Source organism: Arthrobacter sp. Y3221114 (genome assembly GCF_059092625.1).
Genome location: NZ_JBNHHW010000002.1, coordinates 1 through 55072 on the forward strand (window position 1 = coordinate 1; position 55072 = coordinate 55072).

Below are 55072 nucleotides of genomic sequence, written 5' to 3' on the forward strand. Positions count from 1 at the left end.
AATCCATGGTCTGCGCGTCATCCAGTTCCGCCGGCTCCACCACCGCCAACAGGCCGGCCAACACCGCGGGCACGCCCACGCCGCCCTCGGGCACCACAGGGCTGCCCCCGGTGCCCTCTGGCAACACGGGCAGGGATGCGCCGTCCTCCCCGGTCCCGGCGGATTGCAGTCCGCTGCCCAATCCCTGAGCTGCTTCGACGTCCTCGGGCACGGGAGGCTCGCCGCCGGTGGCTTCGGTTGGGGAAGAAACCTCTGCAGAGCCGGCGCCGCCACCGCCGCCAGCGGCACCAATGTCAGCGGCCGCTGGAAAGAGTCCGCCGTCATCAGGCACGATGCCATAACGTCGCAGCAACGCCTCTGCAACCACTCGCTGCAGCAGCGCTTCCAGCAGGGAACTGTCCGGACGCGAGGGCACACCCAGGTCCATCACCAGTCCCTGTCCCGGAACCGGGAACCGAAGCTCGCCGCCCTCGCCGCCCATATCCTCACGCTACCGGCTGCCTCGGACAGTTTGAGGGCCTCTTTCTGACACCAACAGTGCACGGAGTGGGCACGTCCAGACTGCGCACCGGAGGATTAAGCCACGCATTCAACCTGGAGCGGCCGAGCCTGTAGAACCGGGGCGCGGGCCCTGAGTTTGATCTGGGGCTGCGCCGCGCAGTGCCCCGCGGCACACGTCCGGAACACAGGCACGCCACAGCTTCAGCGGGCCCCACAGGCGTGGCCCACGGCACTGGCGTTGCCCCGCCCCTGCGTCAGCTTCAGCAGCCGGTGGGTCAGCACCGGCCGTTCCCCCGCTCCTACGACCGTCCCAGCAGCCCGTCGGCCCGCGCCGGCCGTTCCCCCGCTCCTACGACCGTCCCAGCAGCCCGTCGGCCCGCGCCGGCCGTTCCCCCGCTCCTACGACCGTCCCAGCAGGCGTGGCCTAAGGCGCTGCCGTCCCCCCTCCCTACGTCACGGCTCCAGCAGCCGGTACGTCCGCGCCAGCCGTTCCAGCCACCACTGCCGCCGGTCCTCGGGCGCAGCAAGACGATCCAGCAGGTCCGCATCGGGCACCACGTCGCGCACCGGGAGGCGGCCGGCGACCGGCACCAGCGGCTCCGCCGCCACGTCGGCGCCCATCAGGGACACCGTCGCCAACCCGCAGGCAAAGGGAAGTTCCGGCAGCGCCGCCGCCAAGGCCACGCCGGCACGGATTCCCACGGAGGAGTCCAGGGCGGAACTGACGACGGCGGGGAGCCCGGCTTGCGCGACGATCTCCAGCGCCCGCCGCACGCCCCCGAGGGGCTGCACCTTGACCACGATCAGGTCGGCGGCGTCTTCGCGGGCCACCCGCAAGGGGTCGGCGGCCTTGCGCACGCTTTCGTCGGCCGCGATCGGGGTGGGGATGCCGCGCCGGCGCAGTTCGGTCCGCACCGCCCGCAGCCCGGCGATGTCGGGGACCGGCTGCTCGGCGTACTCCAGCGAGTACCCGGCCAGCCGGGTTAACGTCGCCACGGCCGCGGGAACATCCCAGCCGCCGTTGGCGTCCACCCTCAGGGCAGCGTGCGGGGCTGCGGCACGCACGGCCGCAACGCGGGCCACGTCCTGATCGATGTCTTGACCGGATTCGGCAACCTTGATCTTCACCGTCTGCGCACCGTCGTAGCGGGCCAGCACGCCGGGCACGTCCGCCGGCGCCACCGCGGGAACGGTGGCGTTGACGGGGATGCTGTCCCGGACCGGGTCCGGGAAGCCCCGCCAGCCGGCCTCCACCGCGGCCGCCAGCCACGCGGCGGCTTCTTCGTCGTCGTACTCAAGAAAGGGCGAGAACTCCGCCCAGCCCGCTGGGCCCTCAAACAGCAGGACCTCGCGCTTCATCACCCCGCGGAAGCGGACCTTCATCGGCAGCGACACCACGCGCGCGGTGGCCAGCAGGTCGGCGAGGTCGGGGAGCTCCGGCCGGCCGGAAAGCCCCGGAAGATCGGGAATCTGGTGCGGTCTCATCAACTCCAACTTTACGGCCGGCCGCCCTTCCCGGATGCTCTCAGCATTGTGTGCGACCCTAGAATCGATGACTCCGCAGCGTTCCCGTGTCCGCTCCCGGCCCGCGTCCAGCCGTCCGGCGGCGCACGCTCCCGCCCTGTTCTGGCTGGGAGCACTGTTGTGCGCGGGAGCCTTTGTGCTGAACTACTACGCCTTCGTCCGCACCACCACCGGGCAGTTCGCCGACGAATCGGCGTGGGCGGAGGCGGACTCCGGCTGGCGGCTGGGCCGCGGCGTTTTCCTGGACTTCCTGGACCTGCTGCCGGATATCTCCGTCGCCGTGGCGGCCGTCGTGCTGCTGGTGGCGGCCTTGGTACGACGCCGGTGGGGGCCGGCCGTGGTCGGCGTGGCGGTGGTCGCGGCGTCGGCGGCGACCACGTGGATCCTGAAGAACCTCATTCTCGACCGGCCCGACCGCGGCGTGCCCACGCTGGAACACAATTCGCTGCCATCGGGGCACACCACCATTGCGACGGCTGCGGCACTGGCCATCTTCCTGGTGGTCTCGCCCCGGTGGCGGCCGTTCGCTGCGGCCGCCGGCGGCCTGTATGCCGTGCTGGCCGGTGCCGCTACCCTCATCAACGGCTGGCACCGCCCGGCGGATGTGGTGGCCGCCTTTTTGGTGGCCGGCTTTTGGGTGCTGGCTGCCGGCCCGATCGTGCTGCGGCGCGGCAGCGACTGGAACATCTGGTCCGGCTACGGCAGCTTCTGGGCGGCTTCCGCCTGGTGGCCCCGGCTGTGCTGGCTGCTGGCCGTGCTGGGCATCGGCGCCGCTGCGGGGCTCTACCTGCTCGCGCAACAGGCCGGCGCCGCGCCTGTCCCCGGCACCGGCAGGATTCCGTTGTTCTTTTGGGCCGGCATGGGCCTGATCACCGGCACCGGCATGCTGCTCAGCGCCCTGCTGACCTGGCTGTTCGGCCTCCAGTCGCGCCGCCATTGAGTCACGCGCGGGAACGATAGACGCGGCGCCGTCCGGAGCATTGCCAGCATCGGATGGCGGTGGCAGGGTGATTCCATGGCCATCGAGGTGCGTCCGGCAACGGTGTTCGGCGATGTGAAGACCATGCTGGGGCCAAAGCGCGCCGATGCGAATGTCTGTTGGTGCCTCAGCTATCGTCTTTCGTCGAAAGACAACGTCTCGTTGCGGGGCCAGGATCGAGGGGCGCTCGTCGAGCGCTTGTGCGGGCAGCACCCGCCGCCCGGGGTGCTCGCCTACGACGGCGACGAGGTGGTGGGCTGGGCCGCCGTGCATCCCCGCGCCGACACGGCGTTTGCACGCAACCGCAAGATTCCGCACGTGGACGAGGTCGACGTGTGGTCGGCGTGGTGCATCCGGGTGCGGCCGGGGCATCGCGGCAAGGGGATCTCGCACCACCTGCTCGCGGGCGCCGTCGACCTCGCACGCGCGCATGGTGCCCCCGCCGTTGAGGGCTACCCGCTCGACAACGAGGGCAGGAAGGTCGACCTCACCATGGCCTACGTTGGCACCCGAAAGCTCTTCGAACAGGCCGGCTTTACGAAGGCGGCAGACACGGACTCGGTGCTGAACGGGTTCCCCCGCGTGCTCATGCGGCTTGACCTGGACTGACGCCCCACTCCCTCGCCGCAGCACAGCTTACCGGGTGGCGGTGAGGCGCTGCAGCAGGGCGCGGGACTGCGCGGGGCCGTAGGGCAGGATGGGGATGGCCTTGGTGGAGTCTGCGGGAGTGTCGCGGCTGGCCTGTTCGCCCATCCGGACGGCCAGGGTCATGGTCTCGCACATGTTCTTCACGAAGGCGTCGCTGACGGTCTGGCCGTGGCCGGGCACCAGCACGTCGTACTCGTGCCGCAGCCCGGAAATCCGGCGCAGCGTTTCCACCCAGTCGCGCGGGTAGGAATCTTCGAAGGCGGGCGGGGCGCCTTGCTCCACCAGATCGCCGGCAAAAAGCGTGGTGGGCGAACCGACCAGCAGGTCGCCGTCGGTGTGGCCGCGGCCCAGATGGAAGAGTTTGACGCTGACTTCGCCCAGATCGACGGTGGTCTCCGCATCGACCAGCTTGTTGGGCATCTTAATTTCGGTATGCTCCCCGTCGGCGGCCGCCATTTCCGGTTCCGTCCCCCCGACTGCCTCACGCTGGAGCACGCCGTATTCGGCGATGTCGTGCGCGCAATTGCGGTGCGCGTAAAAGTCCTGCACGCCCTGGGCCGCGAAGTAGGCGTTGCCAAAGACGTGGTCGTAGTGGAAATGCGTGTTGACGACGACGAGCGGCAGCTTGGTCAATGCGCGTACGGCCGCGTAAATCCGCCGTGCCTGTCGCGGCCCGGCACCGGTATCCACCACCAGGGCCTTCTTCCCGCCGACGACGAGCCCGGAGTTCAACAGATACTCCCGCGTCCTGATCACGTAGTTGCCGGGTGCCACCTGCTCGCATTCCGCCGGTTCGCCGGCCTCGTCCGCAGGCTCGCCGGTCTTGTCCACTGATCGGGCGGCATCGCTCATCCGGCCGTCACCCTCCATCGCGTCGAACACGGCCGCGCGGACGCGCGCAGCCTGATCCTGCTACGGTACCGTGCCCGCCCGTCGGCGCACTCGGCCACCCGACCGCGGCCACCGGCGGCGGTCTACTGTCGAGCGTCCCGCGCTCAGGCTTCGTGGACGGAGCGAAGCACCTCGCGCACCTCGCCGAACGGCACGGAGTCGTCGACGTACGCCTGCACATGCTTGGAGCCCATGCCACGGACCATCACGCCGTGTTCCCCCTCGGCAGCCGACTCGAGGAACGCCGGCCGAAGCGCCTCGGCATGGTGTGCAGACAAGCGGGAGAGGTACTTTTTGTACGCCTCTGGCAGAGTGACCATGCCCTAAGGGTAGCGCCGCCGGGACGGGCCAGCTAGGAAAAAATTTCGGGCTGTCCGCAGGTCAACCTCGGGCTCCCGCCGGCCGCTTCGGTCTGCCGCCGGCGGGGAGCTGCTACAGGTCGGCGAGGACGCTGCCGGGGTTTTCGATGGCGTCCGCGACGTAGCGCAGGAAGCCGCCGGCGGTGCCGCCGTCGCAGACGCGGTGGTCGAAGGCCAGCACCAGTTCGGTGACCTTCCGGACGGCCAGCTGCCCGTCCACCACCCACGGCTTGTCGATGATCCGGCCGACGCCGAGGATCGCCACCTCGGGGTAGTTGATGATCGCGGCGCTGCCGTCCACACCGAACACGCCGTAGTTGTTCAGCGTGAAGGTGCCGCTGGTCAGCTCGGCCGGCGTGGCCTTGCCGTCGCGGGCGACGGCGGTGAGCCGCCTGATCTCGGTATCCAGCTGGCGGGCGCTGAGCCTGTCGGCGTTGCGCACGCTCGGCACCATCAGCCCGCGGTCGGTCTGGGCGGCGAAGCCCAGGTTGACGCCCTCGAACCCGACGATCTCTTCGCCCTCCACCCGGGTATTCAACTCCGGATATTTGGCCAGGCCGGCCAGCACGAACCGGGCGATGAACGCCAGCAGCCCCGGCGTGTTCTCCGGATCGCGGCGCTTGAGGTCGGCGCGCATCTGCAGCAGGGCGGTGGCGTCCACGTCCACCCAGACGGTGGCCTCGGGGATCTCGCTGCGGCTGCGGGACATGGCCTGGGCCACGGTCTTCCGCACGCCCTTCATGGGGGTGCGGGTGGCGATACCCAGGCCGGTACGGGCGTCGGTGCCGGCGGCAGCCGCCGCGCGAACCTCAGCGCGGTCGCCTGCCAGCCCGCTGGCGGGGGCCGCGGCATTGGCCACGCCGCTGACCGCCGGAGCACCGGCCAGCGCGGCCTCCACGTCCTTGCGCAGCACCATGCCGCCTGCGCCCGAGCCCGTGATGTCGGTCAAGCGGAGACCCGCGTCGCGGGCCAGCTTGCGGACCAGGGGCGAGATGACCAGCGGGGCCCGGCCGCCGCCGGCCGGCACGGGTTCCGCCTGTGTTTCCGCGGCCGCCGGGGCGGTTGCCGGGGCGGCCAGCGGTGTCGCCGCCACAGTCGTCGGCGCAGCAGCAACAGCCGTCGGCGCGGGCGGGAAGGCGGCCACGGCAACGCGGCCGGTCTTCGGTTTGCGGGTGCGCTTGGATCCCGCCGACCCGCCGGGTGTGCCGTAGCCGATCAGCACGTTGCCGGAGCCTGATTCGGCCGGTTCCTGGATGCCGGCGCGCTCCTCCCTCCGGTAGGCCTCGCCGTCGGGATGGGCGGCGCCTGCCCTCGCGCGGTCCGGGTCCGGAGCATCTCCCGCCGCGACCGCGGCGGCAGCCTCCCCCGCCCGGGGTGCCTGCGGCGCGGCTCCCGAGCCGCCGTCGTCGTGCACGTAGCCCGGCGCATCCACGGAGATGAGGGGCTTGCCCACGTCCAGGGTGTCGCCGGCGGCCCCGTGCAGCACCGCGACGGTCCCCGCGAACGGGCTGGGCACCTCCACCATGGACTTGGCGGTCTCCACCTCGGCCACCGGCTGATCCACGCGGATCTCGTCGCCCACCTTGACCAGCCAGTTCACCAGCTCGGCCTCGGTCAGGCCTTCGCCGAGGTCGGGCAGTTTGAATACCTGTCGCGACATGGCTACGCGTCCTCCCACTGAAGTTCATCCACCGCGTCCAAGATGCGGTCCACGCTGGGCAGGTAGTGCCGCTCCAGCTTGGGCGCGGGATACGGAATGTCGAAACCGGTCACGCGCAGCACCGGCGCGGCCAGCGAGTGGAAGCAGCGCTCCTGCACCCGCGCCACGATCTCGGAGGCGACGGATGCGAAGCCGGGGGCTTCCGCGACGACCACGGCGCGGCCGGTTTTGCGCACTGACGCCATCACGGTTTCATCGTCGAACGGCACGATCGACCGGATGTCGATCACCTCCAGCGAGCGCCCCTCCTCGGCGGCGGCCGCGGCGGCCTGCATGACGGTGGGCACGGACGGACCGTACGTGATCAGCGTGGCGTCGGTTCCCTCGCGGGCGACGACGGCGCGGCCGATGCCGGACCCGGCGGTGCCCGCCTGCCCCGCCCCGGATCCCTGCACGATCTCGGGGGCGGCCCACTGCGACTGCAGTGCTTCGAGGTCCAGTTGCTCCTTCGAGAAGTAGAGCTTCTTCGGCTCCAGGAACACCACCGGGTCCGGGAAGCGGATGGCCTCGCGGAGCATGGTGTAGGCGTCCTCCACCGTGGCCGGCGCCACCACGGTCAGGCCCGGCGTGTGCGCGTAGTAGGACTCCGAGGAGTCGCAGTGGTGCTCCACTCCCCCGATGCCGCCGGCGTACGGAATCCGGATGACCATCGGCAGCTTGACCCTGCCGCGGGTCCGGTTGGGCATCTTGGCCACGTGCGAGACCACCTGCTCGAACGCCGGGTAGGCGAAGGCATCGAACTGCATCTCCACCACCGGGCGGAGGCCGTTCATCGCCATGCCGATCGCCATGCCCATGATGCCGGATTCGGCCAGCGGGGTGTCGAAGCAGCGTTCCTCGCCGAACCGCTTGGTGAGGCCGTCGGTGATGCGGAAAACGCCGCCCAGCGGGCCCACGTCTTCACCGAAGACGACGACGGAGCGGTCGGCTTCCATCTCATCGGACAGGGCCGTGTTCAGCGCCTTGGCGAACGTCATTGTTGTGCTCATGGTGTGTCCTTTTAGTCGGCGGCGGCGCTCAGGCCGACTCGCGCGAGAGCTCGTCGCGGAGCATGGCGGCCTGCTCGCGCAGCTGGCTGGTCCTTTCGGTGTAGACGAAGCGGAACAAGTCCTCCGGGTCCACCTCGGTCTCGGCGTTGAGGCCGTCGCGCATCTGCGCGGCCACGGCTTCGGCCCGCCCGGCGATCTCCTCTTCCAGTGCCTCGTCCAGGACGTTCAGCTCCTGGAGGTAGGTCCGCAGGCGCACCAGCGGGTCCTTCGGCGCCCACTCGGCCACTTCATCCTCGGTGCGGTAGCGGGTGGCGTCGTCGGCGTTGGTGTGCGACTGCATCCGGTAGGTGTGCGCCTCCACCAGGGCAGGGCCGCCGCCTTCGCGGGCGCGGGTCACGGCCTTGCCGAGCACGGCCAGCAGCGCGGCAGTGTCGTTGCCGTCCACGCGCTCGCCCGGCATGCCGTAGCCGATGGCCTTGTGCGCCAGCGACGGCGCCACCGTTTGCTTGTTCAGCGGGACGGAGATGGCGTACTGGTTGTTCTGCACGAAGAACACGACCGGGAGGTGGAACACGGCGGCGAAGTTCAGTGCCTCGTGGAAGTCGCCCTCGCTGGTGGCCCCGTCTCCGCAGAGCGCGACGACGACGGTGTCCTCGCCCTTGAGCTTGGCGGCGTGGGCAACGCCGACGGCGTGCAGCAGCTGGGTGGCCAGCGGGGTGGCCTGGATCGACACCTTGTGCTCGTAGGGGTCGTAGCCGCCGTGCCAGTCGCCCTGCAGCAGGGTCAGGGTCTGCACGGGGTCGACGCCCTTGGCGATCACGGCGACGGTGTCGCGGTACGTCGGGAACAGCCAATCGTCCCGGCCCAGGCACAGGGCGGCCGCCACCTGGCAGGCTTCCTGGCCTTGGGATGACGGGTAGACGGCCAGCCTGCCCTGGCGGACCAGGGCGTTGGCCTGGTCGTTGACGCGGCGGCCGACCACCAGTTCGCGGTAGGCGTCCAGCAGGGCTTCGCCGTCGGGCAGCGGGTACTTGTCGTTGTGCACGTGCCGGCCGTCCGGGTCCACCAACTGCACGGGCTGCTCGGAGGGCAGCATGTAGGCCTCGGCGGTGACCGGATCATCCATGCCGGCGCGGCCGGACGGGTCGGACATTGATCCCTCGATCGGGTTACCGGTTGAGATGGTCATGGTGTCTCCCTCGAATCCTTGGTCGGCGGTGGACGGTCGGCGTCGACAGCGGCGGCGCCGTTGCCCTCAGCCCTGCGCAGCGCGGGCGGCTCTGCGTGAAGAAACTGTGTAGCTTTAGTATGGATTCGGCTACTTTTCGTATCCACTTATGCAGGAAAACGTGGAATATCTGCCGGTCTGGTCGTAGTCTTGGAGACGAATTGTTAATGTGAGCTGGATAACCCCGCGAGGTGTAGACAGATGGCCAACGGTGCCGCCGTGAAAGTCCCGCAGCTGGATGAGATCGACCGCCGGATCCTGGCGGAACTGACCCGGGACGGCCGGCTGTCCGTGACTGCGGTCGCCGAAAAGGTCCACATCTCCCGGGCACACGCCTACTCGCGCATTGCGCGGCTGACCGAGGCGGGGGTGCTGACCAAGTTCACGGCGTTGGTGGACCCGATTAAGGCGGGGTTGAAGGCCTCCGCCTACGTGACCTTGAAGCTGCGCCAGCACTCCTGGCGCGAGCTGCGCGAAGCCCTGCGCGCCATTCCCGAGGTGCACCACATCGCCCTGGTCGGCGGGAACTTCGATGTCATCCTGCTGGTCCGTGCCGTGGACAACGTGGACCTTCGCCGGGTCATCTTCGACCAGATCCAGTCCATGCCCGGCATCCTCGATACCCAGACCTTCCTGGTGTTCGAGGACCTGGACACCCGCTGATCCGGCCGGCAGGCCACGGCACCCACACCGCCGCAGCAATGGAGGATCAGGCGCTCAGCCGACGTCCCCGCTCCCGCGCGCCTCGACCTCGGTCATGTCGCCGGTCTCGACCTCGCCCGCACGCTCATATACCAGTGCCACCGAGCCCTTGTCAAAGGTGCGGGCAGGGCCGACGAGGCGGAATGACGCCGGAATCGTGCCGGGGCCGAAGAGCCGCTTCCCGCTGCCAAGCGTGAGCGGATACAGCCAGAGGTTGAGACGGTGGACCACGTCCTCGGTGAACAACGACTGCAACAGGTCGCCGCTGCCGAACAGGTGCACCTCGTCGTGCCGTTCGCGAAGGTGCGCGGCCGCCATGGCATCGTGCAACACCGTCGTGCCCGCCCAGGCAGGCTCGGTGAGCGTCGTCGACACGACGTACTTCGGCGCCGCGTTGAACTTCACCGCGATCGGAGAGTCGTCGCCGGCATTCGGCCAGTAGCCCGCGAAGATGTCGTAGGTCTTCCGCCCGAGCAGCAGCGCGTCGATGCGGTCGATGACGGCCCCGATCGCCTCGCCGGATGCTTCGTCGAAGAACGGCGCCTGCCAGCCGCCGTATTCGAAGCCGTGCTCCGGGTCCTCGTCGACTCCGCCCGGCGCCTGGTAGACACCGTCGAGGGTGAGGAACATGTTGGCCACGATGATGCCCATAGGTCATCCCTCCTCCGGCGCCGGCCCACTGTCGCGCCGCCTTCATCGTGCCCGCGGGGCAGGAGGGTTGTCCAGACCCCGCCCCGGGTTATCGGAAGTGGCCCGGCTGCACCAGGTTCTCCGGCGCCTGGCCGGCTGCGACAGCCGCCAGTTGATGCTTCAGGAGCCGGACGATCCGCGGTTCGAACGCCGTGGTGTCGCCGCCCAGGTGCGGGGTGATCAGCGCGTTGCCGGCCCGCCACAGCGGGTGGTCCGGTGGCAGCGGTTCGGGATCCGTGACATCCAACGCGCACTTCAGCCGGCCGGAGACGACCTCCGCGGTCAGGGCATCGGTGTCGACCACCGCCCCGCGCGCGACGTTGACCACCAGCGCCCCGTCCGGGAGGGCTGCCAGTACCCCGGCATCGATCAACCCGCGGGTGGCGTCCGTCAGCGGTGTGATGAGGATCAGCACCTCGTGGGACGCGGCCAGCTCCCTCAGCTCGTCCGTGCCGTGGACGTGGCCCTCGCCGTCGTCCCGGGCGCGGGTCCCCACCCGGGTTAGCTGCACTTCGAAGGGCTCCAGCCGGCGCGCGATTTCCCGGCCGATGCCGCCCACGCCGACGAGCAGCACCTTTCGGTCCGCCAGCGACAGCCGGCGCACATGGCGCCACCGCCCCTCGGGCTGGTCACGCGCGGCGACGTCGATCCCGCGCAAGGAGGCAAGCACGAGCCCGACGGCGAGTTCGGCGGTCGCGGCGGCGTGCACCCCGGCCGCGCTGGCGATGGCGACGTCCGGTCCGACGACGGCGGCGACGCCGTCAACCCCGGTGGTTTGGGTCTGCACCAGCTTCAAGTTCTGCAGCTTCGGCAGGCTGGGGAGCGCGCCGGCCATGTCCGGATACGGCAGCACCACGGCCTCGAGCTGGTCCAGCCTGGCACCCGCGGGGTCGCCGTCGAAGTCCCAAAAGACGGTGCGGATCCCCGCCGGCAGGGGTTCCAGAGCGGCCATCAGGTCCCGGTCGGGGCAGGCCACGGTCGTGATGAGCGGCGGGGCGGCATTCATGTGACTCCTGGAGCAGAGGCCGGGAGGCCCGGCAGCGCGAACGGGCTACGCGTGGAAGCCTACCCTCCGGCTGCGCGGCACCGGCCTCGGCCCGCCGTCAGCCCTTGAAGACCGGCTTGCGCTTCTCTTGGAAGGCCTTGAAGCCTTCGGCGTAGTCGTCGCTCTTGCACAGCCGGCCCTGCGCGGCATTTTCCTCTTCGGTGGCGAGCCACAGGCCCAGCCGCTGGTCGCGGATGTTGGCCACCAGCTCCTTGGAGGCACGGAACGCGCCGGTGGCGCCCTGGGCGACCTTGCCGACGATGCCGCGGGTGGTTTCCAGCAGTTCGTCCGCCGGCATGGCGCGGCTGAACAGCCCGGCCTTCACCGCTTCCTCGCCGCTCATCAGCTCGGCGGTGTAGATCAGATCCAGCGTGCGGTGCGCGCCGAGCCGCTCAGTGAAAAGCCAGTGCCCGCCCGAATCCAGGGTGGCCCCCAGGTTGGCGAACGGCGAGCCGATCTTGGCGCTGTCGGCCACGTACACCACATCCGTGGCGATCAGCAGGCCGAGCCCGACGCCGAGCGCCGCCCCCTGCGCGGCGGCGAAGGTGGGGGCGGGGAACTCCGCCATCTTGCGCAGGACCGGGGTGACGACGCCGGACAGGTAACCGTAGGCATCGTCGGTCGCCGGATCCACGCGGGAAATGTCGCGGCCGGCGCAGAAGCCGCGGCCCTCGCCGCGGAGCAGCAGCGCCCGGACGCCGGCGGCCGCGGCGTCGTCGTACGCCTTGCCCAGATCATTGAGCGCCTGTTCGTCCAGCGCATTCATCTTGCCCGGTGCGTTGAGCACCACTTCGGCGATGTTGTCCTCGATGGACAGCTCTATCATGCTCATGCGGCTCCTTCGGGGTCGGTGCTGTCTAAGGTCGGTCAGGCGTCGTAGTCGACGGTGATTTCGTCGCTGGTGGGGCGGGTCTGGCAGGTCAGCACGTAGCCGCGCTCGATCTCGTCCGGTTCCAGCGCGTAGTTCTCCTCCATGGTGAACGTGCCGGAGACAACCTTGGCGCGGCAGGTGCCGCAGACGCCGCCGGCGCAGGCGAACGGAACGTCCGGGCGGACGCGCAGCGCGGCGTTGAGCACCGACTCGCGGGCATGCTTGGGCGAAGCGACCATACCGGAGAGCCCGTCCAGCCTGAAGTTGATCTCGTAGTTGTCCGCGCTGGGGTCGAGCTGCACCGGCCGGCCAATGTTGCCCTGCGGTTTGGTCGGCTCACCAGTGCTGAACAGCTCGAAGCGGATCTTCTCGGCGGGCACGCCGCGTTCGGCCAGGGTGTCTCGGCACAGCTGCACCAGTTCGTAGGGGCCGCAGAGGAACCATTCGTCCACATCGTCGGTGCGGAGCACGTTGTCGAACAGGCTGGTCAGCTTCTCGGCGTCGATCCTTCCGGAGAGCAGCGGCGAAATGCGCTGCTCGCGGGAAAGCACGTGGTGCAGCGCGAAGCGGGTGGGGTATTTGTCCTTCAGGTCGGCCAGTTCCTCCACGAACATCACGTCCATGGCGGCCTTGTTCGCGTAAACCAGGTCGAACCGGACGCTGTCACTGGCAGCCAGCACGGTTCGCGCGATCGAGATCACCGGAGTGATGCCGGACCCGGCGGCGAACGCCACGAAGGTGGCCCCGGCGTCGGCATCGATCTGTTCCGGGTGGTTGATCTCCGTCATCTGGTGCTTGGAGATGAAGGCGCCGGTGGGGCTCATGACGTCCAAAACGTCCCCGGCCTGAAGGTTGTCGTTGGCCCAGTTCGAGAACAATCCACCGATGTCGCGCTTGATCGCCACCCGGATTTCGCCCGGCTTCGGCTCGGCGCAGATGGAGTAGCTGCGGCGGATTTCCTGGCCTTCGAGCGTGGTGCGCAGCGCCACGTACTGGCCGGGCACGTAATCGTACTGGCCGTGCAGTTCCTCCGGCACCTCAAACGTGACCTCGACGGCTTCGTCGGTGAGCTTGCGGACCTCCGCGACGGACAGCGGGTGGAAGGTGGCGCGGCGCTTGACCGCCGGGGCATCCGTGGTGGAAGTAGTCATCTAGAGCACCTTGAAGTAGTCGAAGGGTTCATGGCAGTCGTTGCACTGGTACAGCGCCTTGCACGACGTGGAGCCGTAGCGGGACAGCTCGCGGGTGTTGAGGGAATCGCAGCGCGGGCACTTTACGCTCATGCCCAGCTTGACCGGTCCGGTGCGGACCGGCGCCATGCCCGACGGCGGGGCGATGCCGTACTCGTTCAGTTTCGCCTTGCCGTCGGCGGTCATCCAGTCCGTGGTCCAGGCCGGGGCAAGCACCAGCTTCACCCGGACGTCGGTGTATCCCTCGGACGCCAGCGCGGCGACAATGTCGTCTCGGATGGCGTCCATCGCCGGGCAGCCGGAGTAGGTCGGGGTGATGGTCACCTCGACGGCCGGGCGCCCGCCGGCGTCCGTTTCATCCAGCACTGACACGGACCGCAGGATGCCCAGGTCCTCGATGCTCAGCACCGGGATCTCCGGGTCACAGACGGTGGCCGCGACATCCCAGGCGCGCGCCGCTTCGGTTCCTGCCGGCCGTTGGGCCGTATTAGTGGACATGAATAGCTCCGTTGCTCCGATCAGCCGGCCTGGTTACCAGGTGGCGCCGGGGTGTTCGCGGGCCAGCACCTGCAGCTCAGCCAGCAGGTAGCCCAGGTGTTCACTGTGTTTGACGCGGGTTTTGTCCGTCATGGCCGGTTGGACGTCCGGGACCTCCAACGTTGCCTCGGCGAAGACGTCCGCGATGAAGGCGTCGAAGCCTTCGCGCAGTTCCGAGGGCCGCACCGCGATGCCGGGCAGACGGTCGATCAGCTCATCGTCCAGGAACAGCTGCTCCACGTACGGCCAGACGGAGAGGAAGCCGGCGGCGATGCGCCGGTGCGACTCTTCCGTGCCGTCGCCCAGGCGCAGGGTCCACTGCGCCGCGTGGTCGCGGTGGTAGTCCACTTCCTTCAGCGCCTTGGCCGCGATGGCCGCCAGGGTTGCGTCCTGCGAGTCGACCAGCCGCGAGTACAGTTCGTGCTGGTAGGTGGCGATGACCAGCTGGCGGGCGATGGTCTTGCCGAAGTCGCCGTTGGGCTGTTCGACGAGGTAGCTGGAGCGGAACTCGTTCTCCCCGCGCCAGTAAGCCAGGTCATCTTCGGACTTGTCCCAGGCGGAGCCGGCGTAGGTCAGGAACGACCGGGCGTGGCCGATCTGGTCCAGCGCGATGTTGGCGAGCGCAACGTCCTCTTCCAGCTCGGGCGCGCGGGAAATCCACCAGCCCAGCCGCTGGGCCAGGATCAACGCGTCGTCGCCCAGGCGCAACGCGTACTCGGCGACGTCGTTGCTGGCCCTGGTGCCTTCGGTCACCTGCGCGGCGATGTCTTCCGGGCGCAGGGCGTTGCCCGGCGTGATCCGGGTGGCGCTTTCGCCGCTCACAGGTGCTTCACCCCTTCGCTCTTGGTGTAGTACGTGGCATGGCGGTAATCCTTGCCCTTGGGCGATTCGAAGAATTCGCCCTTCGCGTCAGGGTCGCTGGCCACGATGGCCGACGCCGGCACCACCCAGAGCGAGACGCCTTCGTTGCGCCTGGTGTAGAGATCCCGCGCGTTCCGCACGGCCATCTCGGCGTCCGGGGCGTGCAGCGACCCGGCGTGCACGTGGGACAGCCCGCGCGAGGAGCGGACGAACACCTCCCACAGCGGCCAGGGCTGCTTGTCGGACGTCGCGCCTTCCGCTGTCGCCGTCTCCACGGGTCGGGCCATTGCGGTCTGGTCTCCAGTTGCCATTCAGGCCACCTGTGCTTTCTGTGCCTTCTTGTCCGCGTAAGCGGCTGCTGCTTCGCGCACCCAGGCGCCGTTCTCGTGTGCCTCGCGGCGGCGCTCCATCCGCTGCGCGTTGCAGGGGCCGCGGCCGGCGAGGACTTCGTAGAATTCGTCCCAGTTGAGTTCGCCGTGCTCCCACATGCCGGTTTCCTCGTTGTAGCGGATCTTGTCATCGGGCAGGGTCAGGCCCAGGACCTTGACCTGTTCCTGGATCATTCCCACGAACCGCGAGCGCAGCTCATCGTTGGTGAAGCGCTTAATGTTCCAGGCCATCGACTGCTGGGAGTTCGGCGAGTCCGTGTCCGTGGGGCCGAACATCATCAGTGCCGGGGCGTAGAAGCGGTTGACCGCGTCCTGGGCCATCTGCTTCTGCGCCGGAGTGCCGTTGGCCAGTTCCAGCAGGATCTCGAAGCCCTGCCGCTGGTGGAAGGACTCTTCCTTGCAGATCCGCACCATCGCCCGGCCGTAGGGACCGTAGGAGGCCCGGCAGAGGGGCACCTGGTTGGCGATCGCGGCGCCGTCTACGAGCCAGCCGATGGCCCCCATGTCCGCCCAGCTGTTGGCCGGGTAGTTAAAGATCGAGGAGTACTTGGCCTTGCCCTCGAGCAACTGCTGGTTGAGGACGTGCCGGGGCGTGCCCAGGGTCTCGGTGGCGGAGTAGAGGTACAACCCGTGGCCGGCCTCGTCCTGCACCTTGGCCATCAGGATGGCCTTGCGCTTCAGGCTGGGCGCGCGGGTGATCCAGTTCGCCTCCGGCTGCATGCCGATGATCTCGGAGTGCGCGTGCTGGGACATCTGCCGGACCAGCGTCTTGCGGTACTTCTCCGGCATCCAGTCGGCCGGCTCGATCCGGGAGTCCTCGGCAATGATCTTGTCAAAGTAGGCCTTCCCGGCCTCGTCCTCGGGGGACGGCACGGCGTGCAACTGGGAGTCGCCGGCCTGGGTCTGCGTTGCCACGATGGTCACCTCACTGTACGAAATCCGGCCGCGAAATAATTACCGACCGTTCGTTCAGGATATAGCGCATTTTCCGTGGCCGTCAAGGCCATCGGCTGCGGTCCGGCCCCGCCGGAGACGAACTTCCGATTCCCCGCCGCAGCCGACAGGCCGCGGGGCGGGAGCGGCCCGATCCCACGGGACGCTTCACCTGCTTCCACCCTCAGCCGAACCCGGCCGACGGAGGGGAAGGGCTCTATATATTGGTGGCATGACGCACTCCCCCGCCGAAACCGCCCACGCCTCCTCCCCCGCAGGACTGCCGGAACCGCCGGCCGCCCGCAAGGTTCCCGTCGAGCGCTCCCACCACGGCGACGTCTTCGTGGACCCCTATGAGTGGCTGCGGGACAAGGAGAACCCGGAGGTCGTTGCGCACCTGGAGGCGGAGAACGCCTACACGGCGGCGGTGACCGGGCACCAGCAGCCGTTGCGCGAGGCCATTTTCAACGAAATCAAGAACCGGACCCAGGAAACGGACCTGTCGGTTCCGGTCCGCAAGGACGGCTGGTGGTACTACGGCCGGATGGAAGAGGGCAAGCAGTACGGCATCCAGTGCCGGGTCCGGGCCGCGGACACCGGGGACCGGGCAGCCGACTGGACGCCCCCGCAGGTCGACGCCGGCCGGCCGGTGACTGGCGAGCAGGTGCTGCTGGACGGCAACGCCGAAGCCGAGGGCAAGCCGTTCTTTTCCCTGGGCGGCTCCGCGGTGACCAAAGACGGCAGCCTCTACGCCTACGCCGCCGACTTCGCCGGCGATGAGCGCTTCACCCTGAGGATCAAGGACCTGGACACCGGCGACCTGTTGGACGACGTGGTGGAGAACGTCTTTTACTCGCTGGCGTTCGATCCCGACGGCAGCCGCGTGTTCTACACCGTGGTCGATGAGTCCTGGCGCCCGTTCCAGATCAAGGCGCACACCATCGGCACACCGGCGGCCTCCGACGTCGTGATTTACCAGGAAGACGACCCGGCCATGTGGATGGGGTTCGAGCTCTCCTCCGACCGCCGGCACCTGGTGATCGGGATCGGCTGCTCCGAATACTCCGAGACGCGGCTGCTGGACTTCTCCACCCCGGACGCCGGGTTGCAGACGCTCATCCCGCGCAGCGAGCGGGTACTCTACGACGCCGAGCCGTTCCTGCTGGACGGCGCCCAAAAGGTGCTGCTGACCCACAACAAGGACGCGGTGAACTCCATGGTCTCGCTGGCCGACCTCGCGGAGTTCTCCAAGCCCCTGGCCGAGCAGCACTGGGACACCGTGGTGGAGCACGACGACGCGGTGCGGGTCAACGGGGCGGGCGTCACCGCCACCCATGTGGTTTTGTCGATCCGCCAGGACACCATTGAACGCGTGCAGGTGCTGCCCCTCGCGGGATTGGGGACGGCCGCGCAGGCCGCCCCGGCGGAGCCGGCGTTCGACGAGGAATTGTTCACCGCCGGCGTCGGCGGGTCGGACTACGAGGCGCCGGTGATCCGGCTGGCCTACACCTCGTTCCTGACACCGCCGCGGATCTACGACTACGAGCTGGCCACCGGCACGCTGCACCTGCGCAAGGAAACGCCGGTGCTCGGCGGCTACGACGCGGCGGACTACGTGGCGGAGCGGGAGTGGGCGACCGCGGCGGACGGCACGAGGATCCCGCTCTCGGTGATCCGCAAGGCCTCGGTGCAGCGCGACGGCAGCAATCCCGCGCTGGCCTACGCCTACGGCAGCTACGAGGTCAGCATGGATCCGGCGTTCAGCACGGCGCGGCTGTCGCTGCTCGACCGCGGCGTGGTCTACCTGGTGGCCCATGTCCGCGGCGGCGGCGAGATGGGACGGCACTGGTACGAGGACGGCAAGAAGCTGCGCAAGAAGAACACGTTCACGGACTTTGTCAGCGCCACCGAGTGGCTGGCCGCCTCGGGCTGGGCGGATCCGCAGCGGATCGCGGCCATGGGCGGCTCCGCCGGGGGCCTGCTGATGGGCGCCGTGGCCAATTTGGCGCCGGAGAAGTATGCGGCGATCGTGGCGCAGGTACCCTTCGTCGACGCGCTGACCTCGATCCTGGACCCGGACCTGCCGCTTTCGGCGCTGGAGTGGGAGGAGTGGGGCAACCCGATCACGGACCCCGAGGTCTACGCCTACATGAAGTCGTACAGCCCCTACGAGAATGTCCGGCCGGCCGCCTACCCGAAGATCGCTGCGGTCACCAGTTTCAACGACACGCGGGTGCTGTACGTGGAGCCCGCCAAGTGGGTGGCGGCCCTGCGGGAGGCCACGGCCGGCTCCGCACCGATCGTGCTCAAGACCGAGATGGACGCCGGACACGGCGGCGCGTCCGGTCGGTACGAGGCCTGGAAGGACCGGGCCTGGGATTACGCCTTCGTTCTCGACGCGATCGGTGCCACCGGGCTGGCTTAGCCGCCGCTCAACGTTCCCGGCCCGCCTTGACTTGAATCACAAATCAGGATTACCTAATGAACATTCGGTAATGAACAGCAAGGGGCTTCCATGACGGACATCGACGTCGACACTTCCCGGGACACTCCGGCGGAAAGCAACGAGCTGCAGCAGGGCGAACGCCCCGTGCACCCGGCCTTCGTCAACGACCAGGCCGCGCGCTGGATGGGCGTGGAGGTCGTGAAGGCGGAGTTTGGCGACGTCGTCATCGAGATGCGGCTGCGCGAGGAGATGCTCAACGGCTTCGGCATGGCGCAGGGCGGCATGGTGTTCGCGTTCGCCGACGTGGCCTTCGCGCTGGCCTGCAACGACCCCGACGGCGACGGCAGCACCATCACGGTGGCCTCCGGCGTCGACGTCAATTTCCTCAATCCGGGGCTCGCCGGCCGGCTGCTGACCGCAACCGCCCGGCTGGTCAACCAGACCGGCCGCAGCGGCCTGTACGACATCACCGTCACCCAGGAGAATCCGAACGGCGGGGCCGACGTCCTGCTCGAATTCCGCGGCCGTTCCCGCACCGTCCCCAATCCCGCACGCAACCAGCGAAAGCCCTGACCGCGCCGCACCTTTCGGACAGCGACGCCCCAGCCTTCACCGACAGCACAGCCCGACCCGCATCAAAGGACCGTTCCCATGACGACCACCACCGGTACGAAAGCCCGCAAGACCACTCCCGCCGCCGAGGACACCCTCGACCGCGAGGAGCTGATGAGCCGGGACGAGCTGGAGGCCCTCCAGCTGAAGCGCCTGCAGCATACGGTCGCCTACGCCTATGAGCGCGTGCCGATGTACAAAAAGAAGTTCGACGACGCCGGCGTGCGCCCCGAGGACCTCAAGGAACTGTCCGACCTGGCCAAGTTCCCCTACACGGACAAGGAAGACCTGCGCCAGTCGTACCCCTTCGGCATGTTCGCCGTGCCGCAGGAAGAAGTGGCCCGGATCCATGCGTCCTCGGGCACGACCGGCCGGGCCACTGTGGTCGGCTACACCCGTCGCGACATCCAGAACTGGGAGACGCTGTTCGCCCGTTCCATCCGCGCCTCGGGCGTGAAGAAGGGCATGAAGGTCCACAATGCCTACGGGTACGGCCTGTTCACCGGCGGGCTGGGTGCACACTACGGTGCGGAAAAGCTCGGCTGCACGGTGATCCCGATGTCCGGTGGCCAGACCGAGAAACAGATCCAGCTGATCCAGGACTTCGAACCGGATGCCATCCTCTGCACGCCCACCTACCTGCTGACCATCGTGGACGCGATGGAGCACGCCGGCGTCGATCCGTCCAAGACGTCGCTGAAGGTCGCGGTGCTGGGCGCCGAGCCGTGGACCGACGAGATGCGCCACGAGCTGGAGGGCAAGCTGGACATCGACGCGTGCGACATCTACGGCCTCTCCGAGGTCATGGGCCCGGGTGTCGCCGGCGAGTGCGTGGACTTCAAGGACGGCTCCACCATCTGGGAGGACCACTTCCGGCCGGAAGTCATCGATCCGCTCACCGACCGGGTGCTGGACGACGGCGAGGCCGGCGAACTGGTGTTCACCTCGCTGACCAAGGAAGCCATGCCGGTGATCCGCTACCGCACGCACGACCTCACCCGGCTGCTGCCCGGCACCGGGCGGCCGAACATGCGCCGCATCGGCCGGATCACCGGGCGCTCGGACGACATGATCATCCTGCGCGGCGTGAACCTCTTCCCCACCCAGATCGAGGAAATCGCCCTGCGCATCCCCGGCCTGAGCCCGCACTTCCAGCTGGAAATCAGCCGCCCCAACCGGATGGACGAGCTGACCGTCAAGATCGAACGCCGCGAAGACTGCACGCCAGCCAAGGCAACCGAGGCGGCCCGCGAGCTGCAGCGCCAGATCAAGATCCACGTGGGTTCCAGCTGCAAAATCGTGGTCGCCGACCCCGGCACCCTCGCGCGCTCCAGCGGCAAGCTGCGCCGCGTCTACGACCTGCGCGACAACGCCTGACGGATGTGGGGACGGCGGGCGGATGCAGGCGTTTGCAGGCACCGCCCGCCGCGTAACTGACCTAACGGTCGTGGGAGAATAGGACAATGGCGAAGACAAGGACCCAAGAGACCGCCCGCCGCGGCCGCCCCGGCTACGACCAGCAGTCGGTGCTGAACGTCGCCGTCGCCGTGTTCAACAAGCACGGTTACGAGGCCACCTCCATGGGCATCCTCGCCGAAAACCTCGGCATCTCCAAGAGCGCCATCTACCACCACGTTCCGTCCAAGGGCGACCTGTTGCGCCTGGCCCTTGAAGAAGCCCTCGGCAGCCTCGAAGCCGTGCTCGAAAACCCGTCGGCTTCCACCGGCCGGGCGGATGCCCGGCTGGAGTTCGTGCTCCGCGGCACCGTCCAGGTCCTGTGCGACAAACTGCCCTACGTCACCCTGCTGCTGCGCCTGCGCGGCAACACCGAGATCGAACGCGACGCGCTGGACCGCCGGCGGGCGTTCGACCACAAGGTAGCGGACCTGGTGGACGCCGCCCGTGCCGAGGGCTCCCTGCGCGGGGACATCGACCCGAGGACCACGGCGCGGCTGCTGTTCGGCACGATCAACTCCATCGTCGAGTGGTACAAGCCGGGCGGATCGCTGTCCCCGCAGAAGCTCGCCGACGACCTGATCGCCATGATGTTCGACGGCCTCCACTTGCCGGCCGCGGCCCGCGTCCTCGCCTGATTCTCCGGCGGCGCCGCGGACCCGCACCGCCGCGGCTTTGAAGCCGCCCGACGGGGCTGAAGTACTTACTGAATTCACGGTCCTCCCCTGCTAGGCTGACCTCAGCCATTCGATGTTATGGGGACGTGATCGATATGGATGGGGAGTTTTGGTGGGTCTCGGCGCTGAGCATGGCGCTCACGATCGCCGCCATCGTTCTGTTCGCCTACCGGGTGCCATGGGCCTGGTTGCTGCCGGTGGCCGCAACCGCCGTGCTGCTGGCCACCGGGATCCCCTACGGCCGGTTGAACACCAGCACCGTGTTTGTGCTGGCCGCGGCCCTCTACGGCCTGTGGAAGTGGACCCAGTACCGGCGGGAAGGCATCCGTGTCCCGCTCCGCTCGGCCCAAGGCCGTGAGTGGGGAATCGGCGCGGGGCTGCTGCTGCTGCTGTTCCTGCTCAACGGGTTCGCCGGCGTCACCCCGGTTGCCGAGATCGGACCCCTGTACCTGTTCAACGCCCTGCTGGCCGCACTTCCGGCCGTCATGTACCTGGGCTTCGCCCACGGCATCCTGCAGTCGTGGTGGCTGGGCGTTGCGCTCTCGCTGTCCACCATGTTCCTCTCCGCCATCCAGGACGCGCCGGTCTGGGTCTCCCTGTACGGGGCAATCGCGGCGGGCCTCCAAATCTTCGGTTACCTGGGGTGGCAGGCGGCCCTGCGGCGGCCGGTCCGGAGCAAACACCGGCTGGCGTCGGTGCGGCCGGGACGTCCGGCCGCACCCGGTCCCGGCGCTGCGGGACGGGCCGCGTAACCAGCACAACGGAGGTCGGCGGCATGGACTGGATTATGGCCTTGAAGGTGCTGGACGGTCCTGCCGGCGCGCTGGTTTCCGTGGGCTACCTGCAGGCATCGGTGGGCCTGCTGACCGTGTTCCTGTTCGGGCTCCACTCCCGCTGGGCGTGGCCTGTGCTGCTGGTCCAGGAGGCTTTGGTCTTCCTGCTGCTCCTCACGCCGGCTTTCGGCGGCGGCGGCGCGTTCTTCGTCGATGCCTCGATAGGCGTGGCGCTGCTGCTGCCCTGCTACGGCGCGTGGCGCTGGCGGGCCGCAGCCTCGCCCCTTGCACCGGCCGGCCCGGGCGCGTGGGTGCACCGGGCAACGGGGCGAAACTGGGCGGTGGCCGTGCTGGTCCTCATCGCCGCCACGGTGGTCTTCGCGGCCAGCGACATCCAGGCGGGCTTTCCGCTGGAGGGCGGCCTGCTGACCGTCCTCCTGCTCCAGGCGTTCTATGCCGCGGTGATGACGGTGGTGCACTTGGGTTTGGCGCACCGGATCTATGAGGCTTGGTGGCTGTGGCTGGCCTTTGCCGTGGTGCAGCTGGCCACCTCACTGGTATTTCCCAGTCAGCCGACGCCCCAACTGCTGTACGGCGCCACCGTGCTGCTGGTGCTGTTCGCCTTCTGGCGCTGGCACACGGTGGTGTTCCTGCCGGTCCCCGGGGCCCGGGCCGCCGGGGACACGGCAGGAGGAGGGGCTCCGGCTACTTCTCCACCAGTGTGAGCACGTCGTAGGTCGCGACGATCTCGTCGTTCTGGTTGGTCAGCACCGCATCCCAGGCGACCTCGCCGTAGCCGTCCGTCTCGCGCGGCGTGATGCGCTTGGCGGTGAGGGTCACCCGGATCGAGTCGCCGACAGCCACCGGAGTGATAAAGCGCAGGTTCTCCAGGCCGTAGTTGGCCAGTACCGGTCCCGGTGCCGGCTCCACGAACAGCCCGGCACCCCAGGCGAGCAACAGGTAGCCGTGCGCCACGATGCCGGGGAAGAACGGGTTGGCGGCGGCGGCCTCCTGGTTGGTGTGGGCGTAGAAGGTGTCGCCGGTTTCGTTGGCGAACGCGGTGATGTCCTCCAGCGTGACCTGGCGCAGTTCCGAGCGCACGGCGTCGCCGATCCGCAGCGTGGCCAGGTTCTTGCGGAACGGGTGGACGTCGTCGAAATGCTGGTCGGCGCCGGTATGCCACACGCCGGTCACGGCCGTGAGCATGTTCGGCGAACCCTGGATGGCGGTGCGCTGCATGTGGTGCAGGACGGAGCGGATCCCGCCCAGCTCCTCGCCGCCGCCGGCGCGGCCCGGTCCGCCGTGGACCAGGTGCGGCACCGGGGAACCGTGGCCGGTGGAGGTCCTGGCGTCTTCGCGGTTGAGCACCAGCACCCGGCCGTGGTGGGCGGCGATCCCGGTCACCAGCACGCGGGCGGCGTCGGGGTCGTTGGTGGCGACCGTGGCGACCAGCGATCCCGCGCCCTTGGCGGCCAGCCGCACGGCGTCGTCCAGATCCTCGTAGCCGATTACGGAGGAGACCGGGCCGAAGGCTTCCAGCGAATGCACGGCATCGGCTTCGGCGTCTGCCCAGGTCAGCAGCACCGGCGACATGAAGGCGCCCTCGGAGTCGCCCACGGTTCCGTCGGCGCGGGTGACCTGCGGCGAATCGAGCGTTCCGTAGGCAAGCTCGCCGCCGGCGTCGACCATGGCCTGGACGGCGGCGCGGACGTCCTCAAGCTGTTCCACCGAGGCCAGCGCACCCATGGTGACGCCCTCGGCCCGCGGATCGCCGACGACCACGCGCTGCTCGATCCGGGCGCGCACGGCGTCGGCGACGTCCTGCATGCGGTCCTTGGGGACGATGGCGCGGCGGATCGAGGTGCACTTCTGGCCCGCCTTGGCCGTCATTTCGGTGACCAGCGACTTGATGTACGCGTCGAACTCCGGGGTGCCCGGCACCGCGTCGGGCCCGAGGATCGCGGCGTTGAGCGAGTCCGCCTCGGCGGTGAACCGGATGCCGCCCCGGGCCACGTTCGGGTGGGACTTCAGCAGGTTGGCGGTCGAGGCGGAGCCGGTGAAGGCGACCGCGTCGCGGTAGTCCAGGTGGTCCAGCAGGTCGCGGGCGGAGCCGGAGACCAGCTGCAGCGAACCGGCCGGCAGGATGCCGGACTCAATGATGAGCTTCACTGCCTCGGCGGCGACGTAGCCCGTGGGGGTGGCGGGCTTGACGATGGTCGGCACGCCGGCGATGAAGGCCGGAGCGAACTTCTCCAGCATGCCCCACACCGGGAAGTTGAAGGCGTTGATCTGCACGGCCACGCCCGGGATCCGGGTGTAGATGTGCTGGCCCATGAAGGAGCCGTCCTTGGAGAGCACCTCCGCGGGCCCGTCGACGACCACCTGCGAGTTCGGCAGTTCGCGCCGGCCCTTGGAGCCGAAGGTGAACAGCACGCCGATGCCGCCGTCGATATCGATCATGTTGTCGATCTTGGTGGCGCCGGTGCGGTGCGAGAGTTCATACAATCCCTCGCGCCGGGCGTTCAGGTACTGGGCCAGCTCTTTGAGCTTGAGCGCGCGCTGGTGGAACGTCAGCCGGCCCAGCGAGGCCTGGCCGACGGTGCGGCCGTGTTCGACGGCTGCGGCGAGGTCCAGTCCGTCGGTACTGACCCGCGCGAGCACGGCGCCGGTGCTGGCATCGCGGACCTCGGTGCCGGAAACATCGCCCGCGGGCGTCCACCAGGCATCCTGGATGTAGCTGGGAACAATTTCGACATCAACGGCGGTAGAGGTCATCGTTGACAGCCCTTTCTTCGCCCGGCCCAGTGCTGGCGCAGATGGGGCGGGACATAAAATACTGAACGGTCGGTCGGTAACGTATCTAGCCTACATGACAGCCTCACCAGGCACAGCCCCTTTGCGGCCTACGCATTCACCCGAGCCGGCGACGGAGCGCCTCGATGTCGGCGCGCGTCACGCCATGGCGCAGCAGGAACGGCTCCACCTCCAGCTGGGCCAACACGTGCAGCAGGGACCCGCGCATGTCCGCCACCCGCGCCTCCAGCTCCTCGCCGCCGACGTACCGCTCCACCGGATGCGGATAGGGGCTGATCCGGTGCCAGTCGTTGATGCCGCGGATGCCCAGCTCGTGCGCGTCGGCGATCCGCTCGGCCGGGACCCCGGCGAGCTGCAGCAGCATCATGGAGACCATGCCCGTGCGGTCCCGCCCCGCGGAGCAATGGACGACGACGGCGCCCTCCGCGTGCGCCAAGGTGCGGAATACCTCGGCGATCAGGTGCGGGAAGACCCGCACGTTGTCCAGGTAGTAACGCGGGTGGTTCATGTACGGAGCACTGTGGGCGAACTGTGCATGCCCGGGCTCTTCGGTCGGCCGGTTGAGCACCATAAACTTGTCCAGCGCCCCGTCCGGCACCACGGGATCGGTCGGGCGGCGCGAGCGCTCGCCCGGGTTCCGCAGATCCACGATGGTGCGCACGCCGTCGTCGTACGCCTGCTGCCAGCCCGCGGCAGTCAGCCATTCCGCGCGGCCCATCCGGAAGATGTCCCCCGCCACCCGGCGGGCGTTGACCGCGCCTTCCCAGGCGACAGCGCCGGCGTCGGCCCCGGCGGGCGCCGGCACACCCGCGAAGTCACCGGGTTCCCGTGCCGCCGGCGGGCCGCCGTCTGGCCCCGGTGTGCCGGAGCGGGCGGGGCCGGCCTGCCCGGCTTCGGGCAGCCCGGCGGCGTCGCGGGACTGTTCGGACGACATTCCAGCAGCCTACCGCCGCCGGGCGCCGGATTGACATGCCGCTCCCCTTAACGGCTGCAGCCCGGCACGTGGCCGGGCTGCAGCTGTCAGGGTTCCGCCTTCAAACGGGGCCATGTCCTACAGACCGGCCGGCCGGCGTGGCGCCTAGTCCGCCCAGTCGAAGAAACCCTTGCCGGACTTGCGGCCGAGCTCGCCGCGGGCCACCTTGTCGCGGAGGATCTGCGGCGGGGCAAATCGATCCCCGAGCGTGGAATGGAGGTACTCGGCAATGCCGAGGCGGACATCCAGCCCCACAATGTCGGTGGTCTTGAGCGGGCCGACCGGGTGCTTGTACCCCAGCACCATCGCGTCGTCGATGTCCGCCGCGGATGCCACGCCCTCTTCCACCATGCGCATGGCTTCCAGCGCGATGGCCACCCCCAGCCGCGAGGAGGCGAACCCCGGCGCGTCATTGACGACGACGGCGGTCTTCCCCAGTGCCTCGACCCAGCTCTTGGAGGCGGCGGCGAGCTCTTCCGACGTCTTCGGGGCCAGTACCACTTCGACCAACTGCGAGGCCGGAACCGGGTTGAAGAAGTGCAGGCCGCAGAAGCTCGCCGGGCGCTGCAACTGGTCGGCCAGCTTGGTGATGGACAGCGAGGACGTGTTCGTCGCCAGCCATGCCGTCGGGGACAGCTGGGCCTCGACGGCCTTCAGCGCGGTGGCCTTCAGCTCGAAGTCCTCCGGCACCGCTTCCACGACCAGCCCGCACGCGGCGAACGAACCGTAGTCGACAGAGACGGACAGCCGGGACTTGAGCGCATCCAGGGGTTCGGTGGTCGTGCCCCGCTCCACGCTCTTGGCCAGCGCACCGGTCACGCGCTCGCGGGCCGCCTCGGCCGCGGCCTCGTCGCGCTCCACCACGACGACGTCGGCTCCGGCCGTCAGGAACGCGTGGGCGATGCCGGCGCCCATGCGCCCGCCGCCGAGGACACCCACGTTGTTGGGAATGGTCTGCACGGAATTCATCTCGCTCACTCTGCTCCTTGCTGCTCTGCGGCGCCGGGGCTTCGGACGGCGTCCCCGCCCCGTGCGGCGGCCGCCGGCTTTGCGGTACTGCGGGCTGCGCTCTTGGCGGCGCTTTTGTCCAGGAATGCCTGCATCCGGTCGAACTTCGCCTGCGACTCGAACAGGATGCCCTGGGCGATGGTGTCGATCATCGGGTGCGCCTCGCGCGGGGTATGGAACACCGACTTGGTGATGCGCACGGCCAGCGGATCCTGCTTGCCGATCCGGTCCGCCAGCGCATGCGCGGCGTCGATGAGCCCGGCCGGCTCGTGGATTTCGGTGACGAGGCGGGCCGCCAGCGCTTCTTCGGCGTCCAGGATGCGGCCGGCCAACAGGATCTCCTTGGCCAGCGGCTCTCCCACCAGTTCCTTCAGGCGCCAGGTGGCGCCCGCCGCAGCCATGATGCCCAGGCCGACCTCGGGCTGCCCGATCTTCACCGAAGGCGTGGCGATGCGGAAGTCGGCGGCGTAGGCCAGCTCCGCTCCCCCGCCCAGTGCGAAGCCATCGAGGGCCGCGATGACCGGCATCGGCAGCTGTGCGATGCGGTGGAAGACCGTGGAATTGATCCCGGCCAGCGCATCGTCGCGGCGGCGCTCGCGCAGCTGGGAGATGTCCGCCCCGGAGGCGAAAATCCCCTTGCCGTTGACTTCGGTGCCGGACAGGATCAGGATCCGCGGTGCGCGTTCCAGCACGGCGCACACGGCATGCAGTTCGTCGACCATGGCCTGGTCGATGGCGTTGCGGACTTCCGGACGGTTCAACGCCAGGTGGACGCGGTCCTCCCGCTCGTCCAGCCTCAGCGTGCTGAAGGAGTAGTCGTCGAAGAGCATCAGACCCGCTCAACGATCATGGAGGTGCCCTGGCCGACGCCCACGCACATGGTGGCCAGGCCGCGCTGCGCGCCTTCGCGCTCCATCCGGCCCAGCAGGGTCACCACCAGGCGGGATCCGCTGGAACCGAGCGGGTGCCCCAAGGCGATGGCACCGCCGTCGTTGTTCACGATTGACTGGTCCAGCTTCAGGTCCCGCAGCACCGCGAGCGACTGGGTGGCGAAGGCTTCGTTGAGCTCCACGGCGCCGAGGTCGTCGACGCTCCAGCCGGCACGGTCCAGCACCTTTTGCGTGGCCGGCACCGGCCCGATGCCCATGATCTCCGGTGCGACGCCGGCCGACGCGCCGTCGACGATGCGGGCGCGCGGGGTGAGGCCGAACTTGTTGATGGCGGCCTCGGAGGCGATGACGATGGCCGAGGCGCCGTCGTTGAGTGAACTGGAGTTGCCCGCGGTGACCACGCCGTCGGGCTTGATGATGGAGCGGAGCCCGGCCAGGACCTCGAGGGTGGTGCCGGGGCGGGGCCCCTCGTCGGTGTCGACGACGGTGTCGCCCTTCCGCCCCTTGATCGTCACCGGAACGATTTCGTCCTTGAGCCGGCCGGCCTCGATGGCCGCGATCGCGCGCTCGTGGGACTGCACGGCGAACGCGTCGGCGTCCTCGCGGGAGATGCCGTAGACATCGGCGACTTCCTCGGCGGTCTCCGGCATGGAGTAGGTCATCTTGCCGCCGCGGCTGAGGTCGCCCTTGGCGAAACGCTGGTTCACGAACCGCCAGCCGATGGAGGTGTCGAAGATTTCGCCCGGCTTGGCGAAGGCCTTTGCCGGTTTCTCCTGCACCCATGGCGCGCGGCTCATGGATTCCACGCCGCCCGCGATGACGATGTCCGCTGCGCCCGCCTTAATCATGTGCGACGCCTGGATGATGGCGCTCAGGCCGGAGGCACACAGCCGGTTAACGGTGATGCCGGGAACGTGGTCGCCATAGCCGGCCAGCAGCCAGGCCATGCGGGCCACGTTGCGGTTTTCCTCGCCCGCCCCGTTGGCGTTGCCGAGGATGACCTCCTCGACGGCATCCGGATCGATGCCTGCCCGGACCACGGCTTCCTTGACGACCAGCGCCGCCAGGTCGTCGGGACGGACTGCCGACAGTGCCCCTCCGTAGCGGCCAACCGGGGTCCGCGCCCCGCCAATCAGGAATGCCTCAGCCATAGAAATAACCCCTCGCGCTTGATCGTTCAACGATGACGATGAGCGGTCGCTTCGGCTGCCGCAGACGACTGAAATTACCGACCGACCGTTCTAAAAAGAATCCCACGCGGCCGGGGGCGGGTCAACTACCATGACGTGGACGATTGCAGGCAGCGCCTCCGGCGGAACCCGTCCGGCTCAACGGGCGGTTTCGTCCCGGCCCTCGGCCTTGGCCTTGGCCTTGGCGGCAATCTCTTCCAGGTCTTTGGCCATCTGCTTGCGCGCCATGCGCAGTCCCAGCTTTCCGAAGAGCGCCATCATCAGCCTGGAGAGCTTTCCGGGATTCTCCAGCTCGGCCCCGAAGAACATGGCCAGCCGGGTGCCGCCGTCCGCTGGCGTGAGCGTAAACCTCGTGGTGTAGTCGGCGCCGTTCGATGTCGCCTTGACCGTCGTCGCAGCCGGCGCGTTGACCTCCGCCACCCACATCTCCTCGGTGGCCTCCTTGCCCATCATCTTGCGGGTTTCGCGCCAACGGAAGCCTTCGGCGTACTCGCCGGGCGTCAGGATCTCGACGCGCGTGACGGAACTCAGGGTCCGGGCGGACCCGGGAATATCAGTGATCACGCGCCACACGGCGTCGACCGGTGCGTTGACGTGCCGGACTAGTTCAAGGTGATGGCCCACAGTCGCTCTTTCGGAAGGAGTCGGTAGTCCCGAACAGCTTAGTGGAGGGGGTGCTCCCGGCCCAGCCCGCGGGAGGGCAACGATAAACTCGAAGGGTGACTTCCGAGAGCCCCGCCCCAGCCAGTACCGCCAACACCTCCGCCGGCAGCACCGGCGCCCCGGCGCAGCCTGCCCTGCCGGAGAAGGTATCCGACCTCTTCGACCCGACGCGCTGGCGCGTGGTGGAAGGCTTCGACTTCCAGGACATGACCTACCACCGCCAGGTGGAGCGCGACGTCAGCGGCAACGTGGTCCGCGACCTGCCGGCGGTGCGCATCGCCTTCAACCGGCCGGAAGTGCGCAATGCCTTCCGACCCGGCACCGTGGACGAGCTTTACCGCGCCATGGACCACGCCAGGATGACGCCGGACGTGGCCACCGTGCTCCTGACCGGCAACGGCCCCTCGCCCAAGGACGGCGGCCACTCGTTCTGCTCCGGCGGCGACCAGCGCATCCGCGGCCGCGACGGCTACCGGTATCCGGTGGAGAACGCGGCCGGCGAGTCGGCGGAATTCATCGACCCGGCCCGCGCCGGCCGGCTGCACATTCTGGAAGTCCAGCGGTTGATGCGCACCATGCCCAAGGTGGTCATCGCCGTCGTCAATGGCTGGGCCGCGGGCGGCGGACACTCCCTGCACGTGGTGTCCGACCTGACCATCGCCTCCCGGCAGCACGGCAAGTTCAAGCAGACCGATGCCACCGTCGGCAGCTTCGACGCCGGTTACGGCTCGGCGCTGCTGGCCCGGCAGATCGGCCAGAAGGCCGCCCGCGAGATCTTCTTCCTGGCGCGTGAGTACTCCGCCGAGGACATGGTCCGGATGGGCGCCGTCAACGAGGCCGTGGACCACGAGCGGCTCGAGGAGGTGGCGCTGGAATACGCGGCGGACATCGCCCGGCAGTCCCCGCAGGCCATCCGGATGTTGAAGTTCGCGTTTAACCTGGCCGACGACGGCCTGGCCGGCCAGCAGGTATTCGCCGGTGAAGCCACCCGCCTGGCGTACATGACGGACGAGGCGGTCGAAGGCAAGGAAGCCTTCCTGGCCAAGCGCGACCCGGACTGGTCGTCTTTCCCGTACTACTTCTAGGGCGGGCGGCATGGACATCCAGCCGGCGCTGTCAGCACTGACCGCGGCGCTGGGCGGTGAGGGCCCCGCCGTCGAACTCGCACCGGACGGCACCCCATTGCCGGTGGCCTCGCCCGGGCTGGTTCCCGGGACCGCCGCCGTCGTCCGGACCTCGGGCTCCACCGGCACGCCCAAGGCCACCATGCTCGGGATCGACGCGCTGGCCGCGTCGTCGATGGGCACGGCCTTGCGGCTGGGCGGCGAGGGGCAGTGGCTGCTGACGCTCGCGCCGAACTACGTCGCCGGCCTGCAGGTACTGGTCCGCTCGCTCTACGCCGGCACCCGGCCCTGGGCCATGGATCTGTCCGGCGGGTTCACGGCCCGCGCGTTCACCGACGCGGCAGCCGCCCTGACCGACCGGTTCCGGATCACCTCGCTGGTGCCCACCCAGCTGCACCGGCTGCTCACCGCCGCGGAGCCGGAAACGCTCAAGGCGCTGCGCCGGTTCGATGCCATCCTGCTGGGCGGCGCCCGGATGCCGGAGGCGCTGCGGTCGGAGGCCGCCAAACATTCGCTGAAGATTGTGCGCACGTACGGCATGAGCGAGACCTGCGGCGGCTGCGTGTACGACGGCGTGCCGCTCCAAGGGGTCACCCTTCGGCTGGAACGCGGCCGGGTTTTGATCGGCGGCGACGTGGTTGCCGGCGGTTACCTGGACAACCCGCAGCTCACGGCCGCCCACTTCAGCGCGTCCGGCGGCACGCGCTGGTTCCGCACCGAGGACCTCGGGGAGATGGACGACGCCGGTGCGCTCACCGTGATCGGGCGCGCGGACGACGTGCTGATCACCGGCGGCGTCAAGGTGTCCGCGGCGGCCGTCGCCGAGGTGATTGAAGGACTGCCGGATGTCCAGGCCGCGCTGGTGGCGGGCATCAACGATCCCGAGTGGGGCACCAAGGTGTGCGCCGCCGTCGTGGGCTCCGCCGCGGAGGAGGACATCAGGGCCCGGGTCCACGAGGCGCTGGGCGGGCCCGCCGTCCCGCGCCACGTGGTGCGCCTGGAAGCGCTCCCGCTGCTGCCCAACGGCAAGCCGGACCGGCTGGCCGTGGCCGACATCCTGCTCCGTTCGGCGGCGGATGCCGCCGGGCACAACGGCGCGCCCCGCGGCGGGAAACCGCCGTCCGTATGACATCCGGCACTCCTGCGCCGCCGGCTGCACGGCCCTTCCACTTCCATGGGCGAGAATAGACCGGTGCTGCGGCTGCCCGCAGCCAACGATGCACGAAACCCCCACAGGTAAGGATTTTGCACAGTGGCTACAGCCGGGCAATGGCTCGAAGGGGCACGGCCCCGCACCCTTCCGATGGCGGTCGCTCCGGTGATCGTCGGCAGCGCGGCCGCCTACGATTTGGGTTCCTTCCGGCCGCTGCATGCCCTCCTCGCCGCGCTCATCGCGGTCCTGTTCCAGGTGGGCGTAAATTATGCGAACGACTATTCGGACGGCGTCCGCGGCACCGATGACGTGCGGGTGGGCCCGCTGCGGTTGACCGGGTCCGGGCTGGCCAAACCGAAAGCGGTGAAGGCCGCCGCGTTCGCCAGCTTTGGGCTGGCCATGGTGGCGGGGCTCGCGCTGATCATCCTGTCGCAGACCTGGCCGCTGCTGCTGGTGGGCGTGGGCTGCGTGATTGCCGCCTGGGGATACACCGGCGGCAACAACCCCTACGGCTACCGGGGGCTGGGCGAAGTGTACGTGTTCCTGTTCTTCGGCATTGTGGCCACCATGGGGACCACCTACACCCAGGCCCTGCAGGTCAGCTGGCCGTCCTTCCTCGGCGCGGTGGGGACCGGCCTGATCGCCACGGCACTGCTGATGGCCAACAACGTCCGCGACATCCCCACGGACCGCGAGGTGGGCAAACTGACGCTGGCCGTCCGGATGGGCGACGAGGCGGCGCGCGTCAGCTACGTCATGATGCTCGCGGCGGCCCTCCTGCTGCCGCTCATCATGGTCTACGACTTCCCGTGGATCCTGCTGGTGCTGCTGCTGGTGCCGGCGTGCCTGACGCCGAGCTGGCTGATGCTCAAGGGCAAGAAGCGCGAGAGCCTCATCCCGGTACTCAAGCAGACCGGGCTGATCAACCTCGGGTTCGCCACCGCCTTCGCGCTGGGCGTGGTGCTGAGCCGGCTGATGTAGCCGGTTGCCGGGCGGCGCCGCGGGCCCGCCCGGCCTGAGGCTGGGTCAGCCCTGGTCCCCGGGCCGGGTGCCGTGCGGCTTCTGCTCCGCGTCGCGGGGCTTGCGGGAGGAATCCACGCTCAGTTCGCCGTGCTCATCGACGGCCGCGTCCTCGGCCAGCGCGTCCGAAATTTCCGTGGAGGTCCTCGGTGCCTTGACGCCGCTGGAGAAACGGCGCGCCAGTGCCGCCCCCGCTTCGTCCCGCATCTTGCGGAAGAACAGGTACGTGATGCACCAACCCATGATCGCGGCGGCGATGGCCGAGTAGACAACACCCAGCCTCAAGAACAGGCAGATGACGAAGATGACGGCCATGATGCCGAGACGCAGGGCGCTGAATTTCCAAAAAGCCACGCCTCAAGTTTACGCTGCCCGCGAGATCGACCGGCCGGTCCCAAGATTCATCAGCCCGCAGCTTAACGCTCACCTACAATTGATTCATGGTCCGTCTCTATGTCCTGCTCGCGGTACTGGCCCTCGCAGTGGTGATCTATGCCCTCATCGAGTGCATCCGGTCGCGGCCGCATGAGGTGCGCAGCATCTCAAAACCGGGATGGATCCTCACGATCATCCTGGTGCCCCTGATCGGAGCCCTGATGTGGTTCGTGTGGGGCCGCCCCCGTGCGGGCGGCCGGCAACCGCAGCAGGCGCCCCGCCCGACCGCCCCGGACGACGACATTGCCTTCCTGCGCACGCTTGATGCGCAGCGCTGCGCCAAACAGCGTGCAGAGGAACTGAACCGGAAGGAACAGGAACTCAAGAAGCGCGAGGACCCCAAGCACGGCAGCGAGGACAAGCCCGCGGCCCATGACGACCGCCAGTTGAGCGAAGACGACCCGGAGAACGGTCCCCGCTAAACGGACCGTGACCTAACGCCGGCGTCCGGCTCCGCAGGTTCCCGGACCCGAAGAAGGCCCGCCGCCCCGATGGGGCTGCGGGCCTTCCGTGCAATGTGCCTGAAGCAGGCGCCCCCTAGAGTTTCCTGACGAAGACTCGCGCGAGGTACAGCGCGATAAGTGGTGTCACTATGCACAGGACGAGCCCGATCCAGCCGAGCAGTTCAGTGCGCCAAAAATCGGGGTCCATCATTTCTTCCTGCCTCTCGCCAAGCCGGCTTGGGCCATGCGTTCCCGGCCGAAACCAGTGAGTACAAACTTCAAGAGCATTTTTTCCACTCCATAAAACTTTTCCGGGTCCACGTCGGACCCGACTTCAGCGATCAGGCCTCCGGCGGACAGGTCGGTAAGCATCAGACGCACGGTTCCAAACCAATACGGTCCCTGGACTTCGAGCTCGTCCATCACTTTGTCGGCGAGCTCGTAGTCCCACTTCGCCCCTTGGGCCGCCAGCTCGCTGAGCACAATGCCTTTCATATGGAGTCTTTTCATGCCCTGGTCTCCGTCGACGTGCCGAGCTCAGTTCCGGTCGCGGGCGCGTCCCGAAGGGTCTCCTGCCCGTTCCGATGTTCCGCGAACAGGATAAAGCTTCCCGTCACCGCAATCAGGCAGCCCAGGATGAAGTGCCAACCGATGACGGCGGTGGAGAACGTCCACAGCCAGACGATAGCTATTGGGCCTGAGAGGGTGGCGATAGCTTGGCCCCGGCCAACCCCGATCAGTGGAAAGGATTTGTACCAAGCCAGGTAGCAAAAGCCGTAGGTCAACCCTAATGGGGCCAGCAGGACCCATACCGCCGGATTGGCTAGAGCCGCCCCGAACGTGGCCAGGGCCTGCGGGCCCCAAAAGATGATCATGATGGGGAAGACCACTAGCAGCCATACTCCGACTTCTGCCGTGAACCTCAGGGTGGAACCCACATCAGGGTCGCTGACGTCCAGCGCGCGCCCGGCGATGGCCCCTTCTGCGCCGAAACCTACGATGGTCATTAGCCCGCCGATGTACCCCAGCCAGGCCTGGTCGCCCTGGTTGGTCAGCTGTTCCCAGAGCCCAGGCGTGAAAACGACGGCGGCTCCGAGGACCATCACCACGATGCCAACCGCGGCCTGAAGGCTGATTTTCTCCTTGTACCAGAGCCGGGCGATGGTGGTCCCGGCCAGCGGAAACAGCAGCCCCGCCACCGCCCCGAAGGCCGAGCCAACAAACGTGATGGCCAAATAGATGCCCACGATTGCCATAAGCCCGCAGCAGCCGGCCGGCACATACCAACTGCTGATCCGCGGTTGGCGAAGGGTAACGGCGTATTCGCGCACCTTGCCCAGCGAGCCGAGCCATACGAACATAGCAGCCAACACGACGAGGGCATTGAGCATGCTGACCACCAGGGCGGCCAGGATCATGTCTTTGCTGCTGCCGGTAAGGGCGGACATCGGCTCCTCGAAGAAGATGGCCGAGCCGGGCACGTACCAGGCTCCCCAGAGGACCGCACACCAGAGGGCCCAAGAAAAACCCCACCGCCGCTGCCGCTGGCGGTGTCTCACTCGCAGATAGTCGATGCCGGAATGTGAGATTGACATGGAGCAAAACTCCTTCGTTCAAACCGTAGGCACGATGCCGCTGGAGGAGACGGGACGTCCCCCGGCGGCACGTGCAGCACCGTCGGGGAACAGCGACTCCGGTCACCTAGACGGAGGCTTCTTCCAAGCCGCGGGATATCTTCTTTTCGGGGTCGTAGTACGGCAAATCGACTATCTGGCAGGGATGAGACTGCAGGTCGAACCCGGTCACCGTGCCGGCGCGGGGCTCGACCTGGTCGGCGCTGTGCAGGCGAACGTAACCGATACCCGAGTTCAGGGCGGGGCTCCAAGAAGCCGCCGTTATTCGGCCGATTTCTGCACCGTCCCGAATTACAGCAGCGCCCGTCATCGGTTCTGCCTCGCAGACAATGCCAAAAATGCGGGTCCGCCTGTCGGCAGACTGAAGCGCGGCTTTTCCAAAGAAGTCGTCCTCCCGCTTGAGGTCAACGAAGTCACCGAGCCCGGCCTCGAACGGAGTCATTGTGGCGTCCATGTCTGAGAGATTATTGAGGATGCCCGCTTCGATACGGCGCGTGTCCATGGGGTCCAGCCCGATGTTCATGAGCCCAAAAGCCTCGCCCACGGAGGAAATGTGGTTCCAGAGTGCATCGGTGTCCAGGTCCCGGGTCGTGTAGATCTCGAAGCCGAGTTCGCCGGTCCAGCCAGTCCGCGTGATGAGCACCTGCTGGCCGCCCATGCTCACGTTGCGGGCGTCAAAATAGCGGAAGGATTCGGGGGCGCCGTCGTCGCACGCCTTTGCCAGCAGGTCCAACGCCTTGGGTCCTTGGATCTGATGGACCCAAGATTGCGGGTCGCTGATTTCAACATTCAGGTTGAGAGCGTGCGCGCGCAACCAACCGACGAAATCCCCGTCCGCCTGCACATACCAAAAGCGGTCTTCGGCAAGCCGGATCAGGATCCCGTCGACCAAGATGCCTCCGTCGGGCCAGCAGGCGACACCGTAGGTGCAGCGGCCGGGCTTGATCTTAGAGACCTTGCGCGTAAAGATGCGATCCAACAACTTTGCAGCGTCGGGGCCGGAGATCTCCGTGGGCAGTTCGCCAGTGTCAAGTCGGACAACGCCCCGACGCAGGGCCCAATATCCCTCTTCACGAGTAGACGTAGCTACTGACACCGCCATCATGCGGCGGTTGTAGATGCAGTAAGAGGCGCCTTCGGCGACATCGAAGTGATAAAACGGGGAGCGGCCGTGTCCGTAGTTCCATCCTGGCTCGGCGAGCGAACGGACAACGTCTCGAAGCGCCACATTGCGATCAGACATATCTGGTCCTCCTGGACTTCCTTGTTGTGTAGCCGCGAATCGGCCGCAGCTATCTGGCTGGTGAGGGGAATATCCGGGCCCCGCGCGGTAAGGCCTCGTTCGTGTCAGCCCGCCTGGCAAGCAAACAGTACAGACGGTGGCGGGTCGCCGGAAGGTGCGTTGGGCGCACCCTGTCCAAATTCCTACGCGGGAAAGGGCACGGAAGTAGGGACAACGTCATCAGGAAGCGCACGATGCCCGCTGCGTACCACGCGGTCGAAGCGGGTACCCCGGTAGCACGAGGCATGCGGCGGCCATGTCCGCTGTCTGCCGGCTTCGTTATCCCCTCGGTGGCTTTTGGCACTTTCGCAACTCCATCGTTAGCGAACTGATCAGTGTTTAGTACAGTCAGCACTACTCGACAGCGCTTGTCAACGTTTTGGGCAATTCTGTTCCAGCGCGCCGGAGAGGATGACGGAAATGCTTAGTTCACTAAACACGAACGGCTAGACTGGGCTCACGATGGACGCAACAACTTTGAGGGATCTAAGGTCTTTCGGCGGCCAAATACGTGACAGGCGCACTACGCTTGCGCTCTCCATACGTGCCTTGGCCGCCAGAGTCGGTGTCTCGCCGGCCTATCTGACCGCCATCGAGCTTGGTCGTAATCCCAGCACCGGGCGCCCGCCTGTCCCGTCAGTCCACATCGTGGCGCGTCTGGCAGAGGAGCTGGGGCTCGACGTCGCACAGGTGGTGGAACTGATCGGGGCCACCCGGTCGCATGCACAATGTGAAACGCATGTTCTGGTCTACGTGATGGACCATCAGCAGGGGGAACTGATGTCCGTCCTGGACGGCCTGTTCGGCGCCGAGGTCGACCACTGGCTCTACATCGCCGACCCACGGGACCCGGCCCCGGAAGACCTCGACGGCCGGGCGACGGTGTGTCAATGGGAGCTGGGTGCCTTTCCTTACGAGAGCCGCTATCTGAATCCTGCCCACGTCATCGAGGCACTCGACATCGCAGCCGCGGGCGTCGCCGGGGCGCTTGCCACGGCGGATTCTGTACAGCGCGTAGGGCTGGCGATCAGCGACTGTTCCGCGGTGATGCGGTGGATCCAAAACGCCGCAACCGAGGTGGAGCTAGAGCCGACCTGGCACCAGGAGGTGGAGCGGATTTGGCGTCGCCGCTTCGGCGCAGGTCCTGCAATGGATATCTGTGTTTACAGATCGGAGGACTTCCAGTCACTGGGCCTCACAGTCGACCAGATTGCCACGGCTCTCACACTCGTCCAGCATCACCAGCGCACCTATGTCCTGGAGGACGGACGGACCGTCACCGGTCCGGCCGCTATCAGCCGCATCCTTCACACTGCCCGGCCCGCGGGTGTCAGCAGTATTGCATGGAAGAGACTCGTCTCTGCGGCGGCCGAGTCACTTGGCAGCCGCAGCGGCAAGTCCTGACACACCACGGCACCGTTTTCTGCCGTCGGACAGTAAATTTCACCGAGGCGAAGGCTCGAAGAGTTTCGGACCCGACCTATGGGCCCAGGCTGCCAGGAACTTCGGCTCGGTCAATCCTGCCGACCTGTCCTCTAGACCCCCGCGTAGCTGTGCAGGCCGGCGAAGAAGACGTTGACGATCGTGAAATTGAAGACCACGCACAGGTAACCGACGATGGACAGCCAGGCGGCTCGGGTACCGGTCCAGCCGCGGGTGGCGCGGGCGTGCAGGTAACCGGCGTACACCACCCAGATGACGAAGGTCCACACTTCCTTGGTGTCCCAACCCCAGTAGCGGCCCCAGGCCTGCTCCGCCCAGATTGCCCCGAGCACGAGCGTGAAGGTCCAGAATACGAAGCCCACGGCGTTGAGCCGGTAGGCGGCATTCTCCAGCGTCAGCGCCGAGGGAGCCAGCCGCATGAACGCCAGCTTGTCCGCCTTGCCGGCGCGGCCGCGGGCCTCGCGTTTCGCCTGCACGAGCTGCAGCACGGACATGGCGAAAGTCAACGTGAACAGCGCCGAGGCCAGCACGGCGACCGAGACGTGGATGATCAGCCAGTAGCTCTGCAGGGCGGGCACGAGGTGGGCCACCGGCGTCGGGAAGCCGACCGACGCGGCGATGAGCATGATGACCACAAGGCCGATCACGAACGACCCGAGGAAGCGCAGGTCCTTGCGGGTCAGCACAATCAGGTAAACCACCGCCACCATCAGCGCACCCGTTGTGCAGAACTCGTACATGTTGCCCCACGGCACGCGGTGGGCGGCCACTCCCCGGGCCACCACGCCGGCGGCCAGGATGACGGTAGCCAGCACGCTCAGGGCCACGCCGACCCGGGCGGCGGCACGCCGTTCCTTGCCGTAGTTCATCGAGTCGGCGGCCATTTCGACGCCGGCGCCTGCGCTTCCTGCGCCGGCGGCCCTCGCGCCCGCAGCCCCGGACGCCGCACCGGCGGCGCCGACCAACACGCCCTGGTCGGCCGCGGCGGGCCCGGCTGCCAGCCGGTCTTCTACCGCCTTGATGGTCTTGCTGGACTTAACGAGGTCCCAGCAAAAGGCGATAAAGGCGACGGTGAAGGCCATCGCGCCGAGCAGGATGAACAGCTCGCTGTACTGGGCCATGGTCTGGTCAATCGTGGGCATGGGAAGAGATGTCCTTAGGAGTTGTCAACGCCGGCGGCGCTCTTGCTATTGTGCGCCCTGGGGGCGGGATCCGTCAGCCACTGGGTGCGGAAGAGTTTGCTGATCGCGGCCGCTTCCGGGGCCAGCCGATGGTCCTCGCCGCGGGCCAGCAGGCCCCACTCGACCATGGTGCGGCCGTCCTCGTGGGTGCCGGCCCGCACCCAGACGCGGCGGCGGCCGATGAACAGGGAGGCGCCCAGACCGGCCAAGGCCAGCGAGGAGAACACGAGGGCGCCGACCTTGCCGGGATCGTGGTGGATGTCCAGCGCGGCATAACGGACGAGACCGTCGAACGTGACGCTGCCCATCCCGTTGGGCAGTTCCGCCGTTTCGTAGGCGGCCAGCTCGATGCCGCCGTCGTCCTGGTTGCGGTCGTTGAGGACGGTCAGCTCGGTGGTGTCCAGGACGTAGACGTTCTTGGGATCGCCGTTGTCCAGGCCGAGGTCGCCGTAGTAGGAGTTCAGGTACAGCCGGGGGTTCATGGGATCCGGGTCGCTGCCGTAGGCCACCCCGTCTTCGCCCTCCATCGCGGTCGGCAGGAAGAACCCGACGAAGCCCAGCTGTTCCGGCTGCGCGTCCGGCACCTTGATCACCAGGGTGGAGGTGTAGGCGCCGTCGTTCGGAATGGCGACGACGGGGCCCTGGTGGGCGATGTTGCCCTCGCCGTCCCGGATGGTCACCACCGGAGCATAGCCGTTGCCCATGAGGTACACGTTCGTTCCGCCGATGGTCAGCGGGTGGTTGATTTTCAGCACCTGCTGTTCCTCGGGCGCCCCCGGCTCGCCCCGCACCGTCAGCGTGGCGGTGAAATCGAGCGGCTGGCCGTAGTGGGTCGGCGATTCCCGGTCGAAGACCACCTCGAACTCGTCGAGGCGCATGGAGAAGGGCTCCAGCCGGTTCTCGGTGAACCCGGTTCCCGGATTGAAGTTGTCGTAGCCGATGAGCGAATTCACGAACGTTTCGCCCTCGACCAGAATCCGCTGGCCGGTGTAGCCGAACTGCCCGCCGATGGCGACTGACACCAGCACGCCGATCAGCGAGGTATGGAAGACCAGGTTGCCGATTTCCTTGCCGAAGCCGCGCTCCGCTCCCACGGAGGGCCGGTCGGTGGCCGCATCGCGCACATCCACCCGGTAACCGCGGCGCTTCAGCAAGCGGGCGGCGTCCTCCACGGCCGAGCGCGCGGAGACGCCGGCTTCCGCGGGGACCGCCATGGACCCGTACTCGGGCAGTCGGGACAGCCGGCGGGGAGTCCTGGGCGGCTGCGACCGCATGGCCTTGTAGTGCTGGATGGCGCGCGGGATGACGCAGCCGATCAGCGACAGGAAGAGCAGCAGGTAGATGGCTGAGAACCACACCGAGGAGTAGACGTCGAAGAGCTGGAAGCGGTCCAGCCACGGCCCGACCTCCGGGTTGTCCGCAATGTACTGGGTCACGACGGCGGGGTTGGCCGGGCGCTGCGGGAACAGCGAACCGGGCACCGCGGCCACGGCCAGCAGCAGCAGGAGGAACAGCGCGGTGCGCATGCTCGTCAGCTGGGTCCACGCCCAGCGCAGCATGCCGGCGAAACCCAGCGCGGGGACGGCAACGTCGTCCCGGTCGCGGCTGCGCTTCCGGTCTTTGGCGGACTGACGGTCCTCCACGGCCCGGCCGCCGCCGCCCGTGCCCGGTCCGGCCGCCGCGGGAGCATCGGCTTCGTCATGGCGCCGAGCGCCGTCGGGTGTCTGACTCATCAGATCGGGAGCCTCACTTCATTTGCAAACCAGTCCTGCAATTGCGTCACCCAGTCTCCCCAGAGCCCGCTGGCCATCAGCAGGCCCAAAACCACCAGCATGGCGCCGCCGGCCCGCTGCAGGAACAGCCGATGCTGGCGGAAGAACGCCATGGCGCCCATCCCCCGCCGCACGCCGAGGGCGATCAGCAGGAACGGGATCCCCAGGCCCAGACAGTAAACGAAGGCCAGGAACGCGCCCTTGGCCGCATCCGCGCCGCCCGAGTAGGCCAGCGCCTGCACGGCCGAGAAGGTCGGGCCGATGCAGGGCGCCCATCCCAGCCCGAACGTCATGCCGAGCACCGGCGCTCCCCACAACCCGGCCGGCGGACGCGACTGGATCTTGCGGTCCCGCTGGAAGTAAGACAGGCCGCCCATGAAGATGATGCCCATGGCGACGACGACGACGCCCAGCACCTGGGTGACCCAGCCGGCGTCGCTGCCCTTCAACCAGGCACCGAGCTGGCCGAAGATCGCCCCGATGATCACGAAGACGACGGAAAAGCCCAACACGAACAAGCCGATGCCGGCGAACATCCGGCCGCGCCGCTGGCGTTCGAGGTCCACGCCGGTCAGGCCGGTGACATAGCCCAGGTAGCCGGGAACCAGCGGCAGCACGCACGGAGACAGGAAGGAGACCAGCCCGGCCAGCATGGCCACGGGGATTGCCAGCAGCACGGAGCCGTTAAGCACCGTGTCGCCAAAGGCGCCGCCCAAAGTCATCGGCAGCGCGGCCGTCGACCACCCCATAGCTAGGCGGCCACTGAGTCTTTAATCAGGGCCCTGAGGGTGCCCTTGTCCGCAACGCCCAGGATCCGGGCGGCGACCCGGCCTTCCTTGTCCAGCACCAGCGTGGTGGGTACGGCCTGCGGCGGCACATAGGCGGTCATCGCCAGCAGGACGTCGCCGTTCTTGTCCATGAAGCTGGGATACGTCACCCCGAAGTTGCGCTCGAATGCCTCGGCCGTGGGGCGCTCGTCCCGGATGTTGACACCGTAGAACCGGGCGCCGTCGGCAAATTCCTCGCTGAGCGCCTGCAGGTCCGGAGCTTCCAGCCGGCACGGCGCGCAGGAGGCGTACCAGAAGTTGAGAACCGTCACCTGTCCGGCCCAGTCGGCTGCATCGACGGTAGTGCCGTCGAAGAGCTTGGCGGTCAACTGGACGGGCTCGCCGCGCGAGTCGGGCGCGTACTCGGTGACCGACCCGTCGCCGGCAATGTAGTTCTTGTTGTCGCCCGCATTGGCCTGCTGGGCCAACGGATCCTCGGCGGAACAGGCGGCGAGCGAGAGGGCGCCCAGCAGCCCCGCACCGACCTTGAAGGCGGTACGGCGATTGAACGAACGGGGGTTATCGGCAGTCACAGTCACACTTTTCTTCGTGGGGTTGGGGGTATCCCACTTCTACAACGCGTAGTAATTCTATTATGCTCCGGGCAGGTTCGCCGCACCGGGCAGCAGATGGGCGCACGGCTCCGCATAACGCACCGCGGTGAGCCGGCCGTCGTCGAACTCCAGGGAAGTCACCGAGGCCAGCGTGCACTGCCGGCGGCGGGGATCGTGCCAGAGCCGTTTGCCCTCGCATGCCAGCCGGGTCACCCAGATGGGCAGCTGGTGGCTGACCAGCACCGCCTCGGCACCCTCGCCGCCGCGTTCCACCGCGATCCGGCGGGCGTCGTCGATGGCCTTGCGCATCCGGGCGGCCTGCGCCGCGTACGGCTCCCCCCAGGACGGCCGGAAGGGATTGTAGAGGTGCGGCCAGTGCCGGGGCTGGTTCAGGTGCGAGCGGATGTCCGCCAGGCCCTCGAAGTGGTTCTCGGCTTCGATGATCCGCTCGTCGGTAACGATCTCGAGGCCGAGGGCCTTAGCGGTCGGGGCGGCTGTTTCCTGTGCCCGGGTGAGCGGCGATGCCACCAGGTAACTGATGGTGCCGCCGTCGTCGCGGCGCCCGGAAAAGTAGCCGGCGGCGCACTCGGCCATTTCCTGGCCCAGGGCGGACAGCCTGAAGCTCGGCAGCCTGCCGTAGAGCACGCGTTCGGGGTTGTGGACCTCGCCGTGGCGGAGCAGGTGGACGGTAGCTTCGGGCATGCGTTCAAGTGTCTCAAACCGCCGGTGTTTGCCCAAAAGCCCGGCGTTCCGCCGGCGGGCGTGCACCTGGGGCGCGCGGCCGGCTGCGTGCCTGGCCGCGAGGCTGAAAATCATCCTTCAGACCGACCGACACGGCGCACGCCTGCATTGTAGTGTTGCATTAACAGCTGCCCAGCACCTCTGCGGCCGGCGCGCAGGCCGGCCGGCACAGACGTGCGACCCGTGTGGATGAGATGAAAAGGAACCGGCCATGAGCACCCCAGAGAACGAACCGAACCAGCCCGGTGACGGGGAAGGCCGGCCCGGAGGCCCAGAGCAGCCCCGGTACGGGCAGAACCTGCCGCAGTACGGCCAGAACGCGCCCCAGCAGCCCGGCTCGGATCAGCCCCCGTACGGGCAAAACGCCCCCCAGTACGGACAGTACGGGCAGAACCCGCCGCAGTACGGCCAGCAGTACGGACAGCCCGGCCAGCAGCCCTACGGTCAGGGCCAGCAGGGCCAGTCCCCCTACGGTCAGCAGTACGGGCAGCAGCCTTACGGCTACCAGAACGCCGTGCCCGGCCAGTACGGCTACCCCGGCGGGCAGGCGCAGACCGCCGCCAAGCCCACGGCGCCGCGCGAAGTCATGATCGCCTTCTGGTTGATCATCGCCGCCGCCGTGCTGACCGCCATCGAAATGCTGACGGAACTGGCAAACCTGGACGGCACCATGGCCATGGTGCTCAACGACCCGGCGGTCCGCGAAGCCCTGGGCGAGCAGGGCGGCCAGTTCTCCGACGCGGAGCTGGCGGAGATGATGAGCGGCACGGCGGGAGTGTTTATCGTCATCACCGCGGTGATCGCCGTCGGGCTGTACCTGATGGTGGCCTTCGGCGTGAAGGCAGGCAAGAACTGGGCCCGGATCACCGGCACGGTGTTCGCCGCGCTGTCGCTGTTCGGACTTTTCAACATCTGGTTCGGCACCTTGTCCGTGCTGCTGGGCATCGCGGCGATCGTGCTGCTGTTCCTGCCGGCGTCGAACAGGTACTTCCAGGCCACCAAGGCGCACAAGTACGGCATCTACGGCCGCTGAGCAGGAGCGGTTCCGGCCGTCCGGCGGGCGCTTGACGTCCGCCGGACGGGCGCTTGACGGGCGCCTGGCGTCCGCCGGCGGCGGGGCGTGCTGCTCAGCTATGCTCCGTCGCCTGCGCCCGTTGCGCGTGGTAGGCCAGGATCTGCAGTTCGGTGGCCATGTCCACCTTGCGCAGCTGCACGGACGACGGGACCTGCAGCACCGCGGGCGCAAAGCTGAGAATGCTCGTCACGCCGGCTTCGACGAGCCGGTCGCAGAGTCCCTGCGCCGCGGCCGCAGGCACGGCCAGGACCGCCATGTTGGCTCCGGTTTGCCGCAGGACGGGTTCCAGGTCGGTGATCGGGCTGACGCGCATCCCTGCGACCTCCGACCCGACGACCTGCGGGTCTGCGTCGAAGAGCGCCACGACCCCGAAGCCCTTGGTGCTAAATCCGGAGTAGCCGGCCAATGCCCTGCCCAGGTTGCCGATTCCGACGATCGCGACTTTCCAGTCCTGGGTGAGCCCCAGAGCCGCGGCAATCTCCTGGCCGACCAGCCGTACGTCGTAGCCCACGCCGCGGGTGCCGAACGACCCGAGGTAGGAGAGGTCCTTGCGCAGGGTGGGCGGGCTGACGCCGGCAAACTCGGCCAATTGCTCGGAGGATATGCGTTCCGTGCCTTCAGACACCAGCGAATTGAGGGCCCGGAGGTAGATGGTCAGGCGTGCGAGCGCGGCCGGCGGGATCTCGTTGCCGGATGTCCTGGCCGCCTCGGTATCCGGGAGGTGGGTCACTGTTGTCGCTCCGATGCCTGCTGCGGGGCTCCGGTCCTGCTGTGTCCAGCCGGTCCGGGCCCTGGGTGCCGCCGGCGGCTGTCCAACCGCAGGCTAGTGTCCCCCCAAGATTAAGCTGCCCCGCGCCGCTCTCCAACTCCGATGACGCGGGCCTGTGGGCCGCGGGCTACTGTGTGAGCAGCCGTCGCAGCCGGTCCGGATCGATGTGCCAGAAGTCCCGCTGGACGCCGTCGATCATGACCACGGGGATCTCTTCGGCGAAGCGCCGCTCGAGCTCGGGGTCCTCGAGGATGTTCTTCTCCTCCCAGGTCAGACCGAGCTCCCCGGCAACGCTCCCGACCGTCTCCCGTGCCGCCTGGCAGAGATGGCAGCCGGGTTTGGTCAGCAGCACCAGTTCGTGCGCACGGCCGGCGTCGGATCCACTCATGCCTTCCACGGTAGCCGCCAACGGCGGTGAACGGACAATTCCCGGCGCCTCGTTAGACTCGAAGCATGCCCAAGACCGCCGCCGGCCATGCACAGCGCGCCTCGGTCTCCACCGACCCGGGGACGGAAGCGGCATTTTTCGACGTCGACAACACCCTGATGCGCGGCGCCAGCCTGTTCCACGTGGCCCGCAAGATGTACCAGCGCGGCGCCTTCCGGATGCGCGACGCTGCCGGCTTCGGCTTCAAACAGGCCCGCTTCCTGATGCGGGGAGAAAACCTCAAGGACATCCAGTCCATCCGCGACACGGCCCTGGCCCTGGCCACCGGCCTGATGAGCGACGACGTCAAACAACTGGGCGACGAGGTCTACGACGAAGTCATCGCCTCCAAGATCTGGCCCGGAACCAGGGCGCTGGCGGACCAGCACCTGCGGGTGGGCCGCAAAGTCTGGCTGGTGACGGCCACGCCGGTTGAAGTGGCCGCCGTCATCGCCGACCGGCTTGGCCTGACCGGCGCCTTGGGCACGGTGGGCGAACTCGAAGACGGTGCCTACACCGGACGGCTCATCGGGGACATCCTGCACGGGCCGGCCAAGGCTGTCGCGGTCGAGGAGCTGGCCATCCGCCAGGGCCTGGACCTGGCGCGCTGCTGGGCCTACAGCGACTCTTACAACGACGTCCCGCTGCTGACCCTGGTGGGCAACCCGGTGGCCATCAACCCGGACACCAGGCTGCGCCGGCACGCCCGGCAGAACAACTGGCCGGTCTATGACTTCAGGAGCGGCCGGCGGGCGGCCACGGTGGGCCTCAAGGCCGCCACGGGTGCCGGCGCGGTCTACGGGCTCTGGCGCGGCGTCAATTGGTTCCGTCGGCCGGCGGCATAACGGCCGGCACCACGCCCAATTCACCCAACCCACGCCCCATGGCGCCAAACCCGCCCAGTCCCGCCCCGCACGACCCAACGGCATCACACCGGTTAACGGCACAAGGCCCGCCAGTTTCCTGGCGGACCTTGGAAGCTTGGGAACCGGTTGCCGGTCCTACTTCTTGTTGCGGCGCTGGTGACGGGTCTTGCGAAGCAGCTTACGGTGCTTCTTCTTGGCCATACGCTTGCGGCGCTTCTTAATAACTGAACCCACGAGTCCCTCATTCATTAATAGTTTCGCAAGCTGCCGGCGCCCGGCGGGGCACACGCCAACTCACGGTTTTCGACGATGACGTAAAACGTTCCTTAACAGGGTACCGCCTCTGCACCCCCGGCATTGACCGCCGGATGGCAGCAGGCCAGCACCGGAGCGTCAGGCGGTCCCGGTCTCCCGGTCGATCACGGCGCCGCGCAGGTACTCCTCCACGGCTGATTCGGGCACCCGGTAGGAACGTCCGAAGCGCACCGCGGGCATCTCGCCCGAATGCACCAAGCGGTAAACGGTCATCTTGGACACGCGCATGACTGCGGCCACTTCCGACACTGTCAAGAAGCGCACACTCGAGAAATTGTTCTCGTCAGCCATTACGCACTGTTCCTTTACTGTAAGCAACACCAACGGCGTGCCGCCTTGCCCCGCCCCAACAACCGTCTTCCTAGATACTTTAGAGGCTGTTGTGGCAAAAGTGAAAGTGCACACTGTAGCTTAAGCGTTTTAACCAAGCACGGCCTTTCGCCCTCAGGCCGCTTTCGTGGCGCGATGTCGGCTGGCCGACGCAAGCTGGGCCAGCACGTCGGCCGTCACGTCCCATTCCATGCAGGCATCCGTGACGCTCTGCCCGTACACCAACGCCCTTCCGGCGTCTTGGGAAACCTCCAGTTTCTGTGCCCCGCCCACCAGGAAGCTCTCCAGCATGAGGCCGGCGATGGCGCTGCCGCCTGCCTCGACCTGCGCGGCGATCTCCAGCGCCACCTCGGCCTGGCGGTGGTGGCTCTTGCCGCTGTTGGCGTGGCTGGCGTCCACGATCAGCCGCGGGTTCAGACCGGCTTCCGCCAGCGCCCCGGAGGCCGCCGCGACCTGGTCGGCTCCGTAGTTCGGCCCGCTCGCGCCGCCGCGCAGGATCACGTGGGTGTCGGGGTTACCGTTGGTGGACACCAGCGCCGCCCGCCCCTCGCCGTCGATCCCCAGGAACACCTGTGCCGCGGACGCGGCGTGGCAGGCGTCGAGCGCGACCTGCAGCCCGCCGTCGGTGCCGTTCTTGAATCCCACCGGCATGGAGAGCCCGGACACCAACTGGCGGTGGATCTGGCTCTCGGTGGTGCGCGCACCGATCGCGCCCCAGCTGACCAGGTCCGCCAGGTACTGCGGGCTGATCGGTTCCAGGAACTCCGTGGCCACCGGCAGTCCGAGCTCCGCCACCTCCAGCAGGAAGGTCCGCGCCAGCCGCAGGCCGGCGGCGATGTCATGTGAGCCGTCCAGCCGCGGATCGTTGATCAGCCCTTTCCAGCCCACGGTGGTGCGGGGCTTCTCGAAGTACGTGCGCATCACGATCAGCAGCTCTTCGCGGTGTTCCCGGGCGACCTGCGCCAGGCTACGCGCGTAGTCCAGGCCTGCCGCGGTGTCGTGGATCGAGCACGGCCCGACGATCACCAGGAGCCGGTCGTCCACTCCGTCCATGACCGCGCGGATCTCCTCACGGCCGCGGGCGACGACGGCGGCGGCTTCGGCGGTCAGGGGCTGTTCCTGCAACACGTCGCCCGGTGACGGCAGCGGGCTGAAGCCGCCCACACGCAGGTTGTTCGTGCTGCGCGGCGAGGCCGGGGCCGCCGCTTCTACCTCAGCGACGCCGTTGCCCGGCGTCGGCGCTTCGGTCTCCAGGAGGTGGTTGGCTGCTGCATTCATGGTCTGTGTCCCGTCTGTTGGCGGCGGGACTTCGCTACAGAACCCGCCGGAGAAATGGCGAAGGGCAGAGAATCATCTCTGCCCTGTTGGCTCTGAAGGTCGGTATGCGTAGGCGCTAAGCGGTTACGTCAGGCCCCTCCAGAGCCAACGCAAAATACGCATACCAACGAGTCGTCATACCCGGAACTCTACGCGGGACCCGCGGGAGAGGGAAAACGCGCGCCGGGACATGACAGATTATGACGACGCCGGGGCGCCGGGACCCGCGGGGCAGCGGAAGTCCGAGGCAAATCCGACGGCGGGGCGCCGGCACCCGCGGCGGCAGCGCCAGCCCGACGGCGGGGCGCCGGCACCCGCGGCGGCAGCGCCAGCCCGACGGCGCAGCGCCGGCTGCGGCGGCACACGGCCGGAGGGGCGGGAAGGGTGCGTGCGCGGAGCGCGCTCAGGCCAGGCCGGCCAGGACATCAATGCCGAAGACGGGCTCCCGGTCCAGCGGGCGGATGTCTGCGATCCCGTGCGGTTCCAGCGCGGCAACTAGCGAACGTTGGAACCGCGGGACGTTCATGCCGAGTCCGCCGCCGAGCACCACCGGGCCGCTGATGCCCAGCCGCCGGGCGACCAGGGCAATCTGGCCGGCCAGGTCCGCCGCGGCGCGGTCGACGATCGCCCCCGCCGGCGGGTCGCCTTCGTCGGCGGCGGCCACCACCAGCCGGGATTTACCGGCCCAGAACCGCCGGTCGGTTTTCGGTGAGTGGAACAGCGCGATCAGTTCCACCGGCTCCTGCAGCCCGCAGTCGTCCAGCAACACGTCCGTAAGCCGGTCCCGCGGCAGGCCCGCATCCAGCCGGGAGAGTACATGCCGCGCTGCTTCCCGCCCCAGCCAGTAGCCGCTGCCTTCATCGCCCAGCAGGTGCCCCCAGCCGCCGGCGCGGGCCTCAAGGCCGGCCTCGTTGATGCCCCATACCGACGATCCGGTGCCGGCCACCACGCCGATCCCCGTGCTGAGGTGTCCGGCGGCCAGCACCAGGCGGGTGTCGTGGACAACCTGGACGTCCGCCCCGGGTGCCAGCGGGGCGATCAGCGCGCGCAGCGCCGCGGCATCGCCCTCGGTGTCGATCCCGCCCGCCCCTGCGTAGACCGCGGTGATCCCGGCCGCCCCAAGCCGGCCGAAGACCTCGGACAGGGCCGCGGCTGCCTGGGCGGGGCTGGCGTTCTGGACGTTCGCGCTGCCCGCCGTCGCTTCCGCAACCAGCAAGCCGTCGTCCAGCCGGATGCCGTGCGTCTTGCTGCCGCCGATATCCAGCCCGATCAGTCTTTGCGCCATGGAGTGAGCTTACTCGGGGCGTCCCGCAGCCAGCGGCCTGGCCGGCCCGTCCGCGGGCCTGTCGACGCCGCGGGGACAGACCCGCGGCGCACAAAAACGACGACGGTGCCCGCCGGGGCGGGCACCGTCGTCGTGATCAGTGCTTTGGCTGCGTCCGCTGCCTTAGATGAGGCCCAGGGCGAGCATGGCGTCGGCGACCTTCTTGAAGCCGGAGATGTTGGCGCCCGCCACGTAGTTGCCGGGCATGCCGTATTCCTCGGCGGTCTCCGCGCAGCGGTTGTGGATGCCGACCATGATGTCCGCCAGGCGCTGCTCCGTGTACTCGAAGGTCCAGGCGTCGCGGCTGGCGTTCTGCTGCATCTCCAGGGCCGAAGTGGCCACGCCGCCGGCATTGGCTGCCTTGCCCGGGCCGAACAGCAGGCCCGCGTCCTGGAAGATGGAGGCGGCTTCGCTCGTGCAGGGCATGTTGGCGCCCTCGGCGACGGCGACCAACCCGGACTCCACCAGGCGGCGGGCGGATTTTTCATCCAGTTCGTTCTGCGTGGCGCACGGCAGCGCCACGGTGCAGTTGACGTCCCAGATGTTGCCGTCGGCTACGTAGTGCACGGCCGAGCCGCGACGTTCGGCGTACTCCGAAATGCGGCCGCGCTCAACTTCCTTGATCTGGCGCAGCAGTTCGACGTCGATGCCGGCCTCGTCCACGATGTAGCCGCCGGAGTCGGAGGCGGTGACCACGGTGGCGCCGAGTTCCTGCGCCTTTTCGACGGCGTTGATGGCCACGTTGCCGGAGCCGGAGATGGCCACGCGCTGCCCGTCCAGGCTTTGCCCGCGGGTTTTGAGCATTTCCTGCGCGAACAGCACCGCGCCGTAACCGGTGGCTTCCGGGCGGACCAGGGAACCGCCCCAGCCGGTGCCCTTGCCGGTGAGGACGCCGGACTCGTAGCGGTTGGTGATGCGCTTGTACTGGCCGAACAGGTAGCCGATTTCGCGGGTCCCCACGCCCATGTCCCCGGCCGGAACGTCGGTGTATTCGCCGATGTGGCGGTAGAGCTCCGTCATGAAGGACTGGCAGAAGCGCATGACCTCAGCGTCGGACCGGCCGCGCGGATCGAAGTCGGAGCCGCCCTTGCCGCCACCGATGGGCATGCCGGTCAAGGCATTCTTGAAGATCTGCTCGAAGCCGAGGAATTTGATGATGCCCAGATAGACGGAGGGGTGGAAGCGCAGGCCGCCCTTGTAGGGGCCAAGCGCGGAGTTGAACTCGACGCGGAAGCCGCGGTTAATCTGGACATTGCCGGCGTCGTCCACCCACGGCACGCGGAAGATAATCTGGCGCTCGGGCTCGCAAATGCGCTGCAGGATCGCGGCGTCGGAGTACTCGGGATGCCGGGCGGACAGCGGCTCGAGGGTTTCGAAGACTTCGGTGACGGCCTGGTGGAATTCCGTTTCGCCTGGGTTGCGGCGGAAGACTTCGTCGCGGACTTCAAGCAGGTGGGCATCCATGGGTGCGTCCCTTCACTAGCTGACGTATTGGGGCACTCAGGTTGCTGCAGGCCCTCACACAGAAAACCACAAGAAGCGGAATCTAAGAAACACGCCTGACACATCCCTGAACCGCCCCGTAACGCGCCGGCTGGCGGTACAGTCGGCCGTTTTGTCGCACGGATCCGGGCATATCTGGCACCGATCGCCCTGTGGCTGGCGCGGAAAGTGCGGCCCGTCACGGGCGAACGGACCGGGCCGCCGGGGTCCGAATGTGCGGTTCATCACCGGCGGGTCATCACCGCCCGGGTCCTCCGCCCGGTGCGGGGTTGCGGCCCGGCCGCGGCGCGGGCTGTTGCCTGCAACGGCGGCAGGCCTGCCGCTCAGCCGCGGCGGCGGCGCGGCAGTTTGGGCAGGTGCGCGAAGATGTCCGCGGCCTTGGTCGTTGCCTTGTTCGCCGCCTGCCCGAGCGATCGGCTGAGGTTGGCGGGAACCGGAACCTCGAGGCTCCGCCCGGTCACGGCATGCGCGGGCTCCTGCGGGGCGACGACGGCGGCTGCCACCGCGGGTGCCACCGGCTCCGCCTCGGTCACGGGCAGAACATCAACACCGAAACCGATGATCCAATCGGCCACATCCTGCAACGGTCCGGCCTGCAGCGAGTAATAGCGCTTCTGCCCCTGCGCGCGCATGGAGACCAGTCCGGCTTCGCGCAGCACCTTCAGGTGCTTGGAGACGGTCGGCTGGCTGACCTCCAGTTCTTCGACCAATTCGCCCACCGCTTTGTCGCCGTCACGAAGCGAGCCGAGTATGTCCCGGCGGGTACCTTCCGCAATCACTGCAAAGACATCATCGATGGCCATTCCATTACCCTAATCGCATATATGCGTTGCGGCACACCCTTGGCGGCGGTCCGGAGCCCCGGCGCGGCAAAATCGTTATACCGCTGCCTGCGCCCACTGCCTGGTTAGCCCGCCGAACCGCGTGGACTCGACCGGACGGCCTTTCAGACCGCCTAGTCGAACCAGGGATCGAGCCCGTGGTAGGGGAAGATTTCCTTGCGCGTGGCCATCACGGTGCGGTCCACGCTGTCGTTCGGGTCATAGCCAACCTCCCACGAGCGCCACCACAGGTCGGCGTCGTCGCCCATGTACAACGGGGCCTGCTGCCCGTACCGGACCTCGACATAGTCCTGCCAGGACTGCGGCACCTCGCTGTGCAGCGGGATGGCCCGGCCGGAAACAATGGCCAGCATGTGGGTCCAGGACCGGGGCACCACGTTGAAGACGTCGTAGCCGCCGCCGCCCGTGGCGATCCACCGGTCGCCGCAGATCTCGCGCGCCAGGTCGGCCGTGTCCAGCATCATTTGCCGCTGTGCATCCACGCTCAGCCGAAGGCTGCTCAGCAGGTCGCGGGTGTGGTTGTCGCACCCGTGCTGGCTGACAATCACTTCGGGGGCAAAGGCCCTGACCAATTGCGGGACCACCGCGTGGAAGGCCCGCAGGAAGGCCGCGTCGCCGGAGCGCGGCGGCATGGAGACGTTCACGGAACTGCCCGGCGCCTCCGGCCCCCCGCTCTCGTTCGCAAAACCCGTCCCCGGGAACAGGTGGGTGCCGGTTTCATGCAGGGAGATGGTCAGCACCCGCGGGTCGTTGTAGAAGATCGACTGGACGCCATCGCCATGGTGCGCGTCGACGTCGAGGTACGCGACCCTCTGCACGCCGTTATCCAGCAGGTGCTGGATGGCCAGGGCGCAATCGTTGTAGATGCAGAACCCGCTGGCCTTGCCGCGCGCGGCGTGATGCATGCCGCCGGCGAAGTTGACCGCATGCAGCGCCGAGCCGTCCAGGATCGCGGCCGCGGACTGCAGCGAGGCCCCGGCGATCCGGGCACTGGCGACGTGCATGCCCGGAAACACCGGGTCGTCTTCGGTGCCCAGGCCCCGCTCTTCATCGATGGCGTCCGGGTCTTCGCTGACCGCCTTTACCGCGGCCACGTAGGCCGGGTCGTGAACGGTCTGCAGCGCCGCGTCGCCGGCGGTTTCCGCTGCGGCCAAGGTGACGTTCGGGCGGTGGAAGATGGCGAATTCGTCAGCCAGCCTGGCCGTCAGGTCCAACCGGATCGGCGACATGGGATGGTGCGCGCCGAAGTTGTACGCCAAGACGGATTCGCTCCACACCGCCAGAGTGGGAACCGCGGGAACTGGGGTCGCTGACATCACAGACAGGCTACGCGAAAGCAACGGCCCGCACGCATTCGTCCCGCGCCCGTGCTGTCAAATGATGATTTACTACTGCAAGGAACAAGTCAGCGATTCGGAGCCGGACAGAAGCGATTGGGATGACCAGACAGCAGCCGTCATGGCTGGCCGGGCGGGAACACGAACGATTCAGCCTCTTGCGCACGCTCCGCGACTTCGTGGACAGCGTTGCCAACAGTTCCCCGGCACGGCTGGCGTTGATCGTCTACGTGGCGGTGATCCTGGTCTTCACCGGGCTGCTGTCCTTGCCGGCCGCGGCGCGGGACGGCGACATCACGCCGCTGCACGACGCCTTCTTCACGGCCGTCTCGGCCGTCTGCGTCACGGGGCTGACCGTGGTGTCCACCGCTGCCCACTGGAGTTTCCTTGGCCAGGCCGTGATCCTGCTGGCCATCTTCATCGGCGGCCTGGGCACGTTGACCCTGGCCTCGCTGCTGGCGCTCATGGTGAGCAAGCGGTTGGGTGTGCGCGGCAAACTGATCGCCCAGTCCGCCATGAACAACGCAGGCCGCCTGGGCGAGGTCGGCGCGCTGCTGCGGATCGTGATCGCCACCTCGGTGATCATCGAGGTGGTGCTCGCCCTGGTGCTGTTCCCCCGCTTTCTGATGCTTGGCGAATCCTTTCCCCAAGCCGCCTGGCACGGCATCTTCTATGCCATCTCGGCGTTCAACAACGCGGGGTTCACCCCACACTCGGACGGCCTGGTCCCCTACGAGACCGACGAGTGGATCCTGCTGCCGCTGATGGCCGGAGGTTTCCTCGGCAGCCTCGGTTTCCCGGTGGTCATGGTGCTCCTGGAGCGGGGTTGGCGGTTCAGCAAATGGAACCTGCACACCAAGCTCACGGTCGAGGTGTCGCTGATCCTGCTGGTGGTCGGCGCCCTGGTTTGGGGAGCCATGGAGTGGAGCAACCCGGAGACCCTGGGCGGCATGAGCATCTGGGACAAGGTCCTCCACGCGACATTCGCCTCCGTCATGACCCGCTCGCTCGGCTTCAACCTGGTGGATATGAACAACCTGGAGCCGTCCACCATGCTCTTTTCCGATGCCCTGATGTTCGCCGGCGGCGGTTCCGCGTCGACTGCAGGCGGCATCAAAGTCACGACCATCGCGATCGTGTTCCTGGCCATCGTTGCCGAGGCGCGCGGCGACCGGGACGTGAAGATCCACGGCCGGACCATCCCGGAAGGCGCCATGCGGGTGGCCATCTCGGTGATCGTCATGGGTGCCACCTTGGTGGCCGTCGCCTGCGGCCTGCTGCTGGCCTTCACCGGCGAAAGCCTGGACCGGGTGTTGTTCGAGGTCATTTCCGCGTTCGCGACCTGCGGGCTGAGCACCAACCTGAGCGCCGAACTGCCGCCCGAGGGCAAATACGTGCTCTGCGCCCTGATGTTCGCCGGCCGCGTCGGCACCATCACGTTGGCCGCCGCGCTGGCGCTGCGCGAACGCCGCCAGCTGTTCCACTACCCCGAAGAGAGGCCCATCATTGGCTGAGAAGTCCGCATCGAACAGACGTCCCGCCCACAACGCGCCCGTGCTGGTGGTCGGCTTGGGCCGCTTCGGTGCCTCCACCGCGGAACAACTGGTCAAGCAGGGCCGCGAGGTGCTGGCGATCGAACGTGATCCGGCACTGGTGCAGAAGTGGTCGGGGCAGTTGACCCACGTGGTGGAGGCCGACGCGACGAACATCGACGCGCTGCGCCAACTGGGCGCCCAGGAGTTCAGCTCCGCCGTCGTCGGTGTGGGCACGTCGATCGAGTCCTCGGTGCTGATCACCGTG

General features: G+C 68.1%; 56 protein-coding genes and 1 pseudogene (1 of these 57 cut by a window edge). 18 read left to right on the forward strand and 39 right to left on the reverse strand.

What is annotated here, in order from left to right:
* Together AC5RV3_RS04005 and AC5RV3_RS04010 are read right to left on the reverse strand one after the other, a co-directional pair.
* Positions 1-481, reverse strand: a pseudogene (locus tag AC5RV3_RS04005) (hypothetical protein); the annotation flags it as partial.
* A gap of 473 nt (positions 482-954) precedes the next feature.
* Complete coding sequence (locus tag AC5RV3_RS04010; RefSeq protein WP_494121030.1) at positions 955-1986, reverse strand: o-succinylbenzoate synthase; 1032 nt, start codon at positions 1984-1986, stop codon at positions 955-957.
* A 67-nt stretch (positions 1987-2053) separates the two neighbouring features.
* Here AC5RV3_RS04010 and AC5RV3_RS04015 point away from each other — a divergent pair, with 67 nt between their 5' ends.
* Entirely contained in the window at positions 2054-2965 is a 912-nt protein-coding gene (locus AC5RV3_RS04015) for a phosphatase PAP2 family protein (protein ID WP_494112436.1), read from the forward strand.
* Positions 2966-3040: 75 nt separating this feature from the next.
* Positions 3041-3613, forward strand: coding sequence for a GNAT family N-acetyltransferase (locus AC5RV3_RS04020; RefSeq protein WP_494121031.1), 573 nt, complete (start codon positions 3041-3043; stop codon positions 3611-3613).
* Between the two features lie 27 nt (positions 3614-3640).
* On the opposite strand, the gene AC5RV3_RS04025 is transcribed toward AC5RV3_RS04020, so the two are convergent.
* From AC5RV3_RS04025 to pdhA, 5 genes are all read right to left on the reverse strand, one after another.
* Positions 3641-4504 carry an MBL fold metallo-hydrolase gene (locus tag AC5RV3_RS04025; RefSeq protein ID WP_494121032.1) on the reverse strand — a complete coding sequence of 288 codons (864 nt, stop codon included), beginning with the start codon at positions 4502-4504 and terminating at the stop codon, positions 3641-3643.
* Between the two features lie 143 nt (positions 4505-4647).
* Complete coding sequence (locus tag AC5RV3_RS04030; protein ID WP_494121033.1) at positions 4648-4863, reverse strand: hypothetical protein; 216 nt, start codon at positions 4861-4863, stop codon at positions 4648-4650.
* A gap of 112 nt (positions 4864-4975) precedes the next feature.
* Positions 4976-6562, reverse strand: coding sequence for a dihydrolipoamide acetyltransferase family protein (locus AC5RV3_RS04035; protein WP_494121034.1), 1587 nt, complete (start codon positions 6560-6562; stop codon positions 4976-4978).
* 2 nt (positions 6563-6564) lie between these two features.
* Positions 6565-7611 carry an alpha-ketoacid dehydrogenase subunit beta gene (locus AC5RV3_RS04040; protein ID WP_494121035.1) on the reverse strand — a complete coding sequence of 349 codons (1047 nt, stop codon included), beginning with the start codon at positions 7609-7611 and terminating at the stop codon, positions 6565-6567.
* Between the two features lie 28 nt (positions 7612-7639).
* Positions 7640-8800, reverse strand: a complete 1161-nt coding sequence (gene pdhA / locus AC5RV3_RS04045) for a pyruvate dehydrogenase (acetyl-transferring) E1 component subunit alpha (RefSeq protein ID WP_494121036.1) — start codon at positions 8798-8800, stop codon at positions 7640-7642.
* 240 nt (positions 8801-9040) lie between these two features.
* Between pdhA and AC5RV3_RS04050 the strand changes: the two genes are divergently transcribed.
* Complete coding sequence (locus tag AC5RV3_RS04050) at positions 9041-9502, forward strand: Lrp/AsnC family transcriptional regulator (protein WP_494121037.1); 462 nt, start codon at positions 9041-9043, stop codon at positions 9500-9502.
* Positions 9503-9556: 54 nt separating this feature from the next.
* On the opposite strand, the gene AC5RV3_RS04055 is transcribed toward AC5RV3_RS04050, so the two are convergent.
* The 8 genes from AC5RV3_RS04055 to paaA form a co-directional block, all read right to left on the reverse strand.
* On the reverse strand, positions 9557-10192 hold the full coding sequence (locus AC5RV3_RS04055) for a dihydrofolate reductase family protein (protein WP_494121038.1): 636 nt from the start codon (positions 10190-10192) through the stop codon (positions 9557-9559).
* An 88-nt stretch (positions 10193-10280) separates the two neighbouring features.
* Complete coding sequence (locus AC5RV3_RS04060) at positions 10281-11237, reverse strand: 2-hydroxyacid dehydrogenase (protein WP_494121039.1); 957 nt, start codon at positions 11235-11237, stop codon at positions 10281-10283.
* A gap of 97 nt (positions 11238-11334) precedes the next feature.
* Positions 11335-12102, reverse strand: a complete 768-nt coding sequence (locus tag AC5RV3_RS04065; protein ID WP_494121492.1) for an enoyl-CoA hydratase/isomerase family protein — start codon at positions 12100-12102, stop codon at positions 11335-11337.
* Positions 12103-12143: 41 nt separating this feature from the next.
* A complete protein-coding gene (gene paaE, locus AC5RV3_RS04070) occupies positions 12144-13298 on the reverse strand; it encodes a 1,2-phenylacetyl-CoA epoxidase subunit PaaE (protein ID WP_494121040.1) in 1155 nt (384 codons plus the stop codon).
* A complete protein-coding gene (gene paaD / locus AC5RV3_RS04075) occupies positions 13299-13835 on the reverse strand; it encodes a 1,2-phenylacetyl-CoA epoxidase subunit PaaD (protein ID WP_494112426.1) in 537 nt (178 codons plus the stop codon).
* Positions 13836-13868: 33 nt separating this feature from the next.
* Entirely contained in the window at positions 13869-14696 is an 828-nt protein-coding gene (gene paaC, locus AC5RV3_RS04080; protein ID WP_494121041.1) for a 1,2-phenylacetyl-CoA epoxidase subunit PaaC, read from the reverse strand.
* Positions 14693-15022, reverse strand: coding sequence for a 1,2-phenylacetyl-CoA epoxidase subunit PaaB (gene paaB / locus AC5RV3_RS04085; RefSeq protein WP_494112501.1), 330 nt, complete (start codon positions 15020-15022; stop codon positions 14693-14695). The genes paaC and paaB overlap by 4 nt, the downstream gene beginning before the upstream one ends.
* 24 nt (positions 15023-15046) lie before the next feature.
* Positions 15047-16039, reverse strand: a complete 993-nt coding sequence (gene paaA / locus AC5RV3_RS04090) for a 1,2-phenylacetyl-CoA epoxidase subunit PaaA (protein ID WP_493978025.1) — start codon at positions 16037-16039, stop codon at positions 15047-15049.
* Positions 16040-16289: 250 nt separating this feature from the next.
* Here paaA and AC5RV3_RS04095 point away from each other — a divergent pair, with 250 nt between their 5' ends.
* From AC5RV3_RS04095 to AC5RV3_RS04120, 6 genes are all read left to right on the forward strand, one after another.
* A complete protein-coding gene (locus tag AC5RV3_RS04095; RefSeq protein ID WP_494121042.1) occupies positions 16290-18482 on the forward strand; it encodes a S9 family peptidase in 2193 nt (730 codons plus the stop codon).
* Between the two features lie 90 nt (positions 18483-18572).
* Entirely contained in the window at positions 18573-19076 is a 504-nt protein-coding gene (locus AC5RV3_RS04100; RefSeq protein ID WP_494112423.1) for a hotdog fold thioesterase, read from the forward strand.
* 78 nt (positions 19077-19154) lie between these two features.
* The gene (gene paaK / locus AC5RV3_RS04105) at positions 19155-20492 is read left to right on the forward strand and encodes a phenylacetate--CoA ligase PaaK (protein WP_494121043.1); all 1338 of its coding nucleotides are present in this window, start codon (positions 19155-19157) and stop codon (positions 20490-20492) included.
* Between the two features lie 86 nt (positions 20493-20578).
* Positions 20579-21208, forward strand: a complete 630-nt coding sequence (locus AC5RV3_RS04110; RefSeq protein WP_494121044.1) for a TetR/AcrR family transcriptional regulator — start codon at positions 20579-20581, stop codon at positions 21206-21208.
* 125 nt (positions 21209-21333) lie between these two features.
* The gene (locus tag AC5RV3_RS04115; RefSeq protein WP_494121045.1) at positions 21334-21999 is read left to right on the forward strand and encodes a hypothetical protein; all 666 of its coding nucleotides are present in this window, start codon (positions 21334-21336) and stop codon (positions 21997-21999) included.
* 23 nt (positions 22000-22022) lie between these two features.
* Positions 22023-22745, forward strand: coding sequence for a nicotinamide mononucleotide transporter (locus AC5RV3_RS04120; protein ID WP_494121046.1), 723 nt, complete (start codon positions 22023-22025; stop codon positions 22743-22745).
* Here AC5RV3_RS04120 and paaZ read toward each other — a convergent pair.
* The 6 genes from paaZ to AC5RV3_RS04150 form a co-directional block, all read right to left on the reverse strand.
* Positions 22726-24795, reverse strand: a complete 2070-nt coding sequence (paaZ, locus tag AC5RV3_RS04125) for a phenylacetic acid degradation bifunctional protein PaaZ (protein ID WP_494121047.1) — start codon at positions 24793-24795, stop codon at positions 22726-22728. The genes AC5RV3_RS04120 and paaZ overlap by 20 nt on opposite strands.
* 136 nt (positions 24796-24931) lie before the next feature.
* Positions 24932-25768, reverse strand: coding sequence for a tyrosine-protein phosphatase (locus tag AC5RV3_RS04130; RefSeq protein ID WP_494121048.1), 837 nt, complete (start codon positions 25766-25768; stop codon positions 24932-24934).
* Between the two features lie 144 nt (positions 25769-25912).
* Positions 25913-26776 (reverse strand): 3-hydroxyacyl-CoA dehydrogenase family protein, encoded by an 864-nt coding sequence (locus AC5RV3_RS04135; RefSeq protein ID WP_494121493.1) that lies wholly within the window; start codon positions 26774-26776, stop codon positions 25913-25915.
* A 5-nt stretch (positions 26777-26781) separates the two neighbouring features.
* Entirely contained in the window at positions 26782-27645 is an 864-nt protein-coding gene (locus tag AC5RV3_RS04140; protein ID WP_494121049.1) for an enoyl-CoA hydratase/isomerase family protein, read from the reverse strand.
* The gene (locus tag AC5RV3_RS04145; protein ID WP_493989497.1) at positions 27645-28856 is read right to left on the reverse strand and encodes a thiolase family protein; all 1212 of its coding nucleotides are present in this window, start codon (positions 28854-28856) and stop codon (positions 27645-27647) included. The genes AC5RV3_RS04140 and AC5RV3_RS04145 overlap by 1 nt, the downstream gene beginning before the upstream one ends.
* Positions 28857-29033: 177 nt before the next feature.
* Positions 29034-29519, reverse strand: a complete 486-nt coding sequence (locus tag AC5RV3_RS04150) for an SRPBCC family protein (protein WP_494121050.1) — start codon at positions 29517-29519, stop codon at positions 29034-29036.
* Positions 29520-29692: 173 nt separating this feature from the next.
* Here AC5RV3_RS04150 and AC5RV3_RS04155 point away from each other — a divergent pair, with 173 nt between their 5' ends.
* The 3 genes from AC5RV3_RS04155 to AC5RV3_RS04165 all read left to right on the forward strand — a co-directional run bounded on the left by AC5RV3_RS04155 (position 29693) and on the right by AC5RV3_RS04165 (position 32816).
* Positions 29693-30643, forward strand: a complete 951-nt coding sequence (locus AC5RV3_RS04155) for a 1,4-dihydroxy-2-naphthoyl-CoA synthase (RefSeq protein ID WP_494112499.1) — start codon at positions 29693-29695, stop codon at positions 30641-30643.
* A 10-nt stretch (positions 30644-30653) separates the two neighbouring features.
* The gene (locus AC5RV3_RS04160; RefSeq protein WP_494121051.1) at positions 30654-31811 is read left to right on the forward strand and encodes an AMP-binding protein; all 1158 of its coding nucleotides are present in this window, start codon (positions 30654-30656) and stop codon (positions 31809-31811) included.
* Positions 31812-31934: 123 nt separating this feature from the next.
* Positions 31935-32816, forward strand: a complete 882-nt coding sequence (locus tag AC5RV3_RS04165; RefSeq protein WP_494112412.1) for a 1,4-dihydroxy-2-naphthoate polyprenyltransferase — start codon at positions 31935-31937, stop codon at positions 32814-32816.
* A 45-nt stretch (positions 32817-32861) separates the two neighbouring features.
* Here the strand turns inward: AC5RV3_RS04165 and AC5RV3_RS04170 are convergent, their stop codons facing one another.
* Complete coding sequence (locus AC5RV3_RS04170) at positions 32862-33209, reverse strand: DUF4229 domain-containing protein (protein WP_494121052.1); 348 nt, start codon at positions 33207-33209, stop codon at positions 32862-32864.
* An 86-nt stretch (positions 33210-33295) separates the two neighbouring features.
* Between AC5RV3_RS04170 and AC5RV3_RS04175 the strand changes: the two genes are divergently transcribed.
* Positions 33296-33712: a PLD nuclease N-terminal domain-containing protein gene (locus tag AC5RV3_RS04175; protein WP_494121053.1), complete on the forward strand. Its 417-nt coding sequence runs from the start codon at positions 33296-33298 to the stop codon at positions 33710-33712.
* A 228-nt stretch (positions 33713-33940) separates the two neighbouring features.
* Here AC5RV3_RS04175 and AC5RV3_RS04180 read toward each other — a convergent pair whose 3' ends face one another.
* The 3 genes from AC5RV3_RS04180 to AC5RV3_RS04190 form a co-directional block, all read right to left on the reverse strand.
* Complete coding sequence (locus AC5RV3_RS04180; protein ID WP_494121054.1) at positions 33941-34228, reverse strand: hypothetical protein; 288 nt, start codon at positions 34226-34228, stop codon at positions 33941-33943.
* Between the two features lie 11 nt (positions 34229-34239).
* Positions 34240-35328, reverse strand: coding sequence for a DMT family transporter (locus AC5RV3_RS04185; protein WP_494121055.1), 1089 nt, complete (start codon positions 35326-35328; stop codon positions 34240-34242).
* Between the two features lie 106 nt (positions 35329-35434).
* Positions 35435-36610 (reverse strand): aminomethyl transferase family protein, encoded by a 1176-nt coding sequence (locus AC5RV3_RS04190; RefSeq protein WP_494121056.1) that lies wholly within the window; start codon positions 36608-36610, stop codon positions 35435-35437.
* Between the two features lie 501 nt (positions 36611-37111).
* Between AC5RV3_RS04190 and AC5RV3_RS04195 the strand changes: the two genes are divergently transcribed.
* Positions 37112-38053, forward strand: a complete 942-nt coding sequence (locus AC5RV3_RS04195) for a helix-turn-helix domain-containing protein (protein ID WP_494121057.1) — start codon at positions 37112-37114, stop codon at positions 38051-38053.
* A gap of 131 nt (positions 38054-38184) precedes the next feature.
* Here the strand turns inward: AC5RV3_RS04195 and ccsB are convergent, their stop codons facing one another.
* From ccsB to AC5RV3_RS04220, 5 genes are all read right to left on the reverse strand, one after another.
* The gene (gene ccsB / locus AC5RV3_RS04200) at positions 38185-39234 is read right to left on the reverse strand and encodes a c-type cytochrome biogenesis protein CcsB (protein WP_494121058.1); all 1050 of its coding nucleotides are present in this window, start codon (positions 39232-39234) and stop codon (positions 38185-38187) included.
* A 14-nt stretch (positions 39235-39248) separates the two neighbouring features.
* Positions 39249-40832: a cytochrome c biogenesis protein ResB gene (resB, locus tag AC5RV3_RS04205; RefSeq protein WP_494112498.1), complete on the reverse strand. Its 1584-nt coding sequence runs from the start codon at positions 40830-40832 to the stop codon at positions 39249-39251.
* 173 nt (positions 40833-41005) lie between these two features.
* Positions 41006-41794, reverse strand: a complete 789-nt coding sequence (locus AC5RV3_RS04210) for a cytochrome c biogenesis CcdA family protein (RefSeq protein WP_494112408.1) — start codon at positions 41792-41794, stop codon at positions 41006-41008.
* A gap of 2 nt (positions 41795-41796) precedes the next feature.
* The gene (locus tag AC5RV3_RS04215) at positions 41797-42411 is read right to left on the reverse strand and encodes a TlpA family protein disulfide reductase (RefSeq protein WP_494112407.1); all 615 of its coding nucleotides are present in this window, start codon (positions 42409-42411) and stop codon (positions 41797-41799) included.
* A 54-nt stretch (positions 42412-42465) separates the two neighbouring features.
* On the reverse strand, positions 42466-43128 hold the full coding sequence (locus AC5RV3_RS04220) for a histidine phosphatase family protein (protein ID WP_494121059.1): 663 nt from the start codon (positions 43126-43128) through the stop codon (positions 42466-42468).
* A gap of 250 nt (positions 43129-43378) precedes the next feature.
* On the opposite strand from AC5RV3_RS04220, the gene AC5RV3_RS04225 reads away from it, so the two are divergent.
* A complete protein-coding gene (locus tag AC5RV3_RS04225; protein WP_494121060.1) occupies positions 43379-44200 on the forward strand; it encodes a hypothetical protein in 822 nt (273 codons plus the stop codon).
* Positions 44201-44294: 94 nt separating this feature from the next.
* Here the strand turns inward: AC5RV3_RS04225 and AC5RV3_RS04230 are convergent, their stop codons facing one another.
* Both AC5RV3_RS04230 and AC5RV3_RS04235 read right to left on the reverse strand, forming a co-directional pair.
* Positions 44295-44972 carry a redox-sensing transcriptional repressor Rex gene (locus AC5RV3_RS04230; RefSeq protein WP_494121061.1) on the reverse strand — a complete coding sequence of 226 codons (678 nt, stop codon included), beginning with the start codon at positions 44970-44972 and terminating at the stop codon, positions 44295-44297.
* A gap of 166 nt (positions 44973-45138) precedes the next feature.
* Positions 45139-45399 carry a glutaredoxin family protein gene (locus AC5RV3_RS04235; protein WP_494121062.1) on the reverse strand — a complete coding sequence of 87 codons (261 nt, stop codon included), beginning with the start codon at positions 45397-45399 and terminating at the stop codon, positions 45139-45141.
* Between the two features lie 65 nt (positions 45400-45464).
* On the opposite strand from AC5RV3_RS04235, the gene AC5RV3_RS04240 reads away from it, so the two are divergent.
* Entirely contained in the window at positions 45465-46283 is an 819-nt protein-coding gene (locus tag AC5RV3_RS04240; RefSeq protein ID WP_494121063.1) for an HAD family hydrolase, read from the forward strand.
* A 156-nt stretch (positions 46284-46439) separates the two neighbouring features.
* Here the strand turns inward: AC5RV3_RS04240 and AC5RV3_RS04245 are convergent, their stop codons facing one another.
* From AC5RV3_RS04245 to AC5RV3_RS04275, 7 genes are all read right to left on the reverse strand, one after another.
* Positions 46440-46538 (reverse strand): 30S ribosomal protein bS22, encoded by a 99-nt coding sequence (locus AC5RV3_RS04245; RefSeq protein ID WP_003792170.1) that lies wholly within the window; start codon positions 46536-46538, stop codon positions 46440-46442.
* A 159-nt stretch (positions 46539-46697) separates the two neighbouring features.
* Positions 46698-46910, reverse strand: a complete 213-nt coding sequence (locus tag AC5RV3_RS04250) for a helix-turn-helix domain-containing protein (RefSeq protein WP_493978048.1) — start codon at positions 46908-46910, stop codon at positions 46698-46700.
* Positions 46911-47063: 153 nt separating this feature from the next.
* Positions 47064-48203 (reverse strand): 3-deoxy-7-phosphoheptulonate synthase, encoded by a 1140-nt coding sequence (locus tag AC5RV3_RS04255; protein WP_494121494.1) that lies wholly within the window; start codon positions 48201-48203, stop codon positions 47064-47066.
* A gap of 466 nt (positions 48204-48669) precedes the next feature.
* The gene (locus AC5RV3_RS04260; RefSeq protein ID WP_494121064.1) at positions 48670-49551 is read right to left on the reverse strand and encodes an N-acetylglucosamine kinase; all 882 of its coding nucleotides are present in this window, start codon (positions 49549-49551) and stop codon (positions 48670-48672) included.
* A gap of 162 nt (positions 49552-49713) precedes the next feature.
* Positions 49714-51054, reverse strand: coding sequence for an NADP-specific glutamate dehydrogenase (gdhA, locus tag AC5RV3_RS04265; RefSeq protein ID WP_494113587.1), 1341 nt, complete (start codon positions 51052-51054; stop codon positions 49714-49716).
* 362 nt (positions 51055-51416) lie between these two features.
* The gene (locus AC5RV3_RS04270) at positions 51417-51896 is read right to left on the reverse strand and encodes an ArsR/SmtB family transcription factor (protein WP_494121065.1); all 480 of its coding nucleotides are present in this window, start codon (positions 51894-51896) and stop codon (positions 51417-51419) included.
* A gap of 152 nt (positions 51897-52048) precedes the next feature.
* Positions 52049-53251, reverse strand: coding sequence for an acetoin utilization protein AcuC (locus tag AC5RV3_RS04275; RefSeq protein ID WP_494121066.1), 1203 nt, complete (start codon positions 53249-53251; stop codon positions 52049-52051).
* A 122-nt stretch (positions 53252-53373) separates the two neighbouring features.
* Between AC5RV3_RS04275 and AC5RV3_RS04280 the strand changes: the two genes are divergently transcribed.
* Positions 53374-54786, forward strand: coding sequence for a TrkH family potassium uptake protein (locus AC5RV3_RS04280; protein ID WP_494121067.1), 1413 nt, complete (start codon positions 53374-53376; stop codon positions 54784-54786).
* A 40-nt stretch (positions 54787-54826) separates the two neighbouring features.
* Positions 54827-55072 carry the beginning of a potassium channel family protein gene (locus AC5RV3_RS04285; RefSeq protein WP_494113609.1) on the forward strand. 393 nt of this gene lie beyond the right edge of the window, so 246 of the gene's 639 nt are visible here — the first part of the coding sequence; the start codon lies at positions 54827-54829; its stop codon lies off the right edge, out of view.

What these genes read in the sequence shown, in the direction of transcription:
- AC5RV3_RS04135 (WP_494121493.1), bottom strand. Translation starts at nt 26,776, where the DNA reads ATGAATTCCGTGCAGACCATTCCCAACAACGTGGGTGTCCTCGGCGGC.
- AC5RV3_RS04280 (WP_494121067.1), top strand. Translation starts at nt 53,374, where the DNA reads ATGACCAGACAGCAGCCGTCATGGCTGGCCGGGCGGGAACACGAACGA.
- AC5RV3_RS04030 (WP_494121033.1), bottom strand. Translation starts at nt 4,863, where the DNA reads ATGGTCACTCTGCCAGAGGCGTACAAAAAGTACCTCTCCCGCTTGTCT.
- AC5RV3_RS04025 (WP_494121032.1), bottom strand. Translation starts at nt 4,504, where the DNA reads ATGAGCGATGCCGCCCGATCAGTGGACAAGACCGGCGAGCCTGCGGAC.
- ccsB (WP_494121058.1), bottom strand. Translation starts at nt 39,234, where the DNA reads ATGCCCACGATTGACCAGACCATGGCCCAGTACAGCGAGCTGTTCATC.
- AC5RV3_RS04010 (WP_494121030.1), bottom strand. Translation starts at nt 1,986, where the DNA reads ATGAGACCGCACCAGATTCCCGATCTTCCGGGGCTTTCCGGCCGGCCG.
- AC5RV3_RS04185 (WP_494121055.1), bottom strand. Translation starts at nt 35,328, where the DNA reads ATGTCAATCTCACATTCCGGCATCGACTATCTGCGAGTGAGACACCGC.
- AC5RV3_RS04235 (WP_494121062.1), bottom strand. Translation starts at nt 45,399, where the DNA reads ATGAGTGGATCCGACGCCGGCCGTGCGCACGAACTGGTGCTGCTGACC.
- paaZ (WP_494121047.1), bottom strand. Translation starts at nt 24,795, where the DNA reads ATGACCTCTACCGCCGTTGATGTCGAAATTGTTCCCAGCTACATCCAG.
- AC5RV3_RS04195 (WP_494121057.1), top strand. Translation starts at nt 37,112, where the DNA reads ATGGACGCAACAACTTTGAGGGATCTAAGGTCTTTCGGCGGCCAAATA.
- paaK (WP_494121043.1), top strand. Translation starts at nt 19,155, where the DNA reads ATGACGACCACCACCGGTACGAAAGCCCGCAAGACCACTCCCGCCGCC.
- AC5RV3_RS04015 (WP_494112436.1), top strand. Translation starts at nt 2,054, where the DNA reads ATGACTCCGCAGCGTTCCCGTGTCCGCTCCCGGCCCGCGTCCAGCCGT.
- AC5RV3_RS04145 (WP_493989497.1), bottom strand. Translation starts at nt 28,856, where the DNA reads ATGGCTGAGGCATTCCTGATTGGCGGGGCGCGGACCCCGGTTGGCCGC.
- AC5RV3_RS04190 (WP_494121056.1), bottom strand. Translation starts at nt 36,610, where the DNA reads ATGTCTGATCGCAATGTGGCGCTTCGAGACGTTGTCCGTTCGCTCGCC.
- pdhA (WP_494121036.1), bottom strand. Translation starts at nt 8,800, where the DNA reads ATGACCATCTCAACCGGTAACCCGATCGAGGGATCAATGTCCGACCCG.
- AC5RV3_RS04035 (WP_494121034.1), bottom strand. Translation starts at nt 6,562, where the DNA reads ATGTCGCGACAGGTATTCAAACTGCCCGACCTCGGCGAAGGCCTGACC.
- AC5RV3_RS04065 (WP_494121492.1), bottom strand. Translation starts at nt 12,102, where the DNA reads ATGATAGAGCTGTCCATCGAGGACAACATCGCCGAAGTGGTGCTCAAC.
- AC5RV3_RS04050 (WP_494121037.1), top strand. Translation starts at nt 9,041, where the DNA reads ATGGCCAACGGTGCCGCCGTGAAAGTCCCGCAGCTGGATGAGATCGAC.
- paaE (WP_494121040.1), bottom strand. Translation starts at nt 13,298, where the DNA reads ATGACTACTTCCACCACGGATGCCCCGGCGGTCAAGCGCCGCGCCACC.
- AC5RV3_RS04140 (WP_494121049.1), bottom strand. Translation starts at nt 27,645, where the DNA reads ATGCTCTTCGACGACTACTCCTTCAGCACGCTGAGGCTGGACGAGCGG.
- resB (WP_494112498.1), bottom strand. Translation starts at nt 40,832, where the DNA reads ATGCTGCGCTGGGCGTGGACCCAGCTGACGAGCATGCGCACCGCGCTG.
- AC5RV3_RS04175 (WP_494121053.1), top strand. Translation starts at nt 33,296, where the DNA reads ATGGTCCGTCTCTATGTCCTGCTCGCGGTACTGGCCCTCGCAGTGGTG.
- AC5RV3_RS04250 (WP_493978048.1), bottom strand. Translation starts at nt 46,910, where the DNA reads ATGGCTGACGAGAACAATTTCTCGAGTGTGCGCTTCTTGACAGTGTCG.
- paaD (WP_494112426.1), bottom strand. Translation starts at nt 13,835, where the DNA reads ATGTCCACTAATACGGCCCAACGGCCGGCAGGAACCGAAGCGGCGCGC.
- AC5RV3_RS04060 (WP_494121039.1), bottom strand. Translation starts at nt 11,237, where the DNA reads ATGAATGCCGCCCCGCCGCTCATCACGACCGTGGCCTGCCCCGACCGG.
- AC5RV3_RS04220 (WP_494121059.1), bottom strand. Translation starts at nt 43,128, where the DNA reads ATGCCCGAAGCTACCGTCCACCTGCTCCGCCACGGCGAGGTCCACAAC.
- AC5RV3_RS04020 (WP_494121031.1), top strand. Translation starts at nt 3,041, where the DNA reads ATGGCCATCGAGGTGCGTCCGGCAACGGTGTTCGGCGATGTGAAGACC.
- AC5RV3_RS04270 (WP_494121065.1), bottom strand. Translation starts at nt 51,896, where the DNA reads ATGGCCATCGATGATGTCTTTGCAGTGATTGCGGAAGGTACCCGCCGG.
- AC5RV3_RS04160 (WP_494121051.1), top strand. Translation starts at nt 30,654, where the DNA reads ATGGACATCCAGCCGGCGCTGTCAGCACTGACCGCGGCGCTGGGCGGT.
- AC5RV3_RS04095 (WP_494121042.1), top strand. Translation starts at nt 16,290, where the DNA reads ATGACGCACTCCCCCGCCGAAACCGCCCACGCCTCCTCCCCCGCAGGA.
- paaB (WP_494112501.1), bottom strand. Translation starts at nt 15,022, where the DNA reads ATGGCCCGACCCGTGGAGACGGCGACAGCGGAAGGCGCGACGTCCGAC.
- AC5RV3_RS04275 (WP_494121066.1), bottom strand. Translation starts at nt 53,251, where the DNA reads ATGTCAGCGACCCCAGTTCCCGCGGTTCCCACTCTGGCGGTGTGGAGC.
- AC5RV3_RS04225 (WP_494121060.1), top strand. Translation starts at nt 43,379, where the DNA reads ATGAGCACCCCAGAGAACGAACCGAACCAGCCCGGTGACGGGGAAGGC.
- AC5RV3_RS04130 (WP_494121048.1), bottom strand. Translation starts at nt 25,768, where the DNA reads ATGTCGTCCGAACAGTCCCGCGACGCCGCCGGGCTGCCCGAAGCCGGG.
- gdhA (WP_494113587.1), bottom strand. Translation starts at nt 51,054, where the DNA reads ATGGATGCCCACCTGCTTGAAGTCCGCGACGAAGTCTTCCGCCGCAAC.
- AC5RV3_RS04210 (WP_494112408.1), bottom strand. Translation starts at nt 41,794, where the DNA reads ATGGGGTGGTCGACGGCCGCGCTGCCGATGACTTTGGGCGGCGCCTTT.
- AC5RV3_RS04055 (WP_494121038.1), bottom strand. Translation starts at nt 10,192, where the DNA reads ATGGGCATCATCGTGGCCAACATGTTCCTCACCCTCGACGGTGTCTAC.
- AC5RV3_RS04100 (WP_494112423.1), top strand. Translation starts at nt 18,573, where the DNA reads ATGACGGACATCGACGTCGACACTTCCCGGGACACTCCGGCGGAAAGC.
- AC5RV3_RS04110 (WP_494121044.1), top strand. Translation starts at nt 20,579, where the DNA reads ATGGCGAAGACAAGGACCCAAGAGACCGCCCGCCGCGGCCGCCCCGGC.
- AC5RV3_RS04040 (WP_494121035.1), bottom strand. Translation starts at nt 7,611, where the DNA reads ATGAGCACAACAATGACGTTCGCCAAGGCGCTGAACACGGCCCTGTCC.
- AC5RV3_RS04260 (WP_494121064.1), bottom strand. Translation starts at nt 49,551, where the DNA reads ATGGCGCAAAGACTGATCGGGCTGGATATCGGCGGCAGCAAGACGCAC.
- AC5RV3_RS04120 (WP_494121046.1), top strand. Translation starts at nt 22,023, where the DNA reads ATGGACTGGATTATGGCCTTGAAGGTGCTGGACGGTCCTGCCGGCGCG.
- AC5RV3_RS04240 (WP_494121063.1), top strand. Translation starts at nt 45,465, where the DNA reads ATGCCCAAGACCGCCGCCGGCCATGCACAGCGCGCCTCGGTCTCCACC.
- AC5RV3_RS04180 (WP_494121054.1), bottom strand. Translation starts at nt 34,228, where the DNA reads ATGAAAGGCATTGTGCTCAGCGAGCTGGCGGCCCAAGGGGCGAAGTGG.